General features: G+C 62.7%; 51 protein-coding genes, 3 tRNA genes and 1 pseudogene (1 of these 55 running past the window's edge). 26 read left to right on the top strand and 29 right to left on the bottom strand.

The features are described from left to right. Positions 1–101: the 5' end (the start) of an IS630 family transposase gene (locus ACLLJI_RS00275; protein WP_434612124.1), read on the bottom strand. It extends 982 nt beyond the left edge of the window; the window shows 101 of its 1,083 coding nt (coding positions 1–101); its start codon is at positions 99–101; the stop codon falls past the left edge of the window. Positions 102–329: 228 nt separating this feature from the next. Between ACLLJI_RS00275 and ACLLJI_RS00270 the strand changes: the two genes are divergently transcribed. After that, the gene (locus tag ACLLJI_RS00270) at positions 330–803 is read left to right on the top strand and encodes a PIN domain-containing protein (RefSeq protein WP_434616544.1); all 474 of its coding nucleotides are present in this window, start codon (positions 330–332) and stop codon (positions 801–803) included. A gap of 90 nt (positions 804–893) precedes the next feature. Here the strand turns inward: ACLLJI_RS00270 and ACLLJI_RS00265 are convergent, their stop codons facing one another. Further along, entirely contained in the window at positions 894–1,355 is a 462-nt protein-coding gene (locus ACLLJI_RS00265; protein ID WP_434616541.1) for a DUF3817 domain-containing protein, read from the bottom strand. A 75-nt stretch (positions 1,356–1,430) separates the two neighbouring features. Then, the gene (locus ACLLJI_RS00260; RefSeq protein ID WP_434616538.1) at positions 1,431–2,042 is read right to left on the bottom strand and encodes a TetR/AcrR family transcriptional regulator; all 612 of its coding nucleotides are present in this window, start codon (positions 2,040–2,042) and stop codon (positions 1,431–1,433) included. Positions 2,043–2,363: 321 nt separating this feature from the next. Here ACLLJI_RS00260 and ACLLJI_RS00255 point away from each other — a divergent pair, with 321 nt between their 5' ends. From ACLLJI_RS00255 to ACLLJI_RS00245, 3 genes are read left to right on the top strand one after another with little or no spacing between them, the layout of a single operon-like run. Beyond that, positions 2,364–3,278 (top strand): ABC transporter substrate-binding protein, encoded by a 915-nt coding sequence (locus tag ACLLJI_RS00255; protein ID WP_434616535.1) that lies wholly within the window; start codon positions 2,364–2,366, stop codon positions 3,276–3,278. 6 nt (positions 3,279–3,284) lie between these two features. Next, on the top strand, positions 3,285–4,295 hold the full coding sequence (locus tag ACLLJI_RS00250; protein WP_434616532.1) for an amino acid ABC transporter permease: 1,011 nt from the start codon (positions 3,285–3,287) through the stop codon (positions 4,293–4,295). Beyond that, positions 4,292–5,059 carry an amino acid ABC transporter ATP-binding protein gene (locus ACLLJI_RS00245; RefSeq protein WP_434616529.1) on the top strand — a complete coding sequence of 256 codons (768 nt, stop codon included), beginning with the start codon at positions 4,292–4,294 and terminating at the stop codon, positions 5,057–5,059. The genes ACLLJI_RS00250 and ACLLJI_RS00245 overlap by 4 nt, the downstream gene beginning before the upstream one ends. A 114-nt stretch (positions 5,060–5,173) precedes the next feature. On the opposite strand, the gene ACLLJI_RS00240 is transcribed toward ACLLJI_RS00245, so the two are convergent. Together ACLLJI_RS00240 and ACLLJI_RS00235 are read right to left on the bottom strand one after the other, a co-directional pair. Further along, a complete protein-coding gene (locus ACLLJI_RS00240) occupies positions 5,174–5,479 on the bottom strand; it encodes a hypothetical protein (RefSeq protein ID WP_434616526.1) in 306 nt (101 codons plus the stop codon). Beyond that, positions 5,476–6,393 carry an SGNH/GDSL hydrolase family protein gene (locus ACLLJI_RS00235; protein ID WP_434616523.1) on the bottom strand — a complete coding sequence of 306 codons (918 nt, stop codon included), beginning with the start codon at positions 6,391–6,393 and terminating at the stop codon, positions 5,476–5,478. The genes ACLLJI_RS00240 and ACLLJI_RS00235 overlap by 4 nt, the downstream gene beginning before the upstream one ends. A gap of 163 nt (positions 6,394–6,556) precedes the next feature. On the opposite strand from ACLLJI_RS00235, the pseudogene ACLLJI_RS00230 reads away from it, so the two are divergent. The 6 genes and pseudogenes from ACLLJI_RS00230 to ACLLJI_RS00205 all read left to right on the top strand — a co-directional run. Continuing rightward, positions 6,557–6,715: pseudogene (locus tag ACLLJI_RS00230) on the top strand (endonuclease/exonuclease/phosphatase family protein); the annotation flags it as partial. Positions 6,716–6,831: 116 nt separating this feature from the next. Continuing rightward, a complete protein-coding gene (locus ACLLJI_RS00225; protein ID WP_434616520.1) occupies positions 6,832–7,251 on the top strand; it encodes a MarR family winged helix-turn-helix transcriptional regulator in 420 nt (139 codons plus the stop codon). Positions 7,252–7,254: 3 nt separating this feature from the next. Next, on the top strand, positions 7,255–7,692 hold the full coding sequence (locus tag ACLLJI_RS00220; RefSeq protein ID WP_283559598.1) for a pyridoxamine 5'-phosphate oxidase family protein: 438 nt from the start codon (positions 7,255–7,257) through the stop codon (positions 7,690–7,692). Positions 7,693–7,777: 85 nt separating this feature from the next. Next, positions 7,778–8,365, top strand: coding sequence for an HD domain-containing protein (locus ACLLJI_RS00215; RefSeq protein WP_283559599.1), 588 nt, complete (start codon positions 7,778–7,780; stop codon positions 8,363–8,365). A 410-nt stretch (positions 8,366–8,775) separates the two neighbouring features. Next, positions 8,776–12,522 (top strand): TM0106 family RecB-like putative nuclease, encoded by a 3,747-nt coding sequence (locus ACLLJI_RS00210; RefSeq protein WP_434616515.1) that lies wholly within the window; start codon positions 8,776–8,778, stop codon positions 12,520–12,522. A 12-nt stretch (positions 12,523–12,534) separates the two neighbouring features. After that, on the top strand, positions 12,535–15,984 hold the full coding sequence (locus ACLLJI_RS00205; RefSeq protein WP_434616512.1) for an SNF2-related protein: 3,450 nt from the start codon (positions 12,535–12,537) through the stop codon (positions 15,982–15,984). A 116-nt stretch (positions 15,985–16,100) separates the two neighbouring features. Here the strand turns inward: ACLLJI_RS00205 and ACLLJI_RS00200 are convergent, their stop codons facing one another. Further along, a complete protein-coding gene (locus ACLLJI_RS00200; protein ID WP_434616509.1) occupies positions 16,101–16,349 on the bottom strand; it encodes a hypothetical protein in 249 nt (82 codons plus the stop codon). Positions 16,350–16,682: 333 nt separating this feature from the next. Between ACLLJI_RS00200 and ACLLJI_RS00195 the strand changes: the two genes are divergently transcribed. Together ACLLJI_RS00195 and ACLLJI_RS00190 are read left to right on the top strand one after the other, a co-directional pair. After that, entirely contained in the window at positions 16,683–17,318 is a 636-nt protein-coding gene (locus tag ACLLJI_RS00195; protein ID WP_434616506.1) for a hypothetical protein, read from the top strand. Beyond that, positions 17,315–18,898, top strand: coding sequence for a GMC family oxidoreductase (locus tag ACLLJI_RS00190; RefSeq protein WP_434616503.1), 1,584 nt, complete (start codon positions 17,315–17,317; stop codon positions 18,896–18,898). The genes ACLLJI_RS00195 and ACLLJI_RS00190 overlap by 4 nt, the downstream gene beginning before the upstream one ends. Before the next feature lie 45 nt (positions 18,899–18,943). Here the strand turns inward: ACLLJI_RS00190 and ACLLJI_RS00185 are convergent, their stop codons facing one another. The 4 genes from ACLLJI_RS00185 to ACLLJI_RS00170 form a co-directional block, all read right to left on the bottom strand. Next, complete coding sequence (locus ACLLJI_RS00185; RefSeq protein ID WP_434616499.1) at positions 18,944–19,264, bottom strand: putative quinol monooxygenase; 321 nt, start codon at positions 19,262–19,264, stop codon at positions 18,944–18,946. Positions 19,265–19,381: 117 nt separating this feature from the next. Further along, positions 19,382–20,455, bottom strand: coding sequence for an alkene reductase (locus ACLLJI_RS00180; RefSeq protein ID WP_434616496.1), 1,074 nt, complete (start codon positions 20,453–20,455; stop codon positions 19,382–19,384). 872 nt (positions 20,456–21,327) lie between these two features. Beyond that, a complete protein-coding gene (locus ACLLJI_RS00175; RefSeq protein ID WP_434616493.1) occupies positions 21,328–22,347 on the bottom strand; it encodes a hypothetical protein in 1,020 nt (339 codons plus the stop codon). Positions 22,348–22,457: 110 nt separating this feature from the next. Further along, positions 22,458–22,727, bottom strand: coding sequence for a hypothetical protein (locus ACLLJI_RS00170; protein ID WP_434616490.1), 270 nt, complete (start codon positions 22,725–22,727; stop codon positions 22,458–22,460). A gap of 68 nt (positions 22,728–22,795) precedes the next feature. On the opposite strand from ACLLJI_RS00170, the gene ACLLJI_RS00165 reads away from it, so the two are divergent. From ACLLJI_RS00165 to ACLLJI_RS00155, 3 genes are all read left to right on the top strand, one after another. After that, a complete protein-coding gene (locus tag ACLLJI_RS00165) occupies positions 22,796–22,942 on the top strand; it encodes a tyrosine-type recombinase/integrase (RefSeq protein ID WP_434616487.1) in 147 nt (48 codons plus the stop codon). A 121-nt stretch (positions 22,943–23,063) separates the two neighbouring features. After that, a complete protein-coding gene (locus tag ACLLJI_RS00160; protein ID WP_434616480.1) occupies positions 23,064–25,331 on the top strand; it encodes a putative transposase in 2,268 nt (755 codons plus the stop codon). Between the two features lie 99 nt (positions 25,332–25,430). Then, positions 25,431–25,745 (top strand): hypothetical protein, encoded by a 315-nt coding sequence (locus tag ACLLJI_RS00155; protein ID WP_434616477.1) that lies wholly within the window; start codon positions 25,431–25,433, stop codon positions 25,743–25,745. A 75-nt stretch (positions 25,746–25,820) separates the two neighbouring features. On the opposite strand, the gene ACLLJI_RS00150 is transcribed toward ACLLJI_RS00155, so the two are convergent. Beyond that, positions 25,821–25,903 (bottom strand) — tRNA-Leu (locus ACLLJI_RS00150). Between the two features lie 415 nt (positions 25,904–26,318). Between ACLLJI_RS00150 and ACLLJI_RS00145 the strand changes: the two genes are divergently transcribed. The 7 genes from ACLLJI_RS00145 (at position 26,319) to pknB (ending at position 36,253) form a co-directional block, all read left to right on the top strand. Further along, positions 26,319–27,116 (top strand): FhaA domain-containing protein, encoded by a 798-nt coding sequence (locus ACLLJI_RS00145; RefSeq protein ID WP_434616474.1) that lies wholly within the window; start codon positions 26,319–26,321, stop codon positions 27,114–27,116. After that, positions 27,113–27,592, top strand: coding sequence for an FHA domain-containing protein FhaB/FipA (locus ACLLJI_RS00140; RefSeq protein WP_434616471.1), 480 nt, complete (start codon positions 27,113–27,115; stop codon positions 27,590–27,592). The genes ACLLJI_RS00145 and ACLLJI_RS00140 overlap by 4 nt, the downstream gene beginning before the upstream one ends. A gap of 2 nt (positions 27,593–27,594) precedes the next feature. Then, entirely contained in the window at positions 27,595–29,325 is a 1,731-nt protein-coding gene (locus tag ACLLJI_RS00135) for a PP2C family protein-serine/threonine phosphatase (RefSeq protein ID WP_434616468.1), read from the top strand. Then, the gene (locus ACLLJI_RS00130; RefSeq protein WP_434616465.1) at positions 29,322–30,767 is read left to right on the top strand and encodes an FtsW/RodA/SpoVE family cell cycle protein; all 1,446 of its coding nucleotides are present in this window, start codon (positions 29,322–29,324) and stop codon (positions 30,765–30,767) included. The genes ACLLJI_RS00135 and ACLLJI_RS00130 overlap by 4 nt, the downstream gene beginning before the upstream one ends. Next, the gene (locus ACLLJI_RS00125; RefSeq protein WP_434616462.1) at positions 30,764–32,224 is read left to right on the top strand and encodes a peptidoglycan D,D-transpeptidase FtsI family protein; all 1,461 of its coding nucleotides are present in this window, start codon (positions 30,764–30,766) and stop codon (positions 32,222–32,224) included. The genes ACLLJI_RS00130 and ACLLJI_RS00125 overlap by 4 nt, the downstream gene beginning before the upstream one ends. Then, complete coding sequence (locus ACLLJI_RS00120; protein ID WP_434616459.1) at positions 32,221–34,194, top strand: protein kinase domain-containing protein; 1,974 nt, start codon at positions 32,221–32,223, stop codon at positions 34,192–34,194. The genes ACLLJI_RS00125 and ACLLJI_RS00120 overlap by 4 nt, the downstream gene beginning before the upstream one ends. A 97-nt stretch (positions 34,195–34,291) precedes the next feature. Next, positions 34,292–36,253, top strand: coding sequence for a Stk1 family PASTA domain-containing Ser/Thr kinase (gene pknB, locus ACLLJI_RS00115; protein ID WP_434616456.1), 1,962 nt, complete (start codon positions 34,292–34,294; stop codon positions 36,251–36,253). A 28-nt stretch (positions 36,254–36,281) separates the two neighbouring features. On the opposite strand, the gene ACLLJI_RS00110 is transcribed toward pknB, so the two are convergent. Beyond that, a complete protein-coding gene (locus ACLLJI_RS00110) occupies positions 36,282–36,920 on the bottom strand; it encodes an aminodeoxychorismate/anthranilate synthase component II (RefSeq protein WP_434616453.1) in 639 nt (212 codons plus the stop codon). 268 nt (positions 36,921–37,188) lie between these two features. On the opposite strand from ACLLJI_RS00110, the gene ACLLJI_RS00105 reads away from it, so the two are divergent. Beyond that, positions 37,189–37,443, top strand: coding sequence for a cell division protein CrgA (locus ACLLJI_RS00105; RefSeq protein WP_434621744.1), 255 nt, complete (start codon positions 37,189–37,191; stop codon positions 37,441–37,443). 153 nt (positions 37,444–37,596) lie between these two features. Here ACLLJI_RS00105 and ACLLJI_RS00100 read toward each other — a convergent pair whose 3' ends face one another. From ACLLJI_RS00100 to ACLLJI_RS00090, 3 genes are all read right to left on the bottom strand, one after another. Further along, positions 37,597–37,995 (bottom strand): hypothetical protein, encoded by a 399-nt coding sequence (locus tag ACLLJI_RS00100; RefSeq protein WP_434616450.1) that lies wholly within the window; start codon positions 37,993–37,995, stop codon positions 37,597–37,599. Positions 37,996–38,414: 419 nt separating this feature from the next. Next, on the bottom strand, positions 38,415–38,711 hold the full coding sequence (locus ACLLJI_RS00095; protein ID WP_434616447.1) for a hypothetical protein: 297 nt from the start codon (positions 38,709–38,711) through the stop codon (positions 38,415–38,417). 229 nt (positions 38,712–38,940) lie between these two features. Next, on the bottom strand, positions 38,941–39,867 hold the full coding sequence (locus tag ACLLJI_RS00090; protein ID WP_434616444.1) for an SRPBCC family protein: 927 nt from the start codon (positions 39,865–39,867) through the stop codon (positions 38,941–38,943). Between the two features lie 533 nt (positions 39,868–40,400). On the opposite strand from ACLLJI_RS00090, the gene ACLLJI_RS00085 reads away from it, so the two are divergent. After that, positions 40,401–40,952 (top strand): flavin reductase family protein, encoded by a 552-nt coding sequence (locus ACLLJI_RS00085; RefSeq protein WP_434616441.1) that lies wholly within the window; start codon positions 40,401–40,403, stop codon positions 40,950–40,952. A 73-nt stretch (positions 40,953–41,025) separates the two neighbouring features. Here the strand turns inward: ACLLJI_RS00085 and ACLLJI_RS00080 are convergent, their stop codons facing one another. Together ACLLJI_RS00080 and ACLLJI_RS00075 are read right to left on the bottom strand one after the other, a co-directional pair. Further along, on the bottom strand, positions 41,026–41,898 hold the full coding sequence (locus ACLLJI_RS00080) for a rhomboid family intramembrane serine protease (RefSeq protein ID WP_434616438.1): 873 nt from the start codon (positions 41,896–41,898) through the stop codon (positions 41,026–41,028). A gap of 10 nt (positions 41,899–41,908) precedes the next feature. Beyond that, positions 41,909–42,439: a peptidylprolyl isomerase gene (locus tag ACLLJI_RS00075; RefSeq protein ID WP_434616435.1), complete on the bottom strand. Its 531-nt coding sequence runs from the start codon at positions 42,437–42,439 to the stop codon at positions 41,909–41,911. 222 nt (positions 42,440–42,661) lie between these two features. On the opposite strand from ACLLJI_RS00075, the gene ACLLJI_RS00070 reads away from it, so the two are divergent. After that, positions 42,662–43,681 carry a hypothetical protein gene (locus tag ACLLJI_RS00070; RefSeq protein WP_434616432.1) on the top strand — a complete coding sequence of 340 codons (1,020 nt, stop codon included), beginning with the start codon at positions 42,662–42,664 and terminating at the stop codon, positions 43,679–43,681. Between the two features lie 112 nt (positions 43,682–43,793). Continuing rightward, positions 43,794–44,678 (top strand): glycosyltransferase, encoded by an 885-nt coding sequence (locus ACLLJI_RS00065; protein ID WP_434616429.1) that lies wholly within the window; start codon positions 43,794–43,796, stop codon positions 44,676–44,678. Between the two features lie 18 nt (positions 44,679–44,696). Here the strand turns inward: ACLLJI_RS00065 and ACLLJI_RS00060 are convergent, their stop codons facing one another. From ACLLJI_RS00060 to dnaA, 12 genes are all read right to left on the bottom strand, one after another. Continuing rightward, a complete protein-coding gene (locus tag ACLLJI_RS00060) occupies positions 44,697–45,578 on the bottom strand; it encodes a DMT family transporter (RefSeq protein ID WP_434616426.1) in 882 nt (293 codons plus the stop codon). Between the two features lie 110 nt (positions 45,579–45,688). Further along, positions 45,689–45,764: transfer RNA gene (locus tag ACLLJI_RS00055), tRNA-Ala, on the bottom strand. Between the two features lie 34 nt (positions 45,765–45,798). Then, positions 45,799–45,918, bottom strand: a complete 120-nt coding sequence (locus tag ACLLJI_RS00050) for a DLW-39 family protein (RefSeq protein ID WP_283559623.1) — start codon at positions 45,916–45,918, stop codon at positions 45,799–45,801. Between the two features lie 25 nt (positions 45,919–45,943). Further along, positions 45,944–46,017: transfer RNA gene (locus tag ACLLJI_RS00045), tRNA-Ile, on the bottom strand. 100 nt (positions 46,018–46,117) lie between these two features. Next, entirely contained in the window at positions 46,118–46,630 is a 513-nt protein-coding gene (locus ACLLJI_RS00040; protein WP_434616423.1) for a DUF3566 domain-containing protein, read from the bottom strand. Beyond that, positions 46,627–49,275, bottom strand: coding sequence for a DNA gyrase subunit A (gyrA, locus tag ACLLJI_RS00035; protein WP_434616420.1), 2,649 nt, complete (start codon positions 49,273–49,275; stop codon positions 46,627–46,629). The genes ACLLJI_RS00040 and gyrA overlap by 4 nt, the downstream gene beginning before the upstream one ends. Before the next feature lie 63 nt (positions 49,276–49,338). After that, on the bottom strand, positions 49,339–51,339 hold the full coding sequence (gene gyrB, locus ACLLJI_RS00030; protein ID WP_434621741.1) for a DNA topoisomerase (ATP-hydrolyzing) subunit B: 2,001 nt from the start codon (positions 51,337–51,339) through the stop codon (positions 49,339–49,341). Between the two features lie 457 nt (positions 51,340–51,796). Further along, positions 51,797–52,333, bottom strand: coding sequence for a DUF721 domain-containing protein (locus tag ACLLJI_RS00025; protein ID WP_434616418.1), 537 nt, complete (start codon positions 52,331–52,333; stop codon positions 51,797–51,799). Beyond that, on the bottom strand, positions 52,323–53,543 hold the full coding sequence (gene recF, locus ACLLJI_RS00020) for a DNA replication/repair protein RecF (protein WP_434616415.1): 1,221 nt from the start codon (positions 53,541–53,543) through the stop codon (positions 52,323–52,325). The genes ACLLJI_RS00025 and recF overlap by 11 nt, the downstream gene beginning before the upstream one ends. Before the next feature lie 22 nt (positions 53,544–53,565). After that, positions 53,566–54,462 carry a phosphogluconate dehydrogenase (NAD(+)-dependent, decarboxylating) gene (gnd, locus tag ACLLJI_RS00015; RefSeq protein ID WP_434621738.1) on the bottom strand — a complete coding sequence of 299 codons (897 nt, stop codon included), beginning with the start codon at positions 54,460–54,462 and terminating at the stop codon, positions 53,566–53,568. Positions 54,463–54,530: 68 nt separating this feature from the next. Then, positions 54,531–55,652 (bottom strand): DNA polymerase III subunit beta, encoded by a 1,122-nt coding sequence (gene dnaN, locus ACLLJI_RS00010; protein ID WP_434616412.1) that lies wholly within the window; start codon positions 55,650–55,652, stop codon positions 54,531–54,533. 512 nt (positions 55,653–56,164) lie between these two features. Next, entirely contained in the window at positions 56,165–57,571 is a 1,407-nt protein-coding gene (gene dnaA, locus ACLLJI_RS00005) for a chromosomal replication initiator protein DnaA (protein WP_434616409.1), read from the bottom strand. Positions 57,572–57,671 lie beyond the last annotated feature (100 nt).

The following is a 57,671-nucleotide window of genomic DNA, read 5'->3' as shown; positions in this document are numbered from 1 at the left end:
CGCAACGCCAACGTCGCAGTGGAAGAATTCCCACGAGTCAACGCTTCCAGGGCGCCCCGGTCCCCGTCGCGCAACTGAAGTGCCTTTGCCAGATAAACCATGGATCAAGTCTGACAAACAATCAGACCCAAAGGAAACAACGACACGCTACACTAGGTGCCATCGTAGGCGTGGCCCCGGGGACCGCATAGGCTGAGCCCATGCAACCTGGGGCCACACTCATTTTCTTAGACGCTAACGTTCTCTACTCGCGTACGCTTCGAGATTGGTTTTCCCTGATCTCCCTCAATTCCGGCGTTGAAGGAATCGTATTGCGCTGGAGCGAAGACGTGATGACGGAGTTCCTATATAACCGACGGCGAGATAATCCGGGTGCTTCGGACAGTGACATCGGCCGTTGGCGCAAAGTGCTGACAAACTCGTTCCCGAACGCAATGATCTCTGGGTACGAGATCCATCCGAGCCTCTTGAAAGGCAAGGACAAGCATGATGCTCACGTGGTCGCCGCAGCGGCGCATGGGCACGTCGACTATCTGGTAACAGCAAACCACAAAGATTTTGAGGAATTTTCAGAGCAATTCGAGTTTGCAATATTCCTACCGGATGACATGCTCTCCCTCACGGCGGAGCGGCGACCTGACGCGATTTTAGCAGCAATCAAAAAGCAGTGCAGCTACTGGGCCGCTCGACCAGGATCCAAATCGCTACCCGCCGCTCTGATCGATGCTGGCGCGCCGGATTTTGCCGGTTATGTCAAGGCTCAGCTGGCGGGCTTGGCGCTCTCCGGCCTCTACAACATCTGATTGATTGTCAGTCAGTCATATTTGCGAAATTGGCAGACACGTCATGGCTGCGCAGGGGGAAGCCGGAGAGCAGCACGCCGGAAAATCCGCCTAGCTCCGGCCGCCGGGCGGACCAATGACCAGCAGTGTGCTCATGATGACAACAACGGCCAGCACAAAGACGCCGCCCAGGACGGCCGGGCGGCGAAGCATCCAGCGCAGCAGCCGGCTGACCGGGGTGTGATCGCGCGGGTCAGCGGTCGCGGTACGCCGCCAAGCGCCGTCGAGCATTCCGTTCCGGTCCATCACCAGATCGAAGGGAATGGTGGCGTAGGGGATGATGGCGGTTGCGACGGCCAGGGTGGTCAGCCGCTTCGGCCAGTGCTGGTTCACGCCCACCAGCCCGGCGGTCAGCGCATAGCTGATGAAGACGAAGCCATGGATGGATCCGGCGATCTGCACCGGGAGACCGCCGGCGTTAAAGGCGTACTTGAGCACCATGGCGATGATCAGCAGGGTCCAGGTGACGGCCTCGGCAAAGGCGAGCGTCCGGTAAAAAAGGCGTGGTGACATGCGTGGTTCAAGTCCTAGGGTTGTCGGATTGGTCAGTCGGTAGGTACCGCGGCCTGAGGGTAGGGGCGGTGCGAGTCAGGGGACATGTACGGTGGGCAGTCCGTTGATGATCAGTTCGCACGTGATGGCGCTCAGCTGTGCCGCATCGGCACCGTGGCCGACCTGCCGCGTGGCGCCGTCGACCATTCCCTGGATCAGGGCGGCGTGTGCTTCCGGGGAGGGCACGTCGAGGTAGACCAGGCTCCGCAGCATCGGCTCGGTGATGTCAAGGTGCAGGTCCCGGAACCTCTCGCGCTGGGCCGCGGTGAAGTCCACTTTGTCCAGCGCCGCGGCGATGTCATGCCTTCCCTCCGACACCATCATGAGGGTCCGCGAAACGTAGGTCTGCAGCTGCGGCCAGCCAGGGTCGGCGTCGACGACGGCGGCCCTGACGTCGGCGGCCCACTCGCCGAACGCCAGCGCGGCCACCTCGGCAAGCAGATCGCCGGAGGAGCCGAAGTAATCATAAACACTGCTCCTGGCCAGGCCCGTTGCGCTGCCCACCCTAGCCAGCGTGACGCCCGCGGCACCCCCGTTGAGCAGGTCGTTTCGGGCCGCAGCCCGCGGGGCGGCGCGGCCAGGAGGGCGGCGCGGCGGTTTTCGCGACGTCCGGTGTCCATAATCGTCCGGCTTCCTTCCCGCCGACACCGTGTCGGTTCACTCGTCAGCCTACGGCGCACCGACACCGTGTCGGCAATCGGAGGCCCGGCCGGAAAATTGACCCACCATTGTGCCGCGAGGAAGGGGCTGCCCCACGAAACCGGGGCCGGGCAGCACCGTTCTCGTGGGCCGGCCCCTGCCTCGCGGCCGCGGCCCCTCGCCATGCGGCCTTCGGGGCTGCGTGCGGCCTGGAATCCGTCACCAAACCGCAACCCGCCGTCGTCGTCATATGGCCCAGATCACAGCAGTGCCCGCTGTAAGGTCGGCACAAGGCGCTCTCGGGCGCATCCCCGATGAGAGAAGCAAGCTATGCGATCACGATATGCCGCCGTCTCCGTCCTTGCCGCTGCGGCCCTCATGCTCACGGGGTGCGTTGACAACAGCTCTCCTGCCGCGGGTAGTGGCGCCTCCTCCGGTTCCGCCGGCTTTGCGGACGCGGTTGCGGTCAAGAAGAACGACGCGATAGCGGCCAAGCTGTCGGAGAAGATAAAGGCCGCCGGGGTCCTCAACGTCGGGATGGCGAATAATTACCCGCCGAACGAATTCAAGGACGGCGATGGCAAACCCGCCGGTTGGTCCGTGGATCTGACCAACGCCCTGGGCCAGGTGCTCGGCCTGAAGGTCAACTTCGACATCGGCACGTTCGATAACATCCTGCCCGCCATCAAGGCCGGCAAGGATGACATGGGTATGTCCTCCTTCACGGATACTGCCGAGCGGGAGAAGCAGGTGGACTTCATCAACTACTACTCGGCCGGCATCCAGTGGGCCGCCCCGGTGGGCAAGACAGTGGATCCGGAGAACGCCTGCGGCCTCAAGGTGGGTGTGCAGGCCACCACCTATGAGGACACGCATGAGGTCCCTGCCAAATCGAAGGCCTGCACCGACGCGGGTAAGGCGGCCATCGAGATCTTCAGGTACGACGCGCAGGATCAGGCCACCAATGCCCTGGCGGTTGGGCAGGTGGATGCGATGAGCGCCGATTCGCCTGTCACGCTGTATGCGATATCGCAGACAAAGGGCAAGCTGCAGACGGCCGGCGATGCGTTCGAGGTCGCGCCGTACGGCATACCCGTGGCGCAGAACAGCGAGTTCACCCCGGTGCTGCAGAAGGCCCTCCAGGCGCTGATCGATGATGGCAGCTACACCAGGATCCTGGCCAAGTGGGGTGTGGAAAGCGGCGGTGTTCAGACGGCGGCCCTCAACGTCGGCGCGAAGGGGTAACCGACAATGACGGATCCGGAGCAGGCCCGTAGCGCCACTCCCCCGGACTCCGGCGAGGAGGGCGAGGCCATCAAGGCCGTCCCGCTGCGGCACCCGTGGCGCGCCCTGATCGCCGTCGTCCTGGTGCTCGCGCTTGCGGTCTTCATTCTCGACGCCGCCCAGCGCGAGGATTACGGCTGGGCCGATGTGGGCAAATACATCTTCGACAAGCGGATCAGCCAGGCCGCGCTGGTGACCCTGCAGCTGACCGTTTATTCCATGCTGATCGCCATTGTCCTCGGGCTGCTTCTGGCCATCATGCGGCTCTCGCCAAACCCGGTGGTCAAGAGCGTCGCCTGGTTGTATCTGTGGATCTTCCGCGGCACGCCGGTCTATGTACAGCTGGTGTTCTGGGGCATCGTGGCGCTGATCTACCCGGTGCTCACTCTGGGCGTTCCCTTCATGACGCCGTGGGTGACCGTGCCCAATGACGTTTTCCACAATCTCTTTATCACCGCGGTGATCGGGCTGGCGCTCAATGAGGCGGCGTACATGTCCGAGATTGTGCGCGCCGGCCTGTTGTCGGTGGATGAGGGGCAGGAAGAGGCCTCCAAGGCGCTGGCAATGTCCTGGGGACAGACCATGCGCTACATCGTGGTGCCGCAGGCCATGAAGATCATCATTCCGCCCACCGGCAACGAGGTGATCTCGATGCTCAAAACCACGTCCCTGGTGGCGGCGATACCGTTGAGCATCGACCTCTACGGCGTCTCCCGCGGCATTTCAGCGGTGACGTTCACTCCAGTGCCGCTGCTGATCGTGGCCTCCATCTGGTATCTGCTGTTCACCTCGGTGCTGATGGTGGGCCAGCATTTCATTGAAAAGCGCTTCTCCCGCGGGACCGGGCGGCGCAAGGCGGACAAGCCGACGGCGGGCGGCGACCCGGCCGCCGTCGCGGGTTCCGACGCCGGTAACGGCCCGACGACGGCGGCACTGATCGACGCGCCCGCCGGCAATGATGCAGGGGGCAAGGGATGACGGGCATGACCATGGTGCACGCGGACCGTGTATCCAAAAGCTTCGGGTCCAACAAGGTGCTGCGAAGCATCAGTCTGAGCGTCGACGCCGGCGAAGTGCTGTGCATTGTGGGTCCCAGCGGCTCCGGAAAGTCCACCTTTCTGCGCTGCATTAATCACCTGGAACGGGTCGATGCCGGCCGGCTCTCCGTGGAAGGCCAGCTGGTCGGCTACCGGGAGAAGGGCGGCAGGCTGTACGAGCTCAAGCCGAAGGAAGCGGCCTTCCAGCGCCGGGACATCGGCATGGTGTTCCAGCGCTTTAACCTCTTCCCGCATTTGACCGCGGTGGAGAACATCATCCAGGCCCCGATGCGCGTCAAGCGGATGTCCAAGGCCAAGGCGACGGCGCGGGCGATGGAGCTGATGGAACGGGTGGGGCTGGGCGACAAGGGCGATTACTACCCGGCGCATCTCTCCGGCGGCCAGCAGCAGCGCGTGGCCATTGCCCGGGCGCTGGCGATGGACCCGAAGCTGATGCTCTTCGACGAACCGACCAGCGCGCTGGACCCCGAGCTCGTCGGTGAGGTGCTGGATGTCATGAAGGGGCTGGCCAAGAGCGGAATGACCATGATCGTGGTGACACACGAGATGGGGTTCGCGCGTGAAGTGGCGGATTCATTGGTGTTCATGGACGGCGGCGTCGTGGTGGAATCCGGCGATCCGCGCCAGGTGCTGACCGACCCGCAGCATGAGAGGACCAAGGCTTTCCTGTCCAAGGTCCTCTGACCGGGATGCTCTGACCGGGGAAACGCTGATCCGCCGCCTGCCGGCCACTCGAAGACGGGGCGTGCCCACCAAACCGGTGCTGGGCAGCACCGGTTTCGCGGGTACGCCCCGTTATCAGCGGCGCGGGGCGAACTCAGCGGGCCGGTTCCAGCGGCTGAGACCATGGCCGCCCGTGAGGGCTGCAACTCCCTCCCATACACGTTGCAGCACGCTCATGATGCCCATCGGGCGGTCGGGCACGGTGGAATCACCCGCCATTCCGGCCGCCTGAGGCACGGGTCCGGTCCACGGAATTGGAGCAGGCGCGGCCAGATCCAGCCCCAGCGCCGGGTCCAGTCCTGCGTCCAGTGCCGCATCCAGCGCCGGGTCCCTACCCGGCCCCGGCTCCCGGCCCAAGTCCACACTTCGGACGGAGGTCAAGGCCCGTCGTCCCATCCACGTGCCCAACGCCGCCACCCACTTCCGGCCCGTCGGTGCATAAATACGGTGCGGGGGACCGCCAGATGAACGCCGGTCACGGGTGCAGCGGCCGCGCAGACGCTGGGCAGGAGCAGGCGCGCGGCCCGCGCATAGCCCAGCGGCGAGGAATGGAAATGGTCAGTCGCGAACATCTGCCCCGGGTTTTCCAGAAACTGCGGCCCGAGCATACCGCCAATCGCAACCGCCCGGCCACCCGCGCGCAGAACCACGAAAGTCTGCGCCACGGCCAGGACCCGGCTATACCATCCGGCGATGAAGCGCAACGGCGGCACTAGCGCCTGGATGGTCCCCATATCCGGACAGGTACCGACCACCACCTGACCCCCCTGTGACTGCAGATGCCGGATCGCGCTGGCAAGCAGCGCAGCCGACGCCGGGATGGAACGCAGCTGCATTACGTCGTTGCCGCCGACGAGGATCACTGTCACATCCGGAATCCCGGTCAGCAGTCCGATCTGCGCGGCCAGATCCCTCGATTCGGCACCCGAAACCGCAACGTTGTCCAAGATCACCGGTCGCGCGGCCTTCGCGGAGAGACCGCGGGCCAGCAGTGCGGGTATGGTCTGGCTGCGTCGCGAGGCGCCGACTCCGAGGGCGTTCGAATCCCCCAGCACAGCCAATCGGATGGTGGCACCTGCATACCCGGCGCCGTAGCTTCCCGCCGCCCGGGGAGTCTCCTCGGCCGTGGCCCTGCGGAAGTGAACCCCGACCCAATACGCCTCGACGACGGCGAGTACTACGACCGTGGCGAGGCTGCCAATGCACACCCGTGTTAAACGCAGGACCGCAACAACGAGCTTCCTGGCCCAAAGCGGCCGCCGGCCCGCGCCGCCGTCGTACTGACCGATCGTCATGGTCACGCCCTCATTCCCGAAAGGAAGGCTCGCGCCCTGCTATGGGTCACTCGTGGCCGGCCGGCCGTATCCTCCCACCCTACCCGCAGTGCTGCCGACTTCAGCGGGGAAAACTGCAGCCCGGGTCAGCGGCACTTCAGCCGGGCCAAACGGGAGGGACGATGTCTCCCTCAGCGACCGGAGGACGTGCACGCGCTACATGGTCTTCAAGGGCCACTTCGACATCGCCAGGTCGTTGGGCCTTGACATCAAGAGCGTGGAAACGCTGCCCCGCGGCAACTCCGATCACATGCGTATCCTCGTGACCGCCGAGTACAGCTAGGGCAGTTCCTCTTCGGGGCGCCATCGGCAACGCCCAAGTCTTGACGACGGGAATCCAAACCGGCCGGCGTCGTCCCCTTTCGCCCCGCAGCTACCCAAACTTTGTATAGTGAGGTCATGGCAACCCAACGTCCGCTCGGATTCTGGCTGAAGCTGGTTGACGGGCTCATTAACCAGCAGTTCGATGGTCTCGTGGAAGAACACGGCGTTACCCGCCGGCAATGGCAGATTTTGAATGTGCTGACCGGCAGTCCGTCCACCGAGGCAGAGCTCACGAAGGTGCTCAAGCCGTTTTTCGATTCCGAATCCGATGTCTCCGCCGCTGAGCCGGTTGCCGAACTGGTCGACAGCGGATGGGTGGCCGACGACGAAGGTCAATTCATGCTCACCGCGATCGGGCGTGAAAGCCTGGCCCGGCTTAGTGAAGTAGTGGAACGGCACCGGACGCAGATCGCCGAGGGCATCCCCGAAGAAGAATACGACGCCGCCGTGGACGTACTGCAGCGGATGGCCCACAACCTTGGCTGGAGTGAATGACCCATGTTGCCCGATGCTGAACACCCCACCGTCATTTTGAATGAGGCCGAGTGCTGGGACCTGCTGCTGGGAGCGTCGCTGGGCCGGCTGGCCGTAAGCGTGCACGATACGCCGGAGATTTTCCCTGTGAACTTTCTGGCCTACGACAAAAAGATCATGATCCGCACTGCGCCGGGCGAGAAGCTGCTGCAGCTGACCATCAACGGATCGGTTGCCCTTGAAACGGACGGCCGCTCCAGCAGCTCGGTGTGGAGTGTGGTGGTCAAGGGCCAGGCACGGCAGCTGCAGAGCGGGGCGGAGATCGAGATGGCGGAGAAACTCGCCCTGCGGCCGTGGACCTCGTCGGTGAAGTCCGCATTCGTGGAAATAGTCCCCAGCCAGGTGACCGGCCGCCGGCTGCATACTGGTCCGGAGCTGGAGCGGACCGACCTCAGCGGCTAATACGTGTTTTGTCCGGGGCACTGGATACCCTGAGAGCAGGGCAGGCGTTCCGCTGGGAGCGATCGACTGATGGCGAGGATGAAACATGACGGAAGCACAATTCACCGTGGACACCGCAATGGTCCTGGCGGAGGTCGCGCACTCCCGGCAGAAGGACAAACTTAAGCGCCCGTATGTCGAACACGTGCTGGCGGTCGGTGATGCGCTGGCCGATTTCGACGATGATATCCGGATCGCCGGCTACCTGCACGATATTGCCGAGGATACGCCCATGACGCGGCAGGGCCTGCTCGACATGGGCGTACCGCCGCATGCCGTCGAGCTCATTGAGCGTGTTTCCAAGAATCTGCAGGACGATCCGGACGACTATCTGGCCTGTATCCGCGCCGTTGCGGAGGATCACGACGCGACGCTGGTCAAGATCTCCGACAATGCGCATAATTCGCTGCCGGAGCGCGTGCAGGCCTTGGCCAGAAAATGGCCGGAGAAGACGCCGACCACCAAGTACGCCGACGCGCGGGAAATTCTCTACCGTGCGGTACCCGAATCCGAGGTGCTGCTCATCCTGAACCGGGCAAACCCTGACCTCATCCCGACGCTGGAGGCCATCGTCGCCGCGGACAACACGGATTCAGCGGAAGCGCATGATCCCGCGGGACACGCCGACCGGTGACACCCGAAGGGAGATAGCAGCACCTCAGCATCGGCGCGGCATCCCAGGTCCACGCCGGGGCCTCGGCGATCCTTGGACGCCAGAACGGGACGCCGCAATAAAGTGCCGCGTCGGCGAAGGCGTGGCTTCACCGGTGCGATAAAGAGCCTGGCGGAGCCCGCGATGGCCTTGAGCTCCGTATGGCAGACGGAGCCGACCTCCGGAAAGCGATCGGTGAGGCACGGCCGCGCCGCCGTGGACTTCACGTCGTCGGAACCGACGGCGCTCAGCGCTCCCCGGGTCACGACCACCGGCTTCACGCCCTGCCGAGGGCCCCGCGCCCGTCACTACCAGGCGGTCCAGTCCCCGGCGGGAAATGTCAGCACCCGCTGATACGTTGTCATCACCACTACAGAACAGTCGGAGGCAGCGTGTTTCTTCTTGAGCCGGAGCATGCGGGCGATCCGCAGGACCTTGTCTATTCGGCAAGCGATCTGGTGATCGCGGCGCAGTGCGAGTACCAGCTGCTGCGCAAGCTGGACGAGTGCCTCGGCCGCACGCCGAAGGTGGTTTTCGCCGCGGACGACATGCTGGAGCGCGCCGCGAAACTCGGCGATGTCCACGAGCATAGGGTCCTGGAGCGGTATCTGGCCGACTTCGGACCGTGGAATCCGGCCGCCGGCACGGGCGTCTACAACGTTGTTCCCGCCACGTCGATGGACCGCGGAACGCTGCAGGCCAAGCATGCCGAATCCATCGCCGCCCTGACGAACAGTGCGGACGTGGTATTCCAGGCGGCGTTCTTTGACGGCACCTTCCACGGCCGGGCGGACTTCCTGGTCAGGTCCCCGCGCAGAACGGACGACGGCGCCGGCACACCACCCGCCGCAATCGGTGGCGGCCGGGGTGTCGGCCGAGCTGGCACAGACCATTCAGATCCGGGGACTACCGACGCTGCGGCCACGTATGCCGTGTTCGATACCAAACTTGCCCGGCACGCCAAGGTTACGGCGCTGCTGCAACTCGCCGCCTACGGTGACCAGCTCCTGAAAGCCGGGATTACGCCGTCGCCCGTTGTGACCCTGCTCCTGGGCGACGGAAGGCACAGCGATCACCCCCTGGCGGACGTCCTGCCCGTCTTCCGGGAGCGTCGGCGCCATTTCCTGGGCATTACCGCTGAACACCGGGCCGACCCGGGCCCGGTCGGATGGGGCGACAGCCGCTACACCGCGTGCGGGCGGTGCGATTACTGCGCCGAGCAGGTCCGGTTGCACCGCGACCTGCTGATGGTCGCCGGCATGACGCTAAACCGCCGCCGGAAGCTGATGGACGCCGGCATTGCCGGGATCGACCAGCTGGCAGCCATGACCGACGACGACGGCGCTGGGCCGGATCCGACCACCGTGCGGCTGCGGGAGCAGGCCCGGCTGCAGACCGGCACCGCCGTCCCGGACGGCACCGTGGCATACCCTGGGCCGGACGGAACACCGCGGGAAATCAGCTACACCGTGCTGCCGGACAACACCCTGGGCCGCTTACCTAAGCCCTGCCCCGGTGACATCTTTTTCGACTTCGAGGGCGATCCGCTCTGGCAGGACCCGGCGACCGGCAAGTGGGGTCTGGAATACCTCTTTGGCGTGTTGGAAAACCCGGAGTCACCGGGCGGAGAGCCGGTCTTTCGTCCGATCTGGGCGCACGGCCGCGGCGAGGAACGCCATGCCTTTCTGGATTTCCTGGCCTATGTGGCCGAACGCCGCGCCGTCTTCCCCCTGCTCCGGATCTATCACTACGCCCCGTATGAGAAGACGGCCCTGCGCCACCTTTCGCTGATCCATGTGGTGGGCGAGGACGCCGTGGACGGGCTGCTTCGGGACGGCATCCTGGTGGATCTGTACGAGACGGTCCGGCACAGCCTGCGGATCTCCGCGGAGTCGTACAGCATTAAAAGACTCGAACCCCTGTACATGGGCAGCCATCTGCGCAGCGGCGATGTCACCGATGCCGGCGCATCGGTGGTGGCCTATGCGGACTACTGCGACGCCCGGGACGCCGGCGACCCGGAGCAGGCCGACCGGATTCTGGCCGGGATTTCCGACTACAACAAATACGATTGCCTCTCGACCCTGGAACTGCGCAACTGGCTGCTGCGGCTCGCAGCCGACCGCGGAATTCGATCGGCCCCCGCGCGGACCGCCCCGCTGGAGACCGAGCAGCCCGGGCCATCGCCCAAAGAAGCCCGGCTGCTGGACTACGTCGCCGCCCGCAGCGCCACTCTGGCCGGCGCGGCGCTGACCGCGGAGGATCAGGCCATCGCCATGGTGGCCGCGGCCGTCGGTTATCACCGGCGCGAAGACAAGCAGTTCTGGTGGGGGCATTTTGACCGGCTGAACCAGCCTGTCCCCGATTGGGCGGATACGCGCGATGTCTTCATCGTGGACCGGGCCGAGGTGCTCCAGGACTGGGGCAAACCCACCGCGCGCAGCAACGCGGTGCGGACCCTCCGGCTGACCGGCCGGATGGCCGATGGCTCGGGTTTCGCACCGGGAAAAACCTTCTTCCGGATGTATGAACCGCCCTTCCCGCAGGCCCTGCAAAAGAGCGACGACGGCACCAACGGGCGGGCGGGCTGGTTCAGCACCGAGGTGCTCGAGGTGGAGCACCGCAGCGATGCGGACATACTGGTGGTGACCGAAAAACTCCGTAAGGGTGCTGACGAGCATGCCGACTTCCCCGTCGCGCTGACCCCGGACAGCCCGATCGCCACCAGGGGACAAAAAGACGCCCTGTCCGAACTGGCCGCCAGGGTCGGTTCCGCCCTGCCCGGGCTGCCCAAACATCCCGCGCTGGATCTTCTCTGCCGCGCAGCACCCCGGCTGTCCACGCTGCCGGTACTGCCGCCGGTGGCGGCCGGGCCCGACGGCTACGCAGATGCCATCACCGCGGCGGTCGCCGATCTGGACCGTTCCTATCTGGCGGTGCAGGGACCTCCGGGAACCGGCAAGACCCATGTCGGCTCCCACGTCATTGCAAATCTCGTGGCGCGCGGGTGGAAGGTCGGCGTTGTCGGACAGTCGCACGCCGTCGTCGAAAATATGCTCCGCGCCGCCATCGACAAGGCCGGCGTCCCGGCGGACCGGGTGGCCAAGCGGCCCACCGATCCCCGGGCCGCGGTTCCGTGGGCCGGGAAGTCCGACGACGGCGCCGCGGAGCTCCTTACCACTCCGGGCGGCGCCCTGATCGGTGGCACAGCATGGACCATGACCGGCGCAAGAATTCCGGAGAATGCCCTGGATCTGCTGGTGATTGACGAGGCCGGGCAGTTTTCGCTGGCCAACACCATGGCCGTCTCCCGGGCGGCGAAAAGGCTGCTGCTGCTCGGGGACCCGCAGCAGCTCCCGCAGGTGACGCAGGGGACCCATCCCGAACCGGTGGACGAATCGGCGCTCGGCTGGCTCTCCCGCGGCGCCCACACCCTCTCCGCCGGCCTCGGGTATTTCCTGGCAACATCGTGGCGGATGCATCCACAACTATGCGCGGCCGTGTCGGAACTGTCCTACGACGGCCGGCTCGGGTCGGCTCCCGCGGCGTCCCAGCGGCACCTGACGGGGACGCCTGCGGGGCTGAGCTGCAGCTATGTCGAGCATTCCGGCAATTCGACCTCCTCCCCGGAGGAGGCTGCCGAGGTGGTCCGCCAGGTGCGCGCGCATCTGGGACTGGGCTGGTTGGATCCCAAGCACGGCGGCCAGGAACGTCCCCTCCAGCAGCAGGACCTTCTGGTGGTGGCCGCCTACAACGCGCAGGTCCAGCTGATCCAGCACGAGCTCCGGCTCGCCGGGCTAGCGGATGTGAGAGTCGGTACGGTAGATAGGTTCCAGGGCCAGGAGGCGCCGGTCGTGATCGTCTCCATGGCGGCTTCCGCGGCCGGTGACGTTCCCCGCGGGATGGAATTCCTGCTCTCCCGGAACCGCATTAATGTCGCGGTTTCCCGCGGGCAATGGCGCGCCGTCATCGTCCGCTCCCCGGCGCTGACCAATTACCTGCCCGTCCATCCCGAAGGGCTTGAGCAACTGGGCGGATTCATCGGGCTGTGCGACCGCGCACGGCCCGATGCGGCCGCCGTCGGGGTGCCGGTCGCCGCACCTGGCTCCGGCAACGGCGGAACGGAAGCCGCCACGTGAGAGCATTATCCAGTGTCTAATCACGCCGCCCGGCAGCTCGACCTCCCTCCCCTGGTGGATGTTGCGGACATCGTCCGGTTGGTCGGCGAGCCCACCTTCGACCGTGGCCGCGGCTACGCCAGAGATGGCGCCGTGCGGGAATTCAGCTGGGATCCTGGCGCCGGCCTGCTGACTGGCATTATCCTGGGCGGCGCCGGCGCCCCGTACCACTGCCGGATCAACCTGACTGCACGCGGCGGCGGCCGGCTCATGCCCGTTGGGAGCAGCTGCAGCTGCCCGGTGGGCTACGACTGCAAACATGTCGCCGCCACCCTGCTGAGCAGCAATACAGCCCGCGTACAGCAGGACATGAATGCCTTGGCATCAGCGCAGTTTGCTGCCATGAAACCCGCGCTAACACCCTCCGGCGCACCATCAGCTGAGCCAGCTGCGCCGTCGGCTGACGGGAAGGCGGTGGCAGCCTGGAAATCCTCGTTGAGCGCGCTCGTGCGGCCCGGAGGGGAGCGCGAACCTGTCGCGTGGACGAGTACAGCACCGGGGATTCCCCCCGGCGCGGCGCGGACAACGGTTACCGCGATGGGACTGCAGTTCGAGCTTCGTGCGCCGGCCCCGCGGCACCGGGACCGCTGGTCGCCTCCCGGATCCACCCCGAAGCAGGCCGGACCCGGCGGCTACCGGCTCGGTGTCCGGCCGGTCATCCACAACAGCAAGGGCAACTGGGTGAAGGGGAGCCTGACCTGGAACACGGTCAATTACCAGGTGCACCGGCTGAACCTGGACCCCGAACAGCACCGCTGGTTCTGCCAGTTCGCGCCGCTGCACCGGGCCAACGGCCAGGTATATTTCGGCCAGGACAATGACTGGCTGTTCCTAGATGATTTCAGCAGTCCGCTGCTGTGGAATCTGTTCGAGGACGCCGCCCGGCTCGGGATTGCACTGGTGGGAACCACGAAGGACGCCCTGATTACCGTCGGCACCAACGCTGCCGTGAGCCTCAACGCCTCCGCCGACGGGGCCGATGGTGCCATCGAGCTGACCGCTGCCCTGAGCATCGACGGTAGTCCGCACCCCGTGCAGTCCGCTGGCCTCATCGGCAACCACGGTGTATACGGCTACGCGCTGGCCCCGACCGTCATCACGCTCGCGCCCACCGCCGCACCGCTGTCCAAGGAGCAGCGGTCCGTGCTGCACCAGGTCTCTCCCGTAGTCGTACCGGCGCCGGACGTGAACGAGTTCATGGCAGAGTTCTACCCGAGGCTGCGGCAGTCCGTCCGGGTGGCCAGCTTGGATAATTCGGTGCAGTTCCCGGAGATCGAGCCGCCCGTACTCGTTCTCACCGCTGCCTACCAGCCCGGCCACACGCTGCTGCTGCACTGGGACTGGGAGTACCGGCAGCCGGACACCGCCGCCCGACTCCCGCTGCACCGGGCACCGGCTGTGCCCGGCTACCGCGATGTGCCCGCGGAGACCGCGCGGCTGCGGCTGGCGGAGGCGGCCCTGCGCCCGGCCGCGCTGAGCGAGGAGTCGACGCTGGTGGGCATTGACGCGGCCGAATTTAGCGAACAGGTCCTGCCGAAGGTGGAAATGCTCGACGGCGTCCGGGTGGATGTGCTGGGCGAACGCCCGGACTACCGGGAACTGACCGATCCCCCGCAGCTGACCATCAGCACCGTGGAGACGGACCAGCGCGATTGGTTCGATCTCGGCGTCATGGTCACAATTAACGGACGGAAGATCCCGTTCGACCAGATTTTCCGGGCGCTGGCCAAGGGCAAGACGAAGCTGCTGCTGGTGGACGGGACGTACCTGTCGTTGGATCAGCCGGTCTTCGCACGGCTGCACGAGCTCATTGACGAGGCCCGTGCGCTGCAGGAATGGGACACCGGATTGCGTATCAGCCGTTACCAGGCGGGTCTCTGGTCCGATTTTGAGGACCTAGCCGAGGACACGGAACAGGCGCAGAGCTGGCGCGCGGCCGTCACCGGGTTGCTGGAGCTCGACAATGTGGAGCCCACCACGCCGCCGGTAACACTGCAGGCCATCCTGCGCCCGTACCAGCTGGACGGCTTCAACTGGCTCGCGTTCCTCTGGCGGAACCGGTTGGGTGGCATCCTGGCCGACGACATGGGCCTGGGCAAGACGCTGCAGGCGCTGGCCCTGATCCTGCACGCGAAACAGCCCGCAGGACAGGCCGCCGGGCAGGCGCCAGGACAGGCGTCAGGGGAGCCTCCGTTTCTTGTCGTTGCCCCGACGTCCGTGGTCCCGAACTGGCTCTCCGAATCCGCCCGCTTCGCTCCCGCACTGACGGTTGTGGGCGTTACGGATACGCAGGGCAAAAGCGGCGTTCCGCTGGCCCGCACGACTGCCGGAGCCGACGTCGTCGTCACCTCGTATGCCCTGTTCCGGCTGGATTTTGAGGGCTACCAGGCACAGAATTGGGCGGGTCTGATCCTGGATGAGGCGCAGTTCGTGAAGAACCGCGCCGCCAAGGTCCATCAATGCGCCAAGGACCTCAATGTCCCGTTCAAGCTGGCCATTACCGGAACGCCGATGGAAAACAACCTGATGGAGCTGTGGTCGATCTTCTCCATCGTCGCGCCCGGCTTGTTTGCGTCGCCGCGGAAATTCACCGAGGATTACGTGCGCCCCATCGAACGCGGCGAGGACGCAGCGCTGCTGGCGCGGCTGCGGCACCGGATCCGCCCCTTGATGATGCGGCGCACCAAGGACGCGGTTGCCAAGGACCTGCCCGCCAAGCAGGAGCAGGTGCTCGAGGTGGAGCTCGGGCCGCGGCATAAAAAGATTTACGAGACGTTCCTGCAGCGCGAACGGCAGAAGCTGCTGGGCCTGATCCAGGATATGGACAAGAACCGCTTTATCGTCTTCCGCTCCCTGACACTGCTGCGCATGCTCAGTCTGGACGCGTCGCTGGTGGATGCGAAGTACGCTTCCGTGCCGTCGGCCAAACTCGAGGCCCTTTACGAGCAGCTCGAAGACGTCCTGACGGAGGGCCACCGGGCCCTGATTTTCAGCCAGTTCACCTCGTTTTTGAAGAAGACGGCCGAGCGGCTCGATGAGCAGGGCATCGCCTACTGCTATCTGGACGGCTCTACCCGTCGGCGCGCCGAGGTCATTAACCGCTTCAAGGATGGCGCTGCGCCGGTGTTCCTGATCAGCCTCAAGGCCGGCGGCTTCGGGCTGAACCTGACGGAGGCGGACTACGTCTTCCTGTTGGACCCGTGGTGGAACCCCGCGACCGAGGCCCAGGCCGTTGACCGGACGCACCGGATCGGCCAGACCCGCAACGTCATGGTCTACCGGATGATTGCCAAGGGCACCATCGAGGAGAAGGTGATGGCACTGAAGGAACGCAAGGCGAAGCTATTCAATTCGGTAATGGACGACGACGCCATGTTCAGTTCCGCGCTGACCGCCGACGATATCCGCGGGCTGCTGGAGTAGACGCCAGCGGAACCCGGTAGCCAACCAAGCCAGCCCGCGGAACCCGGTGGTCGGCCGAGGCGGCCCACGGCCGCGTGGAGACCCAGCCCACTCCGGCATTAGGTCCAACAGGAGTTCTAACGCAGGGGTTGCGGCGACTGCGCGGGAGGCTCCCCGCCCGGATCCCCCAAGGGTTCCACATCGGGATTCTCGTGCGGATCACCGAACGGACGGGTGCCCGGATCATGCGTGGGATCGCCGAGCGGTTTCGCATCCGGGTTTTCCCGTGGATCACTTCCGGGTAGCGGCTCCGGGGGAATACTCCCGGCTGCGTCCGGACCCGGGCGGGCGCCCGCAGATTCCGTATTCTGATGTCCCATGTCCATGCCGCTTCTCCTCGCTGGTAACGCGGCCGCAGTTTCGTGGCCTTGGACCCCTTGTCCAGGCCACCGGCCGCAATTTCACGGTACCCGCGTTGTCCGGGACGCGGAAGAGGGCGCGGCCAGGCCGGCGACGTGGGCCTGAACATATCGGAGGCGGATTGCGGCCTCCCATGGGAACCAGGCGGAGGGCCACCCCTTGATACTCACAGTGGCAGGCAACACACTTCTCGGAGTACCCGTTGTGCACCGACGGCGGACACGACGTCCTCATGGGTACTTCGATGAACCCAGTCAGTTAAAACCCAGTCAGTTAAAACCAGTCAAGGGGAAGAAACGATGGCGTACCCGGCGAAGTTTTCCACTCTCAACGCGCTGCAGCTCACGGACGAGGCCCGGCGCACGCTGACCCGGATAATCCGGGTGGCGTTTCCCCACCCGAAGATCCCGGACGGGCCCTACGAACGGATGGCCGACAAGATCATCACCGAGGCGGACGACTCCACCTGGTTCCGGGTCGCCCTGACCCAGGGGCTGCTCACCCTTGATTCGCTCACCACGGAGCACTTCCTGGAGCTGACCGAGGACAGGGCTCTGGCCGTGCTCAAACGCATCGCGGACCTGGAGTTCTTCGGCTTCATCCGCAGAACCACAGTGTTGAACTTTTACGATGATCCAGAGGTCTGGGCGCTTCTCGGCTACGAGGGTGAGTCCTTTGACAAGGGCGGCTACCTCCACCGCGGGTTCAATGACCTTGCTTGGCTGCCTGAGCCTCGGATCGAAGAATGCGAGGAGGCGCTGGCCGAGGTGGGTCCGCTGGGTTACGTCATTGCAAAGACCGGGCCCGACGGCGGGGCGGCGCCAGCAGCGGCGCCCGTATCTGCCGCCGAACCAGCGAAGACCGCACTGACCGATGAACCGTTTGACGACGTGTTCAAGGGAACCGGCATGGTCGAAGGCGGCGAAACAGCATGAGCGAGAATCAATCGACAAGCTTCGCGCACGATGACAGTTCCGTCGTCGTGATTGTCGGCTCAGGGGCTGGCGGGGGCACGCTGGCCCACGAACTAACGGAAAAGGGTGTCAAGGTGGTCCTGCTGGAAGCCGGCGGCCACCTCGGCAATGAGGACTATGTCAACAATGAGTGGGAGGCGTTCAACCAGATGGCCTGGCTGGACCCGCGGACCACGTCCGGCAGCTGGCGGGTCGCCCGGGACTTCCCCAATCTGCCGGCGTGGGTCGTGAAGGCCGTCGGCGGCACCACCACGCACTGGGCCGGTGCCACACCCCGTTTCAAGGCCCACGAATTCAAAACCCGCAGCACCTACGGGCGGATTGACGGTGCCAATCTGTTGGACTGGCCCATCACCTTGGCGGACCTGGCCCCGTACTACGACAGGGCGGAGCAAAAGATCGGCAGCACCCACCGGCACGGGCGCCCGGCCCTGCCCGCGAACAACAATTACAAGGTCATGGCCGCCGGTGCCCAACGGCTCGGCTACCGGCACTACGCCACGGGTCCCTACGGTACCAATGCCGAGCCCTACGACGGTCGCCCCGCGTGCATCCAGGACGGTTTCAACTTCCAGGGAGACAAAAACAAGTCCAAATGGTCCACCTTGGTCTCGGAAATTCCCAAGGCCCTGCGCACCGGAAAGCTTGACCTGCGCCCCAACAGCCAGGCCGTGCAGATCACCCACACACCAGAAGGTTCGGTGGACAGTGTGCTGTACATCGACGCCGACGGAGAGCTCCAGCAGCAAAGGGCCCGGATAGTGGCGGTGGCCGGCAATTCCATCGAGACACCCCGACTGCTGCTGCTCTCCGGCTCGCCTCTCTTCCCGGACGGGTTGGCAAACTCCTCCGGCCAGCTGGGACGCAACTATATGCGCCATACCACCGGCTCCGTGTACGCCAGATTCGACAAGCCAGTGCACATGTACCGCGGCGAGACCATGGCCGGACTCGTCGCAGACGAGTCCCGCCATGACGCGGACCGCGGATTTGCCGGCGGCTACTATCTGGAAACCATCTCGCTGGGACCGGCCTTCCTGGCCAGCTTTATCGATCCGGGTGCCTGGGGACCTGGATTCACGGCGCTACTGGAAGATTATGAGAACACCGCGGGGCTATGGATTGTGGGTGAGGATATGCCGCAGGCAAGCAACCGCGTCACCTTGAACACGTCCGTCATGGACCGGCTTGGCCTGCCGGTTCCTAACGTGCACTATGACGATCACGCGAACGATGCTGCCATGCGCGGTCACGCCTATCGGCAGAGTTCACTGCTCTATGACGCCGTGGGCGCACTCTCGACCCATCATACGCCGCCCTACCCGTCCACGCACAACATGGGCACCGCGAGGATGAACGAGCGCCCCGAGGACGGTGTGGTCAATCAGTGGGGTCAGACGCATGATGTCCCGAACCTTTTCGTCTCCGACGGCTCACAGTTCACCACCGGTGCGGCGGCCAAGCCGACGCTGACCATAGTCGCCCTGGCGATCCGGCAGGCGGAATATATTGCAGAGCAGATGAAGGCGACCGCGATCTGACCGCCGCGAGGCGGGTCCGCGCGGAAGCTGTCCGCCGCGGAGCCGCTACCCGATCGTGAGCTCGCTCATCCGGCCCCAGCCCTCGGCTCCGATCTTTTCGCTGATGATGTGCGGTGTCTCCACCAAGGCCTGCGGCATGATCTTCATGGCCTGTTGGAAGTGTGCACTGTTGACGTGCTCTCCGGCCGCGTCGTCCTGGAAGGCCTCCACCAGAATAAATTCGTGGGGTTTATCCACGCTGCGGGACCAGTCGAACCAGAGATTGCCGGGCTCTTGGCGAGTAGCCTCGGTGAAGCCACGGGTCAGGTCCAGCCAGCGGTCCGACCAGTCCGGCTTGACGTTGAATTTAACGACGATGAAGATCATTGCGGGGCCGCCTTCGTAGCTGCTTTTGGTCCATCCTGCCACAAACTCACGGCGCCGGAGGGGACGGGGGGGGTTCCTCGACGCCGCGATCCCGGACGGACTCGTCCGTTACGTTGGTTAGTGCCCCAGCACCGGATAGTCGGTGTATCCGCGTGCCCCCTCGGTGTAAAAAGTCAGCGGATCCGGCGTATTCAACGGCAGGTCCTCCCGCCACCGGCGGACCAGATCGGGATTGGCTATCGCCGGCCTGCCCACCACGACGGCATCAGCATGGCCGTCCGCCATCAGGGCCAGCGCTTCATCACGCGTTGTCAGGACCCCGAAGCCGCTGTTGATCAGCAGCGGACCTTCGAACCTGGCGCGCAAATGGCGCACCAGGTCTCCGGCCGGATCCTTATGCAGAATACTCAAATAGGCCAACCCCAGCGGCGCGATCGCGTCCACCAGCGCACCGTAGGTGGCCCGGACGTCGTCGGCATCGGTTTCCATCGTCCCCTGGACATTGTGCTCGGGTGAAACACGGATTCCCACCCGGTCGGCCCCGATCTCCGCCGCCACTGCCCGCACAACTTCGACAACAAAGCGCGCCCGGGCTGCCGGAGAGCCGCCATAACCGTCCACGCGCCGGTTAGTGGAGGGAGCCAGGAATTCGTGCAGCAGATAACCGTTCGCGCCATGCAGTTCAACGCCGTCGAATCCGACCTCTACCGCGTTACGGGACGCCTGGACAAACTCCGCGCAAACCAGCGGCAGCTCTGCAGCGGTGAGCTCGTGCGGGACAGGATACGGCTGCTTACCGTCGTACGTCCTGGTTACCCCATCGATCGCGACCGGGCTGGGCCCGACCACGGCGTATCCGCCGGTGGTGGCCTCGTGGGTGACACGGCCGGCATGCATGACCTGGGCAAAGATGCGGCCACCGTCGGCGTGGACCGCCTCCGTGACCTTTCCCCAGCCGGCAAGCTGTTCCGCCGTCACCAGGCCAGGCTGGCCCGGGAACCCCTGGCCGGCATGGCTCGGGTAGGTTCCTTCGCTGACGATCAGTCCAAGCGAGGCACGCTGCCGGTAATGTTTCACCATCAGCGGCCCGGGTACACCATCGCGTCCGGCGCGCGACCGGGTGAGTGGCGCCATCACCAACCTATTGGGCAGTTCCAGGGGACCGAGGGTCAAAGGGGAAAACAGGTTCACGGGGCTCTTTCCGGTTGGGGCGGGTTCAGTTGGCGTAATGGGCACCGCGCACCGACTATTCCCCGGTGAGAGCCCGGTCACGCGGTACAAAGTTCTGGTACCACGTCAGGGCCGGAAACGCGGTCCTCATGGCCGCTGACGACTACGCCGCATGGCAGGAGAGCGCATATCTTTTCCCCTGATGGTCATCCAGGGCCGCTATCACTATGGCGTGTACCTCTGGCGCTACGTCAAATGATCCTGGCCGCCGTCCGGAGCCGAACCCGCAACCCGTCCCGGACCATAAAAAAGTCCCGCAGGCCGAAACCTGCGGGACTTTCCTGCTCTCAAACCGTTTCCAGTCTGAAACTGCTAAGCGTGCGCGAGGGGGGATTTGAACATATGTCCCCTGACCAGCATTTAGCGTCGTTTAGGCCCATTTTCAGCCAATAAATCGAGGGCGGAAGAAATGGCAACGAACCTAAAACAGCATCCCAATACAGGTAAAAGCAGGGGCGGCAGTATCGCGTTCAGTATCACGGGAAGGCTGGAGATGAGTCTCCGCGAATGTCTGGAGGAAATCATCAGCGGCTTGGATGCGAACGGCAACCCGCGCCGGGTGGTCAGCGTCCGGGAGCTGCGGGAGCTGCTCGCAGTACCCATCCAATAGGAAACGGTCCCGGTATCACCGCCACCAAGCCGGATACCGAAGCCGTTTAGACCAACACCAACCAATTAAGGAGCAAGTCATTATGTCGAGCGTAACAAGCCCCGCAAGGATCACCAACGCCCCGAGCCGTCTCAGCTTTAAGGAATTGCAAAACTTGACCGAACTCACTAAATGTATGCGCCGCAAGTGGGATTTATCAGTGATTCAGTCAGCGCTACAAGGCCTAATCTCCGACGCATTTTCGTCCCGGACCATCCGCCGCGAAGTCACAGCCGGATTGTATGACCCGGACGTGATGACCCCGGGTCAGGTACTCGAACGGTTCCGCGAACTCACACCGGACTTCATCAACATCCCGGACCCGGAGCAGCACGTTCGGTGCCCCCGTTGTGAGGAAACGGTCTCCACCGACTGCATGTATCCGAGTATCGCGGCACGGTGCCACAGCGTCTTGATCTGTGACGACTGCGAAGCGGATGAGGACGGGTTCAAGTCCCGGAATATGGCGGTCCCGTCCAAGTCGTCGTGGCCGGTTGAGCGGCGAGTCTACTACTGCGAAAAGGACCTTTAGGCCATGCCCAGCAATGGCACGGAGCACCCCCAGCAGCCCCCAGGGATGAGCGCCTGGACGTGCACGCCGTCCAGACCGGGTGTAACCGGAACCGGGGGTATATAACAGGCTATACACCGGTATCAGGCTAAACGGATACGGCGTTAGCTGAAGAAGCCCCCGAATCATCGAGAAACCCGACTGCTTACGCCTCACATCGGTAACCACCGAAGCCACGTTAGAATCACGGTTAGCGTTGTACATGCGAAGCCGCAAATCCTCAGTCGGGTACTGGCCCACACCATTCGTCTCACTCGCCAACGTCCGCAAATAGTACTTCCCCGCCACCTCGACAATGCGGTCAATGAACGCTGAATAAGCCCACTTGTGCCTCACCTCCAGATACGGGATGAAAAACACCAGCCCCTCCCCCAAAAGCCCACGATTCTGGCCGTAATCCTCCAACACGCTCACCAACGTTAAGGCGTTGGCATCCTGGGCGTAACCCCAATCAACGCCAGCCGCAGCAACATAAGGCCTGTCGATCCATGCCTCCAAATCCTCCGGGGAAGTCATTTCATAGTCAGCCACCGCGCCCATGATTTCCTCCTCACTAAAGTAAGAACCAACGTTGTCCGCCCATTCGGCCAGTATCTCGGTACGGAACCCAACCAGCAGCAGCAGCCGCCTCAAAATTCCTATCGACAGCACCAGTCACGACAAAACTCCAATCCAAAAAATAGTGTGCAGAAATCCGGGTACGGTGCGGGGGTGGGTGCCCTCTCGCCCTGTGGGGGTGGGGGTCATGGCCTGCACGCTAAGGCGTCGGGGTCTGCGGCGTTGTCCCAGTCCGTCGGCCAGCCGACACGGAAGAAGTGGAACATGGTTGCGTCAACCCCAACCGGGCCGCTGATGCTGTGGCTGATGGTCTCGATGAAGGCGGCGTCGTCACTGCCCGTTGTGAGAGTCAGGCGTGTGCCTGTGCTGTGGTACTCCACCATGACAAGGTGCGTGTCCGTGCCCTCGGGTGACAGCCCATTAGCGGGTAGGTCTGTGAGTGTGTGGACGCCCACGATGGCGAACCCGCCCGGTGCTGGCGTGCCGCTGGTGTGTGCCTGCTGGAGCGCCTCAGCGTAGGTGAGTGCCCAGTCATCGGGGGCTGCACGATCTTAGGCATACGCACGCAACCCTACTCCTGGCCGCGGGCATCCCGGTAAAGGTCGTTTCAGAGCGGCTGGGGCACGCCAACGCAACGATCACGCTAGGGGTTTCAGGACTCTGGACATAGGGCGTGACTGTCGCGATGGCTTCCGTGTGATTCCGGTGTTTTTGTTGAGTGGTCGGCTGTTAATTTTCCCTCAGACGCGATAGAATCTAAGCAAGATAATCGGCGGCTTCGGGAGGGGTGGATGATGGGCGTGATGACATCTCAACTGCCCCTTCCGATGGCCATGGACGCCGGTGCCGTCCCGATTGGTCTGGCGGTGTCGCTGGTCGAGGATGAGACGGGTGGCAGGGCTTTTGTTCATGGGGAACTCTCTTACGCCTGGGATGTCGGGGACACCGCGACGCGCCGGTTCACGGCGGCGAAACTGGCGGACATTAAGGCCGCGTCGGTGGCGGAGATTTCTGCCGCTTTCGGTGTGGATCCGGGCACGTTGTGGCGCTGGCGCCAGATCCTGGCCATGGATGGGGTGTTGGGTCTGGCCCCGGAAAAGCCGGGCCCGAGGGGGCCCAGCCGGCTGACGGAATCCATGATGTCCGAGATCCGCGCCTTGCGCTCCACCGGCCTGCCACTGCGCGCAGTCGGTGCGAAAGTGGGTGTCTCCGAATTCACCGTCCGGCGGACATTGGCCATGGAAACCGCCGCACAGGAACCGGCCACTGCGCACCCGTCCCGGCAGGACCCGGAAGCCGGTCCCGTCATCACCGAACCGGCGGAAGGGCTGCCGGTTCTGCCGGCTGCGGCGGACCGGTCCGGGGAACGGGCCTGGGCCCGGACCGGGCTGCTGGAATGCGCGGCCCCGGTGTTCGCCCCGGCGGCCCGGGTGCCGTTGGCCGGGCTGTTCCTGGCCCTGCCCGCCCTGGTGAACACCGGATTGCTGGAGTGTGCGAAGGAGGTGTTCGGGGCGTTGCCGAACGGGTTTTACGGTCTGGACACCATCCTCACCGGGGCGGTGTTTCAGGCCCTGGCCGGGGAACCCCGGGCCGAGGGGATAACCCGGATCGACCCGGTCGCGATGGGACGGGTGCTGGGTCTGGACCGGGCGCCGGAAGTGAAAACCCTCCGCCGCAAAACCGCGGCCCTGGCCGGGACCGGCAGGGCCGGGGAACTGCTGACCGCGATGGCAACCAGACACCTGAACGGCAGCGGTGACGAGGAGGGCGGGGGTCTGGCCGCGGTGCTCTACGTTGACGGGCATGTCCGCGCCTATCAGGGCACGAGGAAGATCGGGAAGGTCCATTCCACGAGGTTGAAGTTCCCGGTCCCGGCGACCGAGGAGACCTGGGTCGCCGACGGACACGGGTCCCCGGTGCTGGTGGTCATGGCCGAACCCGGGGCCGCGCTGACCGGGGAACTGCGCCGGCTCCTGCCGACCCTGCGATTGATTATCGGCGATGACCGCAGGGTGCTGGTCGGTTTCGACCGGGGCGGCTGGTCCCCGGCCCTGTTCCAACACATGAGCGGGCAAGGCTTCGATGTGCTGACCTGGCGCAAGGGCACCACCGGGGACATCGACGACTCCCTCTTCAGCGAGGTCACGCACACCGACGAACACGGACAAACCCGGACCTGGGCCGCGGCCGACATCCGGGTCGAGGTGCCTGTCGGAACTACCGGGGAAGTGTTGTCGATGCGCCAGATCAGCCGCAAGGTCAAGGTCCCGGCAGGCGGGTTACGGCAGATCCACATCCTCACCACCGACACAGACCTCGCTACCGGGGAAGCGATTTACCGTATGGGTGCCAGGTGGCGGCAGGAGAACTACTTCCGCTACGCCAGGATCCGCTTCGCCCTGGATTCCCACGACGCCTACACCAGTACCGATGATGATCCGGAACGGTCGGTGCCGAACCCGGCCAAACGCAAGGCCTACCAGAACGTACTTACCGCCAAAACCCGGTACGGGAAGGCCCTCGCCGACACCGATGCCGCGTTGCTGGCGGCCCGGACCCCGGCGCCGGGAACGGCCACGGTCCTGATCACCAATGCCGGGCACAACGCGATCACCGCGGACCTTTTCACCGCCCAAACCGTCTTCGAGGAGGCGCAGGCGGTGCATAAGGAGATCCCGGCCCGGGTACCCCTTGGTGACATCGCCCCGGGCCAGCAGGTCCTGGACACCGAGACGAAACTGCTCACCCACGCGATCCGGATGGCCGCGTTCAACACCGCGTCCACCCTGGCCAGGGAGATCCGCACCAACACCGGCTACGCCCGCGCCGACGACGAAGCCCACGCCCTGATCCGGCAGGCTCTCACGACCAGCGGCGACATCGACCCCGGCCGGGACGGCTACCTCACCATCCGCCTCGACCCCCTCCCCACCAAACGGGCCACGGCCGCGATCGCCGAACTCTGCGACCACCTCACCAGCACCGAAACCCGTTACCCAGGCACGGACCGGATCCTGCGATTCGAGACAAAGAAACGCGAAACGTCGCTCAGCGATTAAAGCGCTAGGTCAGGAGTCCTGGGTTTACGCTCACGTAATGCCGGGTATGCAACAGCAAGCCGCCGAAACGTTCGGCGTATTACTCTACGGAGGAACAGCATGAATGCTCACATAGTCCACCACTTCGAGGATGACCGGTTATCCGGCTATCAGACGCTGTTTATCGACCAATTCAACGCCAGGGTGGCCGCATTCGCTGACCCCATATTTCCACCTGTTGGAACGGAGGTGCTCCTGGTCGATGGAACGTGGTCCGTCGTTGAGTCCATATCACTTGACCTGTCTAACAGCGATGGGCTGGCAATGGTGCGGGTGCATGTTCAAGTAAAGGGGGAGGCCACGATATCCGCTCTTGCTCCATCGCTGAATGATGAGGCCAACGACTTTAGGCGTCCCGGGAAACCGAACACTTAGTATCATCCCAGTATCACGAGCACGAAAAACGGGCCTTAAACGCAAAAGAGGCCCGGAAAACCGGGCCTCTCAATGTGCGCGAGGGGGGATTTGAACCCCCACGCCCTTTCGGACACTGGCACCTGAAGCCAGCGCGTCTGCCGTTCCGCCACTCGCGCGCTGCTGTCTTGTGGGCTTCCGGTTCAAAAACCGGAACCAAAAGAACAGCGAGATCAAGATTACCGGACACCTGGCCGAAACACCTAAACGGCTCCGGCGCGGGCTCCATCCTCCGACCGCAGGCGGTTCGATGAGCTCGTCATGGCCGGCGCGCGACAGCCACAGGGGGAAACAGATTGAACCAACCCGGCACATACGAAACCGTACCCAAGGATGAATCTACGCCCTGATCCGTTGGCAGATACGGTTTTCGCAGACTGGCCCAGTAGTATCGGGATGAGCGAACTTTTGCCGGACCTCCCGCTATTGGAGCGTCCGCACTGCGCCGCAGCGCCGGAACAGCTGCTAACCCGTAAGCTGACCGGCGGCGGCGCAGGACTGGCCGGACAACGAGAACACGTGAGGAGAGAGCCGATGGGATTACTGGATAATGTCGAAAAGGGCATCGAAAAAGCCGTACGCGGCGCCTTCTCACGCGGTTCCAAGGCCCAGATGCAGCCGGTCGAAATCGCAAGCCGGCTGCGCCGAGAGCTGGATGATAAAGCCATGACGCTGGCCGCCGGCCGTACCTTGACCCCCAATGTCTTTGAAATCCAACTCAGTGAGCAGGACTTCGAACGCGCCCGCAGCTGGGGCACCGCACTTGCCGAAGAGCTGTGCGACGTGGTCATCGATCATTGCCGCAGTCAGGGCTACGTGCTGCAGGGCCCGGTCCGGGTGGCCTTCCACCAGGACGCCGGACTAAAGACGGGCATCTTCGAAATCAGCTCACGGACCGAAAAGGCCGGCCGGCGTCCAGCCGAGCCCGATCCTGAAGAAAACCAAGCCTCCGTTCCGGCGCACCCTGGATACCCGGCCAATGTACCCGCTGCCCCGCCGCGTCAGGCCGCCCGTGCCGCCGTGCAGAATCTTCAGCCCGTGCTGGACATCGACGGGCAACGCTACTCGCTCAACGCGCCGAGCATTATTTTGGGCCGGTCCTCGGAAGCCGACATCCTCATCGATGACACGGGCGTCTCCCGTAAGCATCTTGAAATCCGCACCGAGAACGGACAGTCCGTCGCTGTGGATTTGCGTTCCACCAATGGGAGCTATGTCAACGGACGCAAGGTCTCCGGCACCGCCGAGCTCACCGACGGCTCAACCGTGACGATGGGCCGGACCAAAATCGTTTTCCGGCTGCTTCCGGTCAAGAACGGCGGACGCGGATGAGCGAACTGACCGTCACCGTTTTGCGCTTCGGTTTCCTCCTGCTGCTGTGGGTCATGATCTTCAGCGTGGTGAGCGCCATGCGCCGGGATCTCGTGATCGGCCGCATGACGAAGGTTGGAACACCCACCGCCCGGCAGGCCCGCAAACATCCCGAACTGGTGGATGAGCAGCCTCCGGCCCGTGCTCAGGCGCACCGTCTTGTCGTGACGGAGGGCCCGCTGGCCGGGCATACATTGGAGCTGACCGGAACGCCGATTCTGCTCGGACGTGCACAGGAAGCCACCCTGGTCCTTGAAGATGACTACGCCTCCGGCCGGCACGCACGCCTGTTCCCGCAGGGCAGCCGCTGGTTCATTGAGGATCTCGGCTCGACAAACGGCACGTATCTGGGCGATCAGCAGCTGACCCGGGCGTTGCCCGTGGAGCTCGGCGTCCCGGTTCGGATCGGTAAGACGGTCATTGAATTGAGGCCGTGATCATGGCTGAACGCCCACTGGTCCTGCGCTATGCCGCGCGCTCAGACGTTGGCAAGGTCCGGGCCAAGAACGACGACTCCGCATATGCCGGCCATTATCTGGCCGTCGTAGCCGACGGTATGGGTGGCCACGCCGGCGGAGATGTTGCCAGCGCCTCGACAGTGCTGGATCTGATTCACCTGGACCGGGATGGATATCAGGGCGACGCGGGTACCTACTTGGCCGACGAGATCCAGACGGCCAACTCGCTGCTCTCTGACCTCGTTGATGTAAACCCCAAATTGGCGGGCATGGGCACTACGGTGACGGCGCTGCTGCTCTCCGGTGCCAGGCTGGAATTCGCCCACATAGGTGATTCCCGCGCGTACCGGCTCAAAGACGGCGTTTTTGAGCAGATCAGTAAGGACCACACCTTCGTTCAGCGCATGATCGATGAGGGCCGGCTGCGTCCGGAGGAAGCCGAAAGCCATCCGCACAAGAACGTGCTCATGCGGGTGCTCGGCGACGTCGATGCGTCCCCCGAGCTGGACCTGACCACCTTCGATGCCGTTCCGGGCGAGCGCTGGCTGTTGTGTTCGGACGGGCTGAATTTCGTACGCCACGAGACAGTGGAGGAGGTGGTCCGCAATACGCGCAGTCTTGCCGACTGCGCGGACACACTGATAGAGCTGACACTTGCCGCCGGCGCGCCCGACAACATCACCGTGGTCGTTTTTGAAGTCGCGGAGGCCACGGCGGAGGACCTTGACACCGCCAGGCTGCCCGCATTGCCCGTTCCCGGCCGCAACGAAGGGCCGACGGCGGCACCTCCTGCCGTCCGAGCCGCGCCCGCCGCTGTGCTTGCCGAGCGAAAGCGCCCGGTCGAGGTTGCCGGCGTGGAGGTAGGCACCATGCAGGCTGACAGCGTGCACCCTTACAGCGTGCAGGCTGACAGGGCAGATGTCGACGGCGCGGCACACGCCCAGCCGGGAGCCGCTGTGTATTCTGCCGGACCTGCGGCTCCCCCGACGGGCGAGGCGGTGGACGAAGAGTCCGCCGAATTGGGTGCACATCTGAGTGCCGAGGTCATCAGCGCCGAACTTGCCGGCCGTCCACATGAACTGGTGGGCGCAGCCGTCACGGCCGCCGCCGAAGGTAAAATCCCCGCACTTGCCGGCCGCCCGGCAGCGCTAAGGGCCGCGGCGGTCCTCACCCATAAGCCTGAATCCGTGCCCGAGGATGAAACGGACGATGGCTACGAAACCGAAAATTCCATTCCGCCCCGGCGGCGGAATGTTCTCTGGACGGTGATCGCCGCCGTCGTGCTGGTGGTCCTGATCCTGGGCCTGTGGCTCGGTTATGCGTGGACCCAGACCCGCTATTATGTGGGCCAGGCCAATGGACACGTGGCGATCTTTAACGGCGTGTCGCAGTCTCTGGGACCCATTGCGCTGTCCCATGTTTACCGTGAAACGGGCGTCGACGTTTCCACACTGCCGGATTTCTCCCAGCAGCGCGTTGCCCAGACAGTTCCGGCCGCCGGCCTTGCCGACGCACAACAGATCATCATTGATCTGCAGCTGGGCACCGGTACCGGAGCTCCCCCCTGCCCCTCGCCCTCGCCGGCGGTCTCGACAGGCCCCGCCCCCGCGGGTTCGACGGGCGGGACCGCATCCACCGCGCCGAGCGGAGGGGCCGCATCCACCGCCCCGACCGGAGCAACCAGAAGAGCATGTGTGGGAGGTTCTCAATGAGTCAACTGCAGACCGTCGCCAAACCGAGGCGGAATATCGAACTGCTGCTCCTGATATTGGCTTTGGGCGTCGGAATTTCCGCCAACGCTCTCGTGGATATCAACTTGGACCGCCCCTTCGATTCGGATTTTTACTCGCAGGCGGCGGTGCTGGCGGTTCTCGCCCTGGCCATGCATATGTCGCTGCGCCTTCGGGCTAAATATGCTGATCCGGTAATACTTCCGGTTGTGGTTGCCCTGAACGGCATCGGACTGGCCATGATTCACCGGCTGGACATAGCCACCGGCGACTCCGCCGGACCGCGTCAATGGTTATGGACCACGGTGGCGGTTGTTGCTGCGGTGGCGGTCATCTGGTTCCTCCGTAACCATCGCATCCTGCGGCGGTTCACCTATATTTCCCTCATCGTCAGCGTCGTACTGCTCCTTCTGCCCCTCATTCCCGGCATCAGCGCCGGCGACGTCAACGGGGCCAGCGTCTGGATCAGAATCGGAGACAATTCCTTCCAACCGGGCGAAATCGCCAAGATCACCCTTGCAGTATTCTTCGCGGGGTACCTATCCTCGAACCGTGACCTGATCCTGCTGGCCGGAAAGAAAGTCGGTCCCCTCCAGCTGCCGCGGGCCCGTGATCTGGGACCTATGATCGTCGCGTGGCTGGCGAGCGTCGGCGTTCTCGTCTTTCAACACGACATCGGCACGTCAGTGCTGTTTTTCGGGCTTTTCATGATTATGATCTACGTGGCCACCAGCCGGATCAGCTGGGTCATGATCGGGCTGGTGCTGATAGCCTTCGGCGGTTTCATGGCAATCAGGATCTTCCCGCACGTCGGTTTGCGAGTCAACACATGGGCGCATGCCTTTGACCCAGAGGTCATCGGACGGAGTGTCGGCAGCAGCTACCAGATTGTGCAGGGATTGTTCGGGATGGCCAGCGGTGGCCTGGTCGGTTCCGGACTGGGGCAGGGCCGCCCGGACATCGTCCCGTTGGCCAACAGCGACATGATCATCGCGTCCCTCGGCGAAGAACTGGGCATGATCGGCCTGTTCGCCGTCGTATTGATGTACCTGCTGCTCATCACCCGCGGTTTCCGGGCCGCGCTCGGCACCCGGGACGCCTTCGGCAAACTACTCGCCGTCGGCCTTTCTTTCGCTATTGGGCTGCAGTGTTTCGTCGTTATTGGCGGCGTGACCCGGTTGATTCCGCTGACCGGATTGACGACACCGTTCCTCGCAGCCGGCGGCTCCTCGCTGCTGGCCAACTGGATAATCGTGGCGCTGCTGCTGCTGATTTCCGATGCCGCGCGGCGGCCTATTTCCACATCCGCGCCGAAGGATGCCGGTACGCCCCACGGGCAGCCCGCAGGTGCGGCATCCGCCGGATCCCGTGTGCCGACTCCGCGTTCCATCAAGGCTCCTAACGAGGCGGTGAACAAACCGTGAACCAGGCCATCCGCAATTCGTGGGTCGTCGCCATAGTGCTCTTTGCCTTGGTCTTCGGCTCGATCACCTATGTGCAGTTCTTTGCCGTCGACGATCTCAAAAACAACGCGTTGAACAGCCGTGGGCTGATTCAGCAGTTCTGTAACGACCGTGGCTCGATTCTGGTCGGCGGTCAGCCGATTGCCGAGTCCGTTCCGTCCACCGACAAGTGCAAATTCCAGCGTGTCTATAACCAGCCGGAGCTGTATGCCGGCTTGACCGGATTCTTCTCCCAGGCATATGGACAGTACGGGATCGAAAAGGCGGAGAATCCGCAGTTGACCGGCGAGACGCCCGGTGCCTTCTACGACCGTGTGGTATCGCTGCTCTCCGGCGCCCAGCCCAAGGGACGGTCGGTGGAGCTGACCATTGATCCGACGATCCAGCAGATGGCGTACGACATGATTCCGGACGGGCAGAAGGGATCCATCGTGGTGATGAATCCCAAGACCGGTGCCATCATCGCCATGGTCTCCAAGCCGTCCTACGATACGAATCTGCTGGCCAGCCACAATTTTGCCGCGGTGACGGAAAACTACAACAAGCTGCTGGGAATCGACGGCATTAATATGTTCGGTTCCAGTGCGTACACGAAACTGTATTCCCCGGGTTCTGTTTTCAAGCTCGTGGACACCGCCGCTGCCCTGGCCTCGGGCAAGTACACCAAGGACTCCGTCCTGCCGAACCCGCCCGCCCTGAGTTTCGCCGGGACGGACGCGACGCTGCCCAACTACGTCAACGGCGGTTGCGCGGCCAACAGCGAGGCCGATTTTTCGTTCGTCCTGGAACAATCCTGCAACACGCCATTTGCCCAGATCGCGCTGGATCTTGGCCAGAATGCGATTACCGACCAGGCCAATAAGTTCGGTTTCAGCGACAACTCGCTGTTTATTCCCGACCAGGTCACCGCCAGCAAGTTCCCCGGCAGCAAGGGACAGCTCGGGCCGGCGGAGCTGGCCCGCAGCGCCGTCGGTCAGCAGGATGTTCAGGCGACCCCGCTGCAGATAGCGATGATGACGGCGGCCATCGCAAACGGCGGAACGCAAATGAAACCGAACATGGTCAAGACCATCCGCACTCCGGACCTTAAGCCCGTCCAAGAGCTGACCCCGCAGGTGCTGCGCCAGTCCACCACTCGGGAGATTGCCGCCCAGATGACCCAATGGATGACCAACGTGGTGGACAAGGGCATCGCCCACGCGGCGAGCGTCCCGGGCATCGAGGTGGCGGGAAAGACCGGCACCGCCGAGGGTATTCCCGGCGTTGTGAACAACAACGCCTGGTTCACTGGATTCGCCCCGGCGCAAGACCCTCAAGTGGTGGTATCGATCGTCATGGCGAATGTCGATATCGCCACCGGAGCACAGTTGACCAGTCCTAACGCAAGCAAACTTATCGAGGCGGTGTTGAATAAGTGAGGCCTACTTCGGGAATCACCTTAGGCGGCAGGTTCCAGCTCACATCACGCATTGCGATTGGTGGGATGGGCGAGGTCTGGCGGGCAAAGGACCTGGTCCTGGGCCGGACTGTGGCTATCAAAATCCTTAAGGAGGAGTACACGGGGGATCCGGGCTTCCGGGAGCGGTTCCGGGCGGAGGCCCGCCACACTGCCTTACTGAACCACGTCGGCATCGCCAATGTCTTTGATTATGGCGAAGAGGACGGCTCGGCGTACTTGGTGATGGAGCTGGTGCCCGGGGATCCGCTGTCCAGCATCATCGAACACGAACATGTGCTCTCCTCGGACCGAACGCTGTCGATCATTGCACAGACCGCCCGGGCGCTGTCCGTCGCGCATGCGCAGGGGCTGGTGCACCGGGATGTGAAGCCCGGAAACCTGTTGATCACTCCCGAGGGCCGCGTCAAGATCACCGACTTCGGCATCGCCCGGCTCGCGGACCAAGTCCCCCTCACCCAGACCGGCCAGGTCATGGGCACGGCGCAGTACCTGGCCCCGGAGCAGGCCACCGGGCAAATCGCCACCGGTTCCAGCGACATCTATTCCCTCGGCATCATCGGTTACGAGTGCATCACCGGCCATCGGCCTTTCTCCGGCGAATCGCAGATCGCGATTGCCCTGGCCCAGGTCAATGATGCCCCGCCGCCGCTGCCGGAAACCCTTCCGACCCCGGTCCGTGCATTGCTGATGTCCATGCTGGCCAAGGACCCGGCCAACCGCCCCGCCAATGCCAACAAACTGGCCGACGCGGCGGAGGCCATCCGCAACGGCGACATCAAGGCTGCCCATGCGGCCGCGCCTGGGATGCTGCTCTTCGAATCTACCACCGGGCCCATCACCGCTCCCGTGGACCTGCAGGGAACCGCCGCGACAACGGCTGTCCCGGCGGATCAATCCGCCATGGCAACGTCGGCCCTGCCCACCGTGGCGGCCACTGCCATCAGTGCCGACGCCGGTAACGGCAATTCGCTCTCCCGCGTGGAGGCTCTGACGGCGGAGCGTGCCTGGGAGGATGACGACAACGGCGAATCCGACGGAGAGACTCCTGCCAGACGGGACCGCAGCCCGTGGACCTGGCCGCTTGTTGCCCTGATCCTGCTGCTGCTCTTTGTCATCGCGATGGTGCTGCTGCAGCAGTTGGGAGTCTTCACGCCCAAGTCGACGCCGGTAACATCCAGTCCCGGCACGAGTGCCACCGTGACCCACGCAAGCGCGGCGCCGACCAGCACCAAGGTCAGTCCGACCGCCATCAGCCCCACAACAGCCCCTCCTACGACTGCCTCCGACTTGGTCACGCTCTTCCCCGACCAGTACAACGGCAGGCCGTTCAGCGAAGTCCAGACCGCTCTCACCAATTTGGGGATGCAGGTGAAGGCCAATCCGGTCTTCGATTCGACTAACGCGGTCAACGTTGTCACCGGCATCGACCCGGCGGGTACCGTCGAAAAGGGCAGCACCATCACGGTGACATACTCCAAGGGACCGGATATGGTGACTGTTCCCGCGGTCTCACCGGGTGCTACTGTCGCCGAGCTGAACAGTGCCCTGACCCAGGCAGGTCTCGTTCTCGGTACGGCCACCCAGCAGCCAAGTGACACAGTGGCCAAAGGTGACGTGATCTCGGTGTCACCGCAGTCGGGTGTCTCCGTTGTCAAGGGTTCGGTGGTGAACTATGTAATCTCCTCCACCGGCCCACGTGCGACGGTACCAACGCCCTGCAAGGCCGCCGAGACACCCGGAACCACGTGTACCGCCGCGCCCACCGCATCTGCACCTGTTCCCCCACAGGCACCCGCACCTGTTGCCCCACAGGCACCCGCACCTGTTGCCCCACAGGCACCCGCACCTGTTGCCCCACAGGCCCCCGCACCTGTCGACCCCCAGGCACCTGCCCCCGTCGACCCCCAGGCACCTGCCCCCGCACCCTAGGCAACCCGCCGCCGTCGTGCTTCACCCGCAAGCACCTTAACCGCATCAGATTAATTGCATCACAATGACCTCGTCACACGGAAGGGACCGCTGATCCATGAATATCCCGCGCGTCCTTAACGGTCGCTATGAACTGGGCCGGCTGCTGGGCCGCGGCGGCATGGCGGACGTCTACATGGGCCGGGACACCAGGCTTGGACGCACCGTGGCGGTCAAACTGCTGCGCGCGGACCTGGCCCGGGACCCGCAGCTGCAGGCCCGGTTCCGGCGTGAGGCACAGGCCGTGGCGGGACTGAACCACCCCTCGATCGTCGCGGTCTACGACACCGGTGACCACAGTGTCGGTGACCCCCTGAGCGACGGCACCCGAATGCCGTTCATCGTGATGGAATACGTTTCCGGCCGGACGCTGAGGGACCTGGTCAGGAGCAAGGAACTGAGCATCGACCATGCGATCGACTACACCCTGGGCGTGCTGTCCGCGCTGGAGTACAGTCACCGCGCGGGCATCGTGCATCGTGACATTAAACCCGCCAATGTGATGGTCACCCAGGACGGAAATGCCGTCAAGGTGATGGACTTCGGCATTGCCCGTGCCATCGCCGATTCATCCGCCACCATGACGCAGACCCAGACCGTGATCGGCACGGCACAGTACCTGTCGCCCGAGCAGGCGCGTGGAGAAACGGTGGATGAGCGCAGCGATCTTTACTCGGCCGCCTGCCTCTTTTACGAGTTGCTCACCGGACGCCCACCCTTCATGGGGGACAGCCCGGTTTCCGTGGCGTACCAGCATGTGCGCGAGACTCCCGAAGCGCCGAGCTATTTCAACTCGTTGGTCTCGCCTGCGCTGGACAGCGTTGTGCTGCGCGCCCTGGAGAAGAATCGGGCCGATCGGTTCCAGAATGCTGCCGCTTTCCGTCGGGCATTACGGGCCGCCAAGGGCGGCGTGCAGCTGTCCCCCTTCTCCGCCAGCGAGGCGCCGACCGAAATGTACGGTCTCCAGCCCGCGCACACGCCGCCCGCGGTCACCGCCGTGAGCAGTGTCCCACGGCCTGCCGCGGCCGATCACCCGCACGACGGCGGCCCCTCCACCCGCGCGATGGCCAAGGTGCTCGCCGGAGGCCCCCTCACCACCGGGGACGCCCCGGATGAGGATCCTGACGCGCTGCCGCTGGGACTTCCCGCGGAGAAGGAGCGGGACCGGACTTCCAAGCGGCGCCGCCGGGCATGGATTGTTACACTTTTTGTCCTGCTGGCCCTGATGCTGGCCGGGGGCGGCGTGCTCGCTTACGGCCTATTCAATGCAAAACCGGCGGCGACGGTCCAGATCCAAATCCCCACCGTGCGCACCATGGCGGAGACGGATGCGATGGCCAAACTATACAGCGACGACCTGCGGCCTACGCTGCAGCGCCGCTATGATGAGGCGCTTCCCAAGGGGCAGGCAATTGGTACGGATCCCACCGCCGGGCAGCGGGTGGATCCACGGTCCAGCATCAAATTGATTATTTCCGATGGGCCGTCCACCGTGCAGATTCCCAGTTCCCTGGTGAATGTCACCGAGGCGACCGCTCGGGACGCGATCAAGGCGCTGGGGCTGCTTCCGGGCGAGACGAAGCAAGTCAATGACGGAACCATCGGCGCTGGCCTGGTGGTGACCACGAGTCCCTCCCCCGGACAGGTCGCAGCGGCAGCGTCAAAAGTGGATCTGATGGTATCCACCGGCAAGGTCACGATGCCCTCGCTGTTTGGCTTCACGCAGGCGGAAGCCGAACAGGCCGTCAAGAACGCATCCGGCACTCTACAGATGGCCTTTGTGGAGAAGGAGAATTCGGTGGTGGAGGCGGGCAAGGTGACCAATCAGTCCGCCGACGCCGGCTCCAGCGTCGACCAGTTCTCCACCATCACGGTGGTAATTGCCTCGGCCCCTGCACCACCACCACTCCCGACCTCAACGCCAACACCCACACCCACACCCACTGCGTCAGCGACGCCGTCGGACTGCGCTTCCAAGAAGAACAAGGACTGCACGGCTTCGGCGGCGCCGAAAGGCTGACCGCCGCCCCCGAGGGACAGGTGCCCCGTTATTTGCTGATCAACGGACTCATTCCGGCAGCCTTGGCCGCCGCTCCGGCCAGACCCAGCGACTCCAGCCAATTGCCCAGCATCAGGTATCCGCCTTCGGTGAGCACCGACTCTGGATGGAACTGCACGCCATACAGTGGGGCGGTGCGGTGGGCCAGACCCATGACCACGCCATTAGGCGTTGCCGCCGTGATCTCCAGCTCGGCCGGAATTGACTCCCGCACGGCCGCCAGCGAGTGGTAGCGCGTCGCGGTGAAGGGGCTCGGCAGACCGGCGAAGACGTTCCGCCCTACATGTTCCACCGGGGACGTCTTGCCGTGCATCAGTTCCGGGGCGTGCGTCACCCTGCCGCCGTAGGCCTCCGCCAGCGCCTGATGGCCCAGACAGACCCCCAGCATGGGCTTGGCCTCGTGCCCGCACCATTTGATCAGCTCGATGCAGATGCCTGCCTCGGCCGGGGTCCCCGGGCCGGGCGAAATCAGAACGCCGTCCCGTGGGCCGGCGAGTTCCATGGCCTCGGCCAGTGTCACGTCGTCGTTGCGTACCACGGTGGTTTCGGCACCGAGCTGCTGAAGGTATCCCACGAGGGTGTAGACGAAACTGTCGTAGTTGTCGACGACTAAAATGCGTGTGCTCATGGTTTTCTGGCACCTATCGTTGAGTCGGTGAGCGGATTGAACTGTGAACGCCAACGAAATACGCAGACCATCAGCAGCAGTACCGTCTTCCTGGATTCCGCTTCGAGTCCCGGTGACCCGATTTCGCCGCGCTTACAGCTAGAATTGCAGCCAGCAACCGAACAGATCCGGTCCGGTGGACTGCTCCCTTATGCAGGATATCAAGCGTCCGGACTGCCCCCGATACAGCAAGGGCGCACCACTGGTGCCTGCCCGTCAAGGAGATCCTGTGCCCGAGTCAAAATCGCGCCGCCAGCCAAGCCGTGGCACCCAGAAGCAGCCGGCAGCCAAGGCAAACATGCCCAACGCCGTCTGGTTCAAGCCCGTTATGTTCGGACTTATGCTGATCGGGCTTTTCTGGATCATTGTCTTTTACATCAGCAACGGCGCATTCCCACTGCCGAATATCGGCAATGGGAACATCCTGATCGGCTTCGCAATCGCCATTGCCGGTTTTTTGATGACCACCCGCTGGCGGTCGTAGCTCCGGGCCGACCCGAACCGACGCAGGCCCGTCCCGGCCGGGGCCGGCTGAGAGCGCCTTTCCACAGGTAACGGGAACGACGACGGCGGCGGGGGTCCTTTTGGGGAAGCTGTCACCGTTTGGTGACGGAACTAGCCGTTCCTGACCGGGCCGCTACTGGCCGTCCTTGGCAGACCTATTCCGCGGCTCCACGGTTCCCCCGGTCCCGTAGTCACCCTCGGCGTACTGCCCAACCTCGAATTCGCCGGTGCGTGGCGGCACCGCACCGGCCTCGCCGTAATCAGCCTCCACAAATCGACCGGTTTCCTCCTCCGCGCCAGGTTCCTCTGCGCCGCCCTTCCCGTAGTCGCCCTCGACGTAATGACCCTCGCCCGATCCGGCACGGTGCCCGGGCTCGCTGCCGGCTTTGCCGTAGGAACCCTTAACATAGCGGCCGCGGTCCTCGCCCCCATTCGGCACGACGGCGCCGTCGTCAGGTACGACGCTAGGGTCAGGCTCGTCGGCGCCGCCATGCGGCCCCGCAGTTTCTTCAAAATCGCTGTTCCTGGTCATCGATCTGCCTTTCCCACGATGCGGACTGCTTCTGTTCTGACGCAATCCCAGTCTACGGACGGCCGGCCTGCCGGAATAGGGCAGGTGCCAAAGCGGGCAGCCGCGATGTGGCGCCCTGGCCTGCCCGGGAAGTATGTCCTTGCCCTGGAGTTGATGCCGCCATTTGGGTGTAATCCTCGCAGTAGTTGTCATTTCGTTCCATGCCCACGCCGATGGGCCAGTGGATGAGTGGGTCTTCGCAGCCGGAGCCGACCAGGCCGATTCTCGCCGTGAGCGCGTTGGCGACCTCTGAACGGGTGCAGTCGCCTTCGGACATTTAGCGCGGCCGTTGTGACTGGTGGCTAGCCTCGGTATTCGTGAGGCTAGCGCTCGAGAGCCGATGCTGTCACATTTGCAGTGTTTCGACGCCCCGCGGAAAATCAATCACCTTCGGTAAGATACTTCTCGCCGCTTTCTGATTCGTGACTGGTGAATTTTTTGTCCATTTCGGTCATGGCAGCCGATTCAGCCTCGCTCGGGGGTTTTACCGGATCGTCGACTGCTGAACGATCCGCGTCCCCGAAAATCGCTCCGAGCCCTTTGGCATCCTTAGTCACTTCGCCCGGAGCCAAGTTTTCAGGGGAACCACGACGGTTGTAGGATTCTTTACCCCTTGCCTCCGAAGAACCACGAACAGTGGAACCGGGCTCTTCCTCATGAACTTCTTCATTCGCCATTTTAGATTCCTTCTAATCCGTCGAGCCGGGCGTAAATCTTGATCATATCGACCGAGTTCCAACAGGCACAGCATGGCTCTGGCCGAGCCGCCCTTCCAGTTCATCGCCGAGGTTGAGGTCGGCGCTTATAGCCTCACAGCGACTGTCCTGGAACACGACGGAGCGGAGGCCGTCGTTTGGCTCCGCTCCGTCGGCCTATGGCCGCCCCATGATCCGCAGCCGCCGCTTCCTAGTGTTGCCCGCTGACGTTTCCGCCCGGCAGGTTTGGCGGAAGAACCCGACTGCCAGTGTCAATGTCGTCTTCACGGTCTGCCACGCTCTTGGTGTCACTCTCTGCGGTTCCATCCGAATCGCCGCCGACATCGATGAGGCCATTGGTCTGGTCGAAGGGGTGCGCATCGGATCCCTCGCCGGCAGGCATCGGCAGGCGCGCACCGCCCGCAACAGCGTCATCGGCTGCGATGACATGACCCGGCGTCGCCGCATAGGCGTCCTCCGACCGGTCGGGGGCAACAACCTCAGGAGCGACCGTATCCGTCTTTTCCTTCGAGTCCTTGCCGGCCGCTGCTGCAGCGACCCCCACGGCCGCTGCTGCAGCAGCCAATCCGATACCGGCCGCCACCTTCCCGGATACGCCGGCCTTGCCGCTGTCCCCTCGTGATTGGTCGGCGTCCCTCACACCAGGTGTTCCGACGGATGCGCCTTCGCTGATCGTCCCCCGCCAGGCTCCGGAGGCGTACCCCTCCGCCTCGATAAATGTCTTGAACCGGTCCAGATCACCTGCCGCCTGGTTCTCCACCACGTTCAGCTTGTCACCTATCTTCTCCACCAACCCCTCCGGCTCATAGTCGAGGGACAGATGAACCTGCGTCTGCCCGCCTCCCACGTCCTCGAACGTCACCGAACCCGCGTTGGTGGCGCCCTCAGTCGCTGCCCAGGCGATCTTAAGGTCCGGCACCTGCTCCAGAATTTTGGCCTCCCATTTCCGGCGCACGCCGGCAATTTCAGCAACCCATTCCAGACGGTCATCGCTGAGATGGGTCACGCTTTTCACCCCACCCATGAAGTGGGGGAAGTCCTCGAACTGGGTCCACTGGTTGTACGCAATGCTCACCGGCACGTTCACCATGATATTTTTCTCAACCTTCGTACTCACAACGTCTCCTTCGACCGGAACGACAGGGATGACGATCGTACATTCAATCGTCAGTACGCTTACCATACTCCCGTCCCGGGTGATGGGTCATGTTCCTGGGTTGGCCAGCTAAACCATGACGACGATGAAGGTGCCACGACGAGAGACCTGCCATGCGTCCCTCGGGCGCCTCCAAGCCTCCAAGCCTCCAAGCCTCCAAGCCTCCACGCTGACGGAACGGGACGCGACCACGCGAAATCCTGATTCCTACATTCGATAGCGGAGACCCAGCTTTATCCCCAGCGTGTTGACATACTTATCCACAGGGGTGGACAAGTTGCTCGGGAAAAACGTCGAATTTGCGCATTGTCAGGGGCTCACCACCTGCACAGCTGTGAATGACAGCTATGTAAGTTATACCCAATGTGGATAGCGCTGTGGATAAGTGGATAACCCATCACGGATGAGGAATCGAACTACAGACGTGTAACTTACGCCCAGCTGTGGATAGCCCTGTGGATAACCGGCTGGTCCCGGCGTGGCACGATGGAGAGATGGAAAATCCGGAGCCGCTTCAGAGCCGCCTGCTGACATCACCGGAACCGTCGGACGAGGACATTGCGCTCTACCGCGGACTCAGCGCCGACACAGCTTCCGGGGTCGCGGTCGTCAGTACCGTGGTGCGTGGGCGCGATTACGCCGCGACGGTGAGCGGGTTCCTTTCGGTCTCCTATGATCCCCCGACCATGCTGGTGTGCCTCTATGCTGAGTCCCGTATTGCAGAGGCTGTCAGGACATCGGGCAGCTGGGCGTTGAGCCTGCTTGGCAGCACGCATCAGGGCGTGGCTAACTGGCTCGCCAGCCCAGGAACTCCCTTGGAGGGGTTGCTGGCACAGGTACCATACCGCCGCGGAACGGCGACGGGCGCCGCCGTCGTCGACGGTTCCTTGACGTATTTCGAAGTGCGAAGCACTGCTGTCCACACGGCGGCAACCCACCTCATTATCGTGGGCGAGGTAGTGGCCATGGGCAGCATCGCCTCGGGAATCAACGCCATGGATCCGCTGATTCATTTCGGCTCTGCCTACCGGCGGCTGGCTCGATAGCGGATCAAGCGTTTCGGCCCTGGAGCTCCGTCCGGGGGGACACTAACGGACGGCGTAGGCGGAAGCCATGGGCCTAAAGCTGGTACTGGACGGCGAGATTGTGGATCATCGCTGTCCTGACAATAGTCAGCGCTATCAGCAGCACAACCAGTACCGCCATACCACCGAACTGAATGACGGCTTGGCGCGGCCCCTTCGGTGCATGTGCAAATATTAATGCGGCCAGTCCACCGGCGATCAGACCACCCAGATGGGCCTGCCAGGCAATGCCGGACACCATGAAACCAAGGGCCGCGTTGATGACGATCAGGATGACGATCTGCCGTACGTCTCCGCCGCGCCGACGCTGAATCACGAACAGCGCCCCGAAGAGTCCAAAAATGGCGCCGGATGCACCCACCACGGGACCGCCAGCCGGGGCCAGCAGCAGTACGCCGACGGAGCCCGCGAATGCCGATACAAGGTAAACGGCCACGAATCGCAGCCGTCCGAGAGCGGGTTCGAGGGCGCGGCCCATTATCCAGAGGGCATACATATTGAACAGAATGTGCGGCAGGAAGTCCTGCGAGTGCAGAAAAGCTGACGTCAGCATGCGCCACGGCTGCGTTTCCGTATAAACGGGTGCATACCAGCCGGATTGCTCCAGATTCAGGCCGGGGACCCATTCGAGGAGGTAAACCAGCGCGCACAGGCCAATGATCACGTAGGTGGCCAGCGGCCGTCCGGGGACCGCTTCCCCACCGAACGCGGTGCGGTTTACCGGCGCCGCGCGGGCCGCTGCCTGCACACAGTCAACGCACTGGATTCCGACGGCGGCACCGCGCTGGCATTCCGGGCATGCCGGCCGGCCGCACCGCTGACAAAGCACGTAGGAAACGCGGTCAGGGTGGCGGGGGCAGACAGGAACCGCGGCTGGGGTGCCGGCCGTCGGAATCGGGTACGTCACGGTATGGGTGTTAGAGCTGCTCGACGGTGATGCTGTTAATCACAACGTCCTCGCGCGGCTTGTCGCCCGGGCCGGTGGATACGCCTTCGATAACGTCGACGACGGCCTTGGAGTCAGCATCGACAACTTCGCCGAAAATGGTGTGCTTGCCCTGCAGCCAGCCAGTGGGAATGGTGGTGATGAAAAACTGCGAGCCATTGGTCCCGGGGCCGGCGTTGGCCATGGCCAGTTTGTAGGGCTCGTTGAAGTTCAGTTCCGGATGGATTTCATCGCCGAACTGGTAACCGGGACCGCCGGTTCCACGCCCCAGGGGGTCGCCGGCCTGAATCATGAAGTCTTTGATGATGCGGTGGAAGATCGTCCCACTGTAAAGTGGTGCGTTGCTCTCTTCACCCGTGGCCGGGTGCTTCCAGGCAATCTCTCCGGTTGCCAGACCAACGAAGTTCTTGACCGTCTTCGGGGCGTGGTTGCCGAAGAGGTTAACCAGGATATCTCCGTGATTGGTATGAATGGTTGCTTTTGCGGTTGGGATAGCAGTCATGGCGCCATTCTGCCACGTTAGGCGGTGAAGACACCGTACCGCTGCCGGAGTTCAGCGTTCAGTGAACCTGTGCGCCGGCGTGGAGCGGAATTTCCGCTTAAAACAGCGATTCAACGGAATATCTGGGCGTCTGCCGCCACCGACCGACGCTGAGGGAATAGCCGGGAGCAGCCAATCAACGTAGGCTAAACAGGGAATTGTCAAATAATCCGGGAGGTAGTTGTGAAGAAAGCAGACCGCATTACCCACGACCTGGAGGACACGCTGACCAACAGCGTGGAAACTGCGCGCGACTGGGCAGCTCCTCATGTGGAGGCGGCCTTGAACTGGGCCGTCCCGAAATTGGAGAAAGGGCTTGAAAGCGCCTCTCCCATGGTGCAGGACACCCTCCGCAAGGCAGCACACTACACCGCCGAGGGCGTGGCGAATGTGACTCCGAGGATTCAGGAGGGACTGGAAAGGCTGGCCCCGCGAATTTCGGACGCGGTGGATGGGGCAACGCCTCGCATCCAGGAAACCCTGGACAAGGCTGCACCCGCCATTTCAACGGCCAAGAACAAGGTAGTCGGTGACTACCTGCCGCTGCTGTCCGGAAAATTGGGCGACGCAGCGCAGGCCTTCGGCAAGGCACTCGAAAACGCCAAGACACCGGAACAGGTCAATGTTGTGGTTGCAAAACTCACCGGCGACAAGAAGACTATCGCCAAAGCGCAGAAGGCCGCCGCGAAGGCCGGCAAGAAGACCGCCGCGGAGCTGGCCCGACAGGGCAAGAGTGGCCATAAGGGCTGGCTCGTCGTCGGAGTGGTGGCCGCTGCGGTGGCTGCCGGTGCCGCCGCTTGGAGGGCTTCCCGACCGGTCGAAGATCCCTGGCAGACCCCGGCTCCGGTCAGTCCTTCCCCGTCGACCTCCCTGACCGACGCAGTCAAGGACAAAGCAGGCGACGTCAAGGATGCCGCAGCGGAAAAGGCCAACGACCTGGCCACTGCCACCAAGGACAAGGCCGACGACGTTAAAGACACGGTGGGCGACAAGGCCGACGACGTTAAAGACACGGTGGGCGACAAGGCCGACGACGTTAAGGACACGGTGGGCGGCAAGGCCGACGACGCAGCCGAGTCCGCGGTCAATGCCGCAGATGAAGCACCCGGCGCGAGCAAACACGTAGCCAAGGACGCCAAGACCGCCGTCAATAACATCGCCGCGCATATTGATCATCCGGCGGACAAAGCCAAAGACCAGTAGACAAGTTACTGTACGGGCCGGTTCTTTTCTCTGAGCCGTCCGGGTTAGGCAGCGGAGGGACTCCCGGTGGGGGTCCCTCCGCTGCCGTGTTCAGGGTGCTAGATTTGGCCTAATGCCATACGAAACAGCCGATGAGGGTTCCCCGGAACGGTCCTTTGCAGCGGCAGAGGCCCGGCCGAGCGTTTCCATCGTGATCCCGGCATACAACGAGGAAAGCGTTATCCGGCAGTGTCTCACGGCGGCCGTCTACCAATCGGTCCCTGCAGACGAGATCATTGTCGTGGACAATAGATCCACGGACCAAACCTGCCGGATAGTCCGTCAAATGCAAACCGAATACCCCGAAAGCCCGATACTCCTGGTGCATCAAAGTGCGGAGCAGGGGTTGATCCCAACACGCAATTTCGGTCTCAACCGGGCGAGCGGAGATGTGCTGGGCCGCATCGACGCCGATTCGGTCCTGGAACCGGATTGGGTGGAACAGGTCCAGAATGCCTTCCTGGATCCCGCCGTCTCCGCGGTAACAGGGCCGGTGGTCTACTACGACATGCCGCTGCGCCGCTTCGGTCTCAAAGCCGACGACAAAATGCGGCAGCTGATGCTGCGGCTGGCCAAGCACCAGTACCATTTCCTCTTCGGCTCTAATATGGCTCTGCGCCGTTCGGCGTGGGAGGAAATCCGGTCTGAGACGTGTCGGGATGAACGCGATGAGATGCACGAGGACATCGACGTTTCGCTGCATTTGGCGGACCATCTGCTCAGGGTTCAGTACGTGCCCACCATGGTCAGCGGTATGTCCGCGCGCCGGCTGGAGGATTCCCTTAAGGATTACCGCTATTACGTTAACCGCTTCGAGCGTACCTACAGGGCCCACAACGTGCGGAAGATTGCGCTCAAGGCTCCTATGGTGGTGTTCTTCTCGGTCTATTTTCCCGCCAAGGTCCTCAGGTCCTTGCATACCGCCGGTGTCAATCAAATGGCGCGCCGGCCGCGCTGATCCGGAGCGGCTGCTGGGTTACTGCGGAGGACGTGGCGCTTTCACCCCGGACCGCCCTTGCCTCAGCACCACGACCGCCTGGCCGGCCAGAATCAGTCCCAGACCCACATAGGTCCCGCCGGGAAGTTTCTCACCCAAGAAAACCGCCGCGAGCACAGCTGCACCGGGAATCTCCAACAGGATAATCATCGAGACCACCAAGGGGCTGATCGTCGCCAACAGGTGATTGAAAATGCTGTGCCCCATGATCTGCGCCACCAGGGTTACGGCTAAAATTCCGAGCCACGCCCTCCCATCAAATCCCGTAAGGGGCTGTCCGAGGGCCGCGCACATCACGGCCAGCAGGAGGGCACAGGCTCCGTAGCACAGGGTGGTGTAAACGCCTGTCGACATGGTGCGGCGCGCTTGTCCGCCCGCCATAGTGTACAAGGCTGCCAGGGCGCCACCGGCCACTGCCAGCCCGTCCCCCAGAATCGCCTCTGGCGACACCGTCAGGTCAAAGCCGGAAATCACCAGCACCCCGGCCAGGGCCGTTCCCAAGCCGCCGAGGACAGCACGAGCGGGCCGGATGCCGCCGAACAGCTGAAAGAAGGCGATCCAGGCGGCCTGCAGACAAACCAACGCGGCGGCGGCAGCAACGCTGGTCAGTTTCAAGGCGGAAATGAAACAGGCAAAGTGCAGTGCCAGCGCCACGGCGGCAATGGCCGACCATTGATATTCCGCCGTGCCAAGCTGACGGAAACGCGTGCGCTGGCGGATCCCTGCAGGGACACCCATAATGACGGCCCCCAGCGAGTTCCGCCAAAACGCTATGGCAAGAGCAGGCGCCGCCGTTGCCGCCATAATGGGACCAGACGCAGAAACGCCGATGATACCCAATGCGGCCAATAAATAGTTCACTGTTCCAACCATAAGTCACCGGCCCAGCCGCCGAGTGAAGGCTGCCCAAAGGCCACCGGAGGCGACGACAAAACGTCCCGGTCAGCAAATGCTGACCGGGACGTTTTCTATGGTGGAGGCACGGGGACTCGAACCCCGAACCCCCTGCTTGCAAAGCAGGTGCGCTACCAATTGCGCCATGCCCCCATAGGAATACTTCGTACTACCAGTGTAACCGGACTTATTCCACCTTATCAGTCGCCTGGTTCCAGTTGGTTTTCTGAACTTTGGATTCCTGCCACTTCCTGCGAAGCACCAAAGCCCCTGCAACAGCTGCTCCAATAACCAGCAACTTCTTCACAAGTACCTCCGGAGGGTAGGTTCCGTGGGCGCACCAGGACTTGAACCTGGGACCTCTTCGTTATCAGCGAAGCGCTCTAACCGCCTGAGCTATGCGCCCTCCGGCCCTTGGCGGGCCGAAATAAAACTTTACAGCACCTTCACGTTCTGCCCAAATCGTGGCGACTCAACAGATGGCACCGTCCCGGACCGATGAGGGATCAGTCATCTGTGAGGGTCAGGCCGATGCCGCCCACCAAGGTGGCGGAGATGTTGTACAGCACGGCGGAGAGCATCGACAACGCCGTCAGCAACACCACGTTGACCACCGCGATGATCGTGGCGAAGGAAGCAACCTGTCCCAGCGAGGCAAATTTCTTCAGATCAAACCCACCGCCCTCCGAACCCTGGATATCCGTCATGAGCGAGTTGACTTTCTCGAAGACGCCGGTCAAATCCAGCACTGTCCACAGCACAATCGAGGCCACGACGGTAACAATGCCCAGCGCCACGGAGAGCAGGAAGGCCATCTTAAGGACGGACCATGGATCGATCTTACTGACCAGCAGGCGGGCCCGCCTGGCCTTGGCCTTAGGTGCGGGTTTAACCAGGGCGGGCCTGCTGTTCGTGGGCCGCTGGGCTGCGGAGGGGGCAGCGGGGCGCTGCGGCGGCCGCGCCGGCGCACTCACCCGCGGGCCGGTAGACGGCCTGGGGTTTGAGTTACTCGTGCTCAATCGGTACCTCCACTGCTAGCGTCATCGTCAGTTAACGGTACTTCATGGACGTGCTGATCGCCGCTTTCAGCGGACCCGTGCGCGTCCGCAACCGGTGCGTTGTCCACGGTAGAGTCCTCATCGGGCTCTTCGGACTCCTCGATTTCGATGCCACGCTCACTGTTGCGCGCCACCTCGATGATGCGGTCGTTCTTGTCTGGCTTGGCGAAAACGACTCCCATGGTGTCGCGGCCCTTTGCCGGGACCTCGCTGACGTTGGAGCGCACGATCTTGCCGCCGCCCATGACCACCAGTACTTCGTCGTCCTCCTGAACGATGAGCGCGCCCACCAGATCACCACGGTCCTCGGCCAGTTTTGCCACCTTGATACCCAGCCCGCCCCGGCCCTGCAAGCGGTATTCGCTGACGGCGGTCCGTTTCGCATAACCGCCCTCAGTGACAATAAACACGAAGGAATCCTCGGTCACCACATCCGCGGCCAGAAGCTCGTCGGTGCCACGGAATTTCATCCCGGTTACACCGGATGTCGCCCGGCCCATCGGCCGCAGCACCTCGTCGGTGGCGGTAAAACGGATCGATTGACCCTTACGTGAAACGAGCAGCAGATCGTCGGTTTCGGAAACGAGCTGCGCCGACACCAGCTCATCAGCGTCCCGCAGGTTGATGGCAATCACTCCAGCGGATCTGTTGGTGTCATAGTCCTCAAGCCGGGTTTTTTTCACCAGGCCATTCTTCGTGGCCAGCACCAGGTAAGGCGACTGCACGTAGTCGCGCAGGTCCAACACCTGGGCTATCGTTTCGTCCGGCTGGAAGGCCAGCAGATTTGCGACATGCTGGCCCTTGGCATCCCGGCCGGCTTCCACCAGTTCGTAAGCCTTCGCCCGGTACACGCGGCCCAGATTGGTAAAGAACAACAGCCAGTGGTGCGTCGTGGTGACAAAGAAGTGTTCCACTACATCGTCGCCACGAAGCTGAGCACCCTTGATGCCCTTGCCGCCGCGGTGCTGTGAGCGGTAATTATCGCTGCGGGTGCGCTTTACATAACCGCCGCGGGTAATGGTGACCACCATTTCCTCTTCGGGAATGAGATCTTCCATGCTCATGTTCGGGTCATATCCAAGCATGATCTGCGTACGGCGGTCATCGCCGTACTTGTCGGCAATCTCCTGCAGTTCCGTGCTGACAATGCCGCGCTGAACGTCCTCCGAAGCGAGAATTCTGTTGTATTCAACAATCTCGGCTTCGAGTTTGGCGTGCTGATCCTGGATTTTCTGCCGCTCCAAAGCGGCGAGACGGCGCAGCTGCATATCCAGAATGGCCTGCGCCTGGATCTCATCGATCTCCAGCAGGCCCATCAGTCCATTGCGGGCATCCTCAACGGTCTGCGACCGACGGATCAGCGCGATGACTTCATCCAGGGCATCGAGGGCCTTGAGGTAGCCGCGCAGAATATGCGCCGCTTCCTCCGCCTTGCGGAGCCTATACCGGGTACGTCGGGCAATGACATCCATCTGGTGCGTAACCCAGTGTCTGATGAACGCGTCAAGGCTGAGGGTACGCGGGACGCCATCCACAATGGCCAGCATATTGGCACCGAAGTTGTCCTGCAGCTGGGTGTGCTTGTAGAGGTTGTTCAGCACTACCTTGGCGACGGCGTCGCGCTTAAGTACGACGACGAGCCGCTGTCCCGTACGACCTGACGTTTCATCGCGGAGGTCGGCAATACCGGAAATCTTGCCGTCCTTGACCAGTTCCGCGATTTTGATCGCCAGATTGTCAGGGTTCGCTTGAAAAGGCAGTTCCGTAACAACCAGACAGGTCCGGCCCTGGATTTCCTCCACATTCACGACGGCGCGCATGGTGATCGACCCGCGTCCGGTACGGTAGGCGTCCTCAATGCCGCTGTGACCGAGGATCTGGGCACCGGTGGGAAAATCGGGTCCCTTGATGCGCAGGATCAGCGCCTCCAGCAGCTCTTCGCGGCTTGCCCCAGGATTGGCCAGGTACCACTGCACACCCTCCGCCACCTCACGCAGGTTGTGCGGCGGGATGTTCGTCGCCATGCCGACGGCTATGCCAGAGGAGCCGTTGACCAGCAGGTTAGGGAACCGGGCCGGAAGAATCGTCGGTTCCTGATTCTTACCGTCGTAGTTGTCCTGAAAATCGACAGTTTCCTCGTCAATATCGCGGACCATCTCCATCGCCAGCGGAGCCATCTTGGTTTCCGTGTAACGCGGAGCTGCGGCTCCGTCGTTACCGGGCGAGCCGAAGTTCCCCTGCCCCAGCGCAAGGGGGTACCGCATGGTCCAGTCCTGGATCAGGCGCACTAAAGCGTCGTAGATCGACATATCTCCATGTGGGTGATACTGACCCATAACTTCGCCCACCACTCGGGCGCACTTGTTGAACGAGCGCTCCGGCCGGTAGCCACCGTCAAACATGGCGTAGATAACCCGTCGGTGCACCGGCTTCAGGCCATCCCGTACATCGGGCAGCGCCCGGCCCACGATGACAGCCATGGCGTAATCCAGGTAGGACCGCTGCATTTCAGTCTGCAGGTCCACCTGTTCCACACGGTCGGTCAGTACCGCACCTTCAATAACATCTTCAGTGCCCGCGGGCAATGCAGGGGTTTCGTCACTCATTGTCTAAAGATTCCATTCCAGATATATATCGGATCCGTAATATAAAGGGTCTTCGTTAAAGCCCTAAATATCGAGGAACCGGACGTCCTTGGCGTTCTGCTGGATAAAGTTCCTCCGTGACTCGACGTCCTCTCCCATCAGAATGGAGAAGACCTGATCCGCGGCGGCTGCATCTTCCATGGTGACCTGAAGCAGGGTGCGGTGATCCGGGTCCATGGTGGTATCCCAAAGTTCCGTGTAGTCCATCTCACCGAGGCCCTTGTAGCGCTGGATCCCGTTATCCTTGGGAATACGGCGTCCGTTGGCAAGCCCGTTAGCCATCACGGCGTCGCGCTCACGGTCGCTGTAGACGTAGTCATGCGGAGCGTTGGTCCACTTGATCCGGTAGAGCGGGGGCTGTGCCAAGTACACGTAGCCGTTTTCGATCAGCGGGCGCATGTAGCGGAACAACAGCGTCAGCAGGAGCGTGGTGATGTGCTGGCCATCCACGTCAGCGTCGGCCATCAACACGATCTTGTGGTACCGCGCCTTGAGAACGTCAAAGTCCTCACCGATTCCGGCACCAAAGGCTGTGATCATGGCCTGTACCTCAGCATTGCCGAGGGCACGGTCAAGCCGTGCACGCTCGACGTTGAGGATTTTTCCGCGCAGCGGCAGGACGGCCTGGGTCGTTGGATTTCGGCCACGCACTGCCGAACCGCCGGCCGAGTCGCCCTCGACAATATAAATCTCGGAAAGTGATGGATCCTTGGACTGGCAGTCCTTAAGCTTTCCGGGCATTCCGCCGGATTCCAACAGACCCTTGCGGCGCGTGCTTTCCCGGGCCTTGCGCGCAGCTAGCCGTGCCTGGGATGCCTGGATTGATTTGCGGATCACATCCCGGGCCGGTCCGGGGTTCCGCTCCAACCAATCGCCAAGCCCGTCCGTCACCACGCGTTGGACAAATCCCTTAACCTCGGAGTTACCCAGCTTTGTCTTGGTCTGGCCCTCAAACTGCGGCTCGGACAGCTTAACCGAAACAACCGCCGTCAAGCCCTCGCGGATATCGTCTCCGGTGAGATTTTCATCCTTATCCTTTATGATGTTCTTCTCACGCGCATAGCGGTTGATCAGCGAGGTCATGGCGGCACGGAACCCTTCTTCATGGGTGCCACCCTCATGGGTGTTGATCGTATTCGCGTAGGTATGGACACTCTCCGAATAGGCGGTGGTCCACTGAAGCGCCAGTTCAACGGCCATCTTCCGGCTCGAATCCTCGGTTTCGAACGCGATGACATCCTCATGGATCACATCGACCTTCTTCGAGGAATTCAAGTACTTCACATAGTCGAGCAGCCCCTCGTTGTACTGGTAGACCACTTGGCGGGGCCCCGCGGTTGCCTGGCTGCCAGTGCCCAGCGAGTCCAAATCAAGATCTTCCTCGTCCGAGACCGGCACACTGGCGCGGCGCTCATCCGTGAGCGTGATCTTCAGCCCTTTGTTGAGGAAAGCCATCTGCTGGAAGCGGGCGCGCAAAGTCTCGAAATCGAAGGCGGTGCTTTCAAATATGGTCGGATCGGCATAAAACGTCTGGGTGGTCCCCGTGTCCTGGGTTTCCTCGCCCATGACCAGACTGCCCTGCGGCCTCCCGCCTTCAACGAATGTCATCCTCCAGACGTGGCCCTGCCGGCGAACCTCGGTATTGACCCGCTCCGAAAGCGCGTTAACCACCGAAATACCAACACCGTGCAGACCCCCGGAGACCGCGTAGCCACCGCCGCCAAACTTTCCTCCGGCGTGCAGGATCGTCATCACAACTTCGACGGTAGGCTTGCCCTCCGTTGGATGGATATCCACCGGTATCCCGCGGCCATTGTCGACGACCTTGACGCCGCCGTCTGCCTGCAGGGTTATCTCGATGTGATCGCAGTACCCGGCCAATGCCTCATCGACCGAATTGTCCACCACTTCATACACCAGATGGTGCAGTCCTCGGGGGCCGGTGGAACCGATGTACATTCCGGGGCGTTTACGGACTGCTTCGAGGCCCTCAAGGACAGTGATATCGCTGGCACCGTATTCCATCGGGTGGGCCGGAGTCGGATGGTTGTTCTGCGAAACCACTTGGTCGGCGCCGATCACTGCATCTTCTGTCGCCGTCGCCGTATTCTCCGTGTCCGTCACGTGGTCCGTATTCTCCGGATTGCTGGTAGTCACAGGCGCGTTCGACCCCTCTATTCTTCGTTTGTGGCTGAGGATACGGTCTGTCCGGGCGATGAACCCGGCTCGGGCCGCTCCAGCAGCAAACACATTCCTAGGTCCGCCGTTTCATGTGAGCCCATGGCCCGGGCAGTCTCCGGCGTCCCGTGTTTCGTTCAATTCTACCTTGCCGGCATGCCAATACATGTACGAATAGGGCCTGAGAGGCCGAAAAAGCAGGGCAGGAGACTATTTCGACGCCTTCGTCGAGGGGCTATACGCAATGGGGCCCTTCCGCCGTCCTGTATGGCGTTTTTGCCGCGGACGTTCCAGCCTGGGTTCCCTACCCATAGGTGTCACGGGGACCGCGTCCTTTGACTGTCCTGTAACCCTTGCGCCAATTTGGAGCAGCCGGCGCCAGCACCTGGATCTTCGTTACGACCCCGGTCCCAAGCTCGGCATCGAAGCGCGCCAGCAGTGAGGAACTCAGCAGCCTCAGCTGAGTGGCCCAACTGGTTGAGTCACAACGAACCTGCAAGGCGGTGCCGGTAAAACTCTCCGGCTGGCAATGGGCCGAGATATCCGGGCCCACCAACGTATTCCACTGCGCCATCACCGAACCAACCGCTACGGGGGAGGACCAGCCCCGTTCGCTGATCAATCGATTGACCACGTTTCCCAATCCCAACGGATCGCGGCCGGAATCTTTGATATCCAGGAAGGAGCGCCGCTTGGATTTTGTCTTGTCAGGTGGACGGCGGCCCGGGGCCAGCCGTATTTCGCCGCGGTTGGCGGCAGCGGCACGCATTCGATTCAATGCCGCCTGCGCCGCATCAATCCCGGTGGGCTGCTCGGCCGGATCCGGATCTTCATCCTTCATCGACTACTACTCCTCCAGGCATCACACGGATCTGCGCACCCGAAAGCTCCGAGGGAATGTCCGCGTCCACTGCGGCCGTTACCAGGACCTGTTCTGCCCCTGCCACGATTGATGCCAGTTTACTGCGCCGCTGGACATCCAGCTCGGCAAAAACGTCATCCAGAATCAGAATCGGCGCGTTGCCTTCCACCTGTTCATCCTCCAGGAGAACATAATACGAGGCCAGCCGCAGCGACAGCGCGACGGACCACGTTTCACCGTGTGATGCATAGCCCCTTGCCGGTGCGCACCCCAATACGAGTTCCAGTTCATCCCTGTGGGGCCCCACCAGGGACAACCCACGTTCCAGCTCGCGTCGCCGCGATGCGGCGAAACTCTGCACATACTTCAGCGTCAGCTCTTCGATGGACAATCCGGCTAACCCTCCCACTGCCCGTGGCTGCGGCGCTTTCGTCCCGCTGTCCTCTGCGGCGTTCCCGTCGTCGGAGAGGTTGTCCTCCAGCGTTGAGCGGTACTGCGCACTCAGTTCCTTGGATCCGTCGGTCAGTTGGCGATATGCCGCAGCTAAATGTGGTCTCAGTCTTTCGATCAGTTCAAGCCGGGCCGCCAGCAGGGCGGCGCCGGCAGATGCCATATGCTGATCCCAGACATCCAGCGTTGCTTCGTTGGCCGCACTCACTCCAGACCGTGAAAAGTGCTGGCTTCTGGCGGATTTCAGCAAGGCGTTGCGCTGCTTGAGCACCCGTTCATAGTCACTACGGGTGGCGACATGCCGCGGCAGTAGAGTGACCAGCAGTTCATCGAGAAAGCGCCGTCTGTTCCCCGGATCCCCCTTAACCAGGGACAGATCCTCGGGCGCAAAAAGCACCGACCTGCAGATGCCCAGGACATCGCGGGCCCGGACCGGATTGGCCCGATTGATTCGTGCCCTATTCGCCCTCGACGCATTGATCTCAACCTCGATGCTGACCGCCTGCTGACCGCGTACGAGTCTGGCCCGGATAATGGCCCGTTCACTGCCGAAACGCAACAGCGGTCCGTCAGAACTGACCCGGTGGGAATTCAGCGTGGAAAGATAACCCACGGCCTCCACCAAATTGGTCTTGCCAAAACCGTTGGCTCCGATGAGCACGGTAATGCCGGGCTCCAGCAGTAGTTCGACCTGTTCGTAGCTGCGGAAATCGGTCAGGGACAGGTGCTGCAGGTACACGCCGTGCTCAGGTTCCCGTCCCTTAGGACGACGCCGGTTTGGCCGCTTTGGTGGCGTGCCCGCCGAACTGATTGCGCAATGCAGAGACCATTTTCATGGCCGGGGAATCGTCCTGACGGGAGGCAAACCGGGCGAAGAGCGCCGCCGTAATGGCGGGGGCAGGAACAGAGTTCGAGATAGCTTCCTCGACTGTCCACCGGCCTTCACCGGAATCATCAACAAAACCGGCAATTTTGGCGAGTCCGGGGTCCTCTTCCAATGCCTTGACCATCAGATCCAACAGCCAGGAGCGCACGACAGTACCTTTCTGCCATGCCGCGAATGTCCCGGGCACATCCTTGATGATGTCCTTGGCCATCAGCAGCTCATAGCCTTCTGCATAAGACTGCATCAATCCGTATTCAATTCCGTTGTGTACCATTTTGGCGTAGTGTCCGGCACCGAGATCGCCCACATGGACAAAACTTTCTGAACGGGTTCCTTCAGGCCGCAGGGCATCGAAGATCGGCATGGCTGCGTCGACGTCGGCGGCTTCCCCGCCGGCCATTAGCCCATAGCCGTTTGCCAGGCCCCAGACTCCGCCGGAAACTCCACAATCGACGAACCTGATCCCCTTTTCGGCCAATGAGGCCCCGTGCTTTTGATCTTCGGTGAAACGGGAATTTCCACCGTCGATGATCATGTCACCGCTCTCCAACAGGCCTGATAGTTCATTGACGACGGCGTCCGTAACGTCGCCTGCTGGAACCATCACCCAGATGATCCTCGGGGTCGGCAAGGCCCTGACCAGTTCCGCCGGTGTGGGAACATCGGTTACTTCGGGGTTCCGGTCGTATCCGGTGACGTCAATGCCGGCATCCCGGAGGCGGGCCCGCATATTGAAACCCATTTTTCCAAGACCGATGAGACCGATATGCACGGTATTTCTCTTTTCTGGAGGTAATAACTGCTGTTGGTTCAGGTCGGGTGACAACCATCCCAGTACTGTCAGCTGGGCAACCGGACGGGCATCACCAAGTACCGGTAGTCATCGTTATCCGCACCGTCGAGTTCTGCCTGTGCGGTAATCATCGCCGGTTTAGGCGCCGAGGTGAAGGAGAATCTGACAAATTTACTGTCAAAGGCACTGAGTCCTTCGCTGAGATAATGCGGGTTGAAGGCAACGGTGATGTCCTCGCCCAGCAGGGAAGCCTCCAGAGCCTCGGAGGCCTGGGCGTCTTCACCGGTGCCAGCGTCGAGACTGAGCTGTCCATCGGTGAAGGCCAGCCTGACCGGAGTATTGCGCTCGGCTACCAGGGACACTCGACGTACAGCCTCGGCCAGAGCGCTCGTCCCCACGGTGGCATGAATCGGCGTGTTATCCGGGAAAAGCGAACGGATCTTTGGATAGTCGCCGTCGACCAGGAGGGACGTCGTCCGCCGGCCACCGCTTTCAAAGCCAATAAGTTCACTGTTGTCAGACAAGGCAATGTTCAAATCGCCGGAACCACCAAGGGTCTTGGCCACTTCATTGAGCGTTTTGGCCTTGACCAGCGCACTGGTCGAAAGACCGGGAACAGCGGGCCGCCAGCGTACCTCACGCAACGCGAGCCTGTAACGGTCGGTTGCGAGCAAGGTGATCAGGTCATCTTCAATTTCCATCTTGACCCCCGTCAAGATGGGCAGCGTGTCGTCTTTGCTGGAAGCAATGATGACCTGTGAAACAGCTTGGGCAAAAGCTTCCCCAGATACGGTGCCGCTGATGTTCGGCAGCGCAGGCAATTCGGGATAGTCAGCCACCGGCATTGTTGCCAGGTTGAATCGACTGCTCCGGCAGCTGAGCGTGACTTTCGCTCCGTCGGTTTCGATTGCGACTGGGGCGGAGGGGAGGCTTCGGCAGATGTCCGCCAGCAGCCGTCCAGAGACCAGTATCGTTCCTTCTTCGGCGATGTCGGCGGGAATTTCCAGTCTGGCGGAAATTTCGTAATCAAAACTGGCAAGGCTGACAGTGCCTGCCTCGGCTCTGAGCAACAATCCGGACAGTACCGGGACGGGGGGCCGCGGAGACAAGGACCGGGCTGTCCAACTGACGGCCTCGGCCAGGACATCCCGTTCAACTCGGAACTTCACGGAAGGGTGCCGCCTTTCATCCTAAAATTTATCGTCGCAAAGTGAGCCAGCAGAACGCCGGTCGATCCAAATCCGGCAAGGGCGCGGGGCCCGGGCATAAAAGAATTCGGACCGGAATTCCGAGGGCCGGAAGGACCTAGGTGGAACTACACGTCTGAACTTCATGCTTGCAGACAGCTTAGCGCCTTGGCCAGCCGGCGAATGCATCCTTGGTGGCTCTGCGATCGAGGGTTGGAGCAGTAGGTAAGTGTTGTTTAGAAGAACACAGTTTTTAGGATTCGTAGTGTTAATAACTGTTGTGGATACTGTGGATAACTCTGTCTGGAAGCGGCCCTCCGGGGATGTCCCCTGTGCAAAGGTTGTGTACCAAACGCACCCGAGGTTCTGCTGTCGGTGGACAACTTTCCTTGTAGTTCCGGGGATTCACAGGGTGCGCGGAGTTGTGCACCGTCAAGGTGCAGTTATCCCCGCAGTTATCCACAGACATATCCACAGTGGCTTTTGTGACCTGACTATCCCTCGCGCTGTTGCTGCTTGATCCGGTTGGTCAGTTCCGTGACCTGATTGTAAATGGCCCGTCGTTCCGCCATCAGTTCCCGGATTTTTCGGTCAGCGTGGATAACCGTTGTGTGGTCACGTCCGCCAAGCTCCTGACCGATTTTTGGCAGTGACATGTCTGTAAGCTCGCGGCATAGGTACATGGCGATCTGGCGCGCAGTGACAAGGGTCCTGGTCCGTGACTTGCTGCAGAGCTCTTCCAGCGAAAGGTTGAAGTAGGCAGCGGTCTGTCCAAGGATGGCCGTTGCCGTGATTTCCTGTGCACCTTCATCGGTTATCAGGTCCTTGAGTACAATTTCCGCCAAGGCAACGTCCACCGGCTGGCGGTTAAGGCTCGCGAAGGCGGTAACCCGGATCAGGGCTCCCTCAAGTTCGCGGATGTTCGTGGAGATTTTGGAGGCGATGTATTCCAGTGCATCATCAGGGGCCGAGAGCCCCTCCCCTATGGCCTTTTTGCGCAGAATGGCGATGCGTGTTTCCAGCTCGGGCGGCTGGACATCCGTCAGCAGGCCCCATTCGAAGCGGGACCGCATCCGTTCCTCAAAGCCGGAAAGCCGCTTTGGCGGCAGATCCGAGGTGATGACGACCTGCTTATTGTGATTGTGCAGGGCGTTAAAGGTGTGGAAGAACTCTTCCTGGGTGGCATCCTTATTCGCCAGGAACTGGATGTCATCGATGAGGAGGATGTCGACGTTCCGGTAGAGTTGCTTGAAGCTCGCCCCCTCATCATCACGGATCGAATTGATGAAATCGTTGGTGAATTCTTCTGAATTTACGTACCGCACACGGATCCCGGTATATAGGCGGCGGGCGTAGTGACCGATCGCATGCAGAAGATGGGTCTTGCCCAGTCCGGAATCACCATAAATGAACAGCGGGTTATATGCCTTGGCCGGCGCCTCGGCGACGGCGACGGCGGCAGCGTGGGCGAAGCGGTTTGACTGGCCGATCACGAAACTATCGAACACGTATTTCGGATTCAGGCGTCCGAACTCCTGCGAGGTGCTGGGCAAAGTGGGTGCGGGTTTGGTCTCCGGTTCGCGGCGGACCACGATCTGTTCCTGGGGCTCTTCTTCTGCTTGAACAGGCATCAGGTCAGCGTTGATACTGAAGGCACACAGGATGTCATCGGAAAAGACCTCGCGGAGGGCATGCTCCAGGGCCCGTTTGAGCTGCGTCTGCAGCACCTCGCGGGTAAGTTCATTGGGGACGGCGACCAACAATGTGGTCCCGATCAATCCCAAGGGCTGTGCCAGGAAGACGAATCCCCGCTGCCGGGGCGTGACATGGTCGTTTTGTTCCAGGATCCGGACGACTCGGCGCCATGAGCTCCCGACATCATTAATCTCGTCAGTGCTCATTCGTACGCCTGCTCATTTTTCCCTCGTGATCTTCGGTTACGCGGTGTGGCCCGTCGCTGCGCGAAGTCTGCACAGTGCTGCCGCGGAACGGTCATCCACA

The sequence above is a fragment of the Arthrobacter sp. A5 genome (assembly GCF_051131705.1).
GTDB lineage: Bacteria > Actinomycetota > Actinomycetes > Actinomycetales > Micrococcaceae > Arthrobacter_M.
Note: the sequence above shows the minus strand (reverse complement) of the source record. Positions and strands in the feature narration are given on the sequence as shown.

Excerpts from the sequence above, each read along its gene's own strand:
- ACLLJI_RS00235 (WP_434616523.1), bottom strand. The coding sequence starts at position 6,393 with ATGACGATCGGTCAGTACGACGGCGGCGCGGGCCGGCGGCCGCTTTGG.
- ACLLJI_RS00195 (WP_434616506.1), top strand. The coding sequence starts at position 16,683 with ATGGCGTACCCGGCGAAGTTTTCCACTCTCAACGCGCTGCAGCTCACG.
- ACLLJI_RS00185 (WP_434616499.1), bottom strand. The coding sequence starts at position 19,264 with ATGATCTTCATCGTCGTTAAATTCAACGTCAAGCCGGACTGGTCGGAC.
- ACLLJI_RS00135 (WP_434616468.1), top strand. The coding sequence starts at position 27,595 with ATGGCTGAACGCCCACTGGTCCTGCGCTATGCCGCGCGCTCAGACGTT.
- ACLLJI_RS00215 (WP_283559599.1), top strand. The coding sequence starts at position 7,778 with ATGACGGAAGCACAATTCACCGTGGACACCGCAATGGTCCTGGCGGAG.
- ACLLJI_RS00100 (WP_434616450.1), bottom strand. The coding sequence starts at position 37,995 with ATGACCAGGAACAGCGATTTTGAAGAAACTGCGGGGCCGCATGGCGGC.
- ACLLJI_RS00110 (WP_434616453.1), bottom strand. The coding sequence starts at position 36,920 with ATGAGCACACGCATTTTAGTCGTCGACAACTACGACAGTTTCGTCTAC.
- pknB (WP_434616456.1), top strand. The coding sequence starts at position 34,292 with ATGAATATCCCGCGCGTCCTTAACGGTCGCTATGAACTGGGCCGGCTG.
- gyrB (WP_434621741.1), bottom strand. The coding sequence starts at position 51,339 with ATGGAATACGGTGCCAGCGATATCACTGTCCTTGAGGGCCTCGAAGCA.
- ACLLJI_RS00250 (WP_434616532.1), top strand. The coding sequence starts at position 3,285 with ATGACGGATCCGGAGCAGGCCCGTAGCGCCACTCCCCCGGACTCCGGC.
- ACLLJI_RS00085 (WP_434616441.1), top strand. The coding sequence starts at position 40,401 with ATGGAAAATCCGGAGCCGCTTCAGAGCCGCCTGCTGACATCACCGGAA.
- ACLLJI_RS00025 (WP_434616418.1), bottom strand. The coding sequence starts at position 52,333 with ATGAAGGATGAAGATCCGGATCCGGCCGAGCAGCCCACCGGGATTGAT.
- ACLLJI_RS00190 (WP_434616503.1), top strand. The coding sequence starts at position 17,315 with ATGAGCGAGAATCAATCGACAAGCTTCGCGCACGATGACAGTTCCGTC.
- ACLLJI_RS00225 (WP_434616520.1), top strand. The coding sequence starts at position 6,832 with ATGGCAACCCAACGTCCGCTCGGATTCTGGCTGAAGCTGGTTGACGGG.
- ACLLJI_RS00140 (WP_434616471.1), top strand. The coding sequence starts at position 27,113 with ATGAGCGAACTGACCGTCACCGTTTTGCGCTTCGGTTTCCTCCTGCTG.
- ACLLJI_RS00200 (WP_434616509.1), bottom strand. The coding sequence starts at position 16,349 with ATGGACATGGGACATCAGAATACGGAATCTGCGGGCGCCCGCCCGGGT.
- ACLLJI_RS00075 (WP_434616435.1), bottom strand. The coding sequence starts at position 42,439 with ATGACTGCTATCCCAACCGCAAAAGCAACCATTCATACCAATCACGGA.
- ACLLJI_RS00145 (WP_434616474.1), top strand. The coding sequence starts at position 26,319 with ATGGGATTACTGGATAATGTCGAAAAGGGCATCGAAAAAGCCGTACGC.
- ACLLJI_RS00065 (WP_434616429.1), top strand. The coding sequence starts at position 43,794 with ATGCCATACGAAACAGCCGATGAGGGTTCCCCGGAACGGTCCTTTGCA.
- ACLLJI_RS00095 (WP_434616447.1), bottom strand. The coding sequence starts at position 38,711 with ATGGCGAATGAAGAAGTTCATGAGGAAGAGCCCGGTTCCACTGTTCGT.
- ACLLJI_RS00155 (WP_434616477.1), top strand. The coding sequence starts at position 25,431 with ATGAATGCTCACATAGTCCACCACTTCGAGGATGACCGGTTATCCGGC.
- ACLLJI_RS00265 (WP_434616541.1), bottom strand. The coding sequence starts at position 1,355 with ATGTCACCACGCCTTTTTTACCGGACGCTCGCCTTTGCCGAGGCCGTC.
- ACLLJI_RS00245 (WP_434616529.1), top strand. The coding sequence starts at position 4,292 with ATGACGGGCATGACCATGGTGCACGCGGACCGTGTATCCAAAAGCTTC.
- gyrA (WP_434616420.1), bottom strand. The coding sequence starts at position 49,275 with ATGAGTGACGAAACCCCTGCATTGCCCGCGGGCACTGAAGATGTTATT.
- ACLLJI_RS00160 (WP_434616480.1), top strand. The coding sequence starts at position 23,064 with ATGATGGGCGTGATGACATCTCAACTGCCCCTTCCGATGGCCATGGAC.
- ACLLJI_RS00130 (WP_434616465.1), top strand. The coding sequence starts at position 29,322 with ATGAGTCAACTGCAGACCGTCGCCAAACCGAGGCGGAATATCGAACTG.
- ACLLJI_RS00255 (WP_434616535.1), top strand. The coding sequence starts at position 2,364 with ATGCGATCACGATATGCCGCCGTCTCCGTCCTTGCCGCTGCGGCCCTC.
- ACLLJI_RS00220 (WP_283559598.1), top strand. The coding sequence starts at position 7,255 with ATGTTGCCCGATGCTGAACACCCCACCGTCATTTTGAATGAGGCCGAG.
- dnaA (WP_434616409.1), bottom strand. The coding sequence starts at position 57,571 with ATGAGCACTGACGAGATTAATGATGTCGGGAGCTCATGGCGCCGAGTC.